General features: G+C 63.0%; 44 protein-coding genes (1 of these 44 running past the window's edge). 29 read left to right on the top strand and 15 right to left on the bottom strand.

What is annotated here, in order from left to right; genetic code table 11:
• From ABAC460_RS37990 to ABAC460_RS37975, 4 genes are all read right to left on the bottom strand, one after another.
• A protein-coding gene (locus ABAC460_RS37990) for a MarR family winged helix-turn-helix transcriptional regulator (protein ID WP_023453961.1) crosses the window boundary here: on the bottom strand, positions 1 to 365 show its 5' portion. Its footprint begins 115 nt before the window's first position; 365 of the gene's 480 nt are visible here — the first part of the coding sequence; it begins with the start codon at positions 363 to 365; its stop codon lies off the left edge, out of view.
• An 88-nt stretch (positions 366 to 453) separates the two neighbouring features.
• Complete coding sequence (locus tag ABAC460_RS37985; protein ID WP_023453960.1) at positions 454 to 909, bottom strand: nuclear transport factor 2 family protein; 456 nt, start codon at positions 907 to 909, stop codon at positions 454 to 456.
• Positions 906 to 2,159, bottom strand: coding sequence for a YceI family protein (locus ABAC460_RS37980; RefSeq protein WP_023453959.1), 1,254 nt, complete (start codon positions 2,157 to 2,159; stop codon positions 906 to 908). Before ABAC460_RS37980 ends, ABAC460_RS37985 begins: the two co-directional genes overlap by 4 nt.
• Before the next feature lie 10 nt (positions 2,160 to 2,169).
• Positions 2,170 to 2,784: a YceI family protein gene (locus ABAC460_RS37975; RefSeq protein WP_031236931.1), complete on the bottom strand. Its 615-nt coding sequence runs from the start codon at positions 2,782 to 2,784 to the stop codon at positions 2,170 to 2,172.
• Positions 2,785 to 2,971: 187 nt separating this feature from the next.
• Here ABAC460_RS37975 and ABAC460_RS37970 point away from each other — a divergent pair, with 187 nt between their 5' ends.
• Both ABAC460_RS37970 and ABAC460_RS37965 read left to right on the top strand, forming a co-directional pair.
• Entirely contained in the window at positions 2,972 to 4,702 is a 1,731-nt protein-coding gene (locus tag ABAC460_RS37970; RefSeq protein WP_031236929.1) for a tannase/feruloyl esterase family alpha/beta hydrolase, read from the top strand.
• A gap of 344 nt (positions 4,703 to 5,046) precedes the next feature.
• On the top strand, positions 5,047 to 6,090 hold the full coding sequence (locus ABAC460_RS37965; RefSeq protein WP_031236928.1) for a LacI family DNA-binding transcriptional regulator: 1,044 nt from the start codon (positions 5,047 to 5,049) through the stop codon (positions 6,088 to 6,090).
• Between the two features lie 197 nt (positions 6,091 to 6,287).
• Here ABAC460_RS37965 and ABAC460_RS37960 read toward each other — a convergent pair whose 3' ends face one another.
• Genes ABAC460_RS37960 through ABAC460_RS37945 form a run of 4 tightly spaced genes read right to left on the bottom strand, consistent with a single transcriptional unit; the run spans position 6,288 to position 9,332 of the window.
• On the bottom strand, positions 6,288 to 6,770 hold the full coding sequence (locus ABAC460_RS37960) for a GlcG/HbpS family heme-binding protein (protein WP_023453954.1): 483 nt from the start codon (positions 6,768 to 6,770) through the stop codon (positions 6,288 to 6,290).
• Positions 6,771 to 6,782: 12 nt separating this feature from the next.
• Positions 6,783 to 7,919, bottom strand: coding sequence for an aldo/keto reductase (locus ABAC460_RS37955; protein WP_023453953.1), 1,137 nt, complete (start codon positions 7,917 to 7,919; stop codon positions 6,783 to 6,785).
• A 43-nt stretch (positions 7,920 to 7,962) separates the two neighbouring features.
• Entirely contained in the window at positions 7,963 to 8,442 is a 480-nt protein-coding gene (locus ABAC460_RS37950) for a nuclear transport factor 2 family protein (RefSeq protein WP_023453952.1), read from the bottom strand.
• A 38-nt stretch (positions 8,443 to 8,480) separates the two neighbouring features.
• A complete protein-coding gene (locus ABAC460_RS37945) occupies positions 8,481 to 9,332 on the bottom strand; it encodes an aldo/keto reductase (RefSeq protein WP_023453951.1) in 852 nt (283 codons plus the stop codon).
• A gap of 115 nt (positions 9,333 to 9,447) precedes the next feature.
• Between ABAC460_RS37945 and ABAC460_RS37940 the strand changes: the two genes are divergently transcribed.
• The 6 genes from ABAC460_RS37940 to bla all read left to right on the top strand — a co-directional run bounded on the left by ABAC460_RS37940 (position 9,448) and on the right by bla (position 19,994).
• Positions 9,448 to 10,347: a LysR family transcriptional regulator gene (locus ABAC460_RS37940; RefSeq protein WP_023453950.1), complete on the top strand. Its 900-nt coding sequence runs from the start codon at positions 9,448 to 9,450 to the stop codon at positions 10,345 to 10,347.
• Positions 10,348 to 11,095: 748 nt separating this feature from the next.
• Positions 11,096 to 12,775 carry a carboxylesterase/lipase family protein gene (locus ABAC460_RS37935; protein ID WP_023453949.1) on the top strand — a complete coding sequence of 560 codons (1,680 nt, stop codon included), beginning with the start codon at positions 11,096 to 11,098 and terminating at the stop codon, positions 12,773 to 12,775.
• A 101-nt stretch (positions 12,776 to 12,876) separates the two neighbouring features.
• Positions 12,877 to 15,171 carry a TonB-dependent receptor gene (locus tag ABAC460_RS37930; protein WP_081716558.1) on the top strand — a complete coding sequence of 765 codons (2,295 nt, stop codon included), beginning with the start codon at positions 12,877 to 12,879 and terminating at the stop codon, positions 15,169 to 15,171.
• Between the two features lie 228 nt (positions 15,172 to 15,399).
• Entirely contained in the window at positions 15,400 to 17,763 is a 2,364-nt protein-coding gene (locus tag ABAC460_RS37925) for a family 78 glycoside hydrolase catalytic domain (protein ID WP_162150328.1), read from the top strand.
• Positions 17,764 to 18,114: 351 nt separating this feature from the next.
• Complete coding sequence (locus ABAC460_RS37920; RefSeq protein ID WP_023453946.1) at positions 18,115 to 19,044, top strand: alpha/beta hydrolase; 930 nt, start codon at positions 18,115 to 18,117, stop codon at positions 19,042 to 19,044.
• Positions 19,045 to 19,067: 23 nt separating this feature from the next.
• Positions 19,068 to 19,994: a subclass B3 metallo-beta-lactamase gene (gene bla, locus ABAC460_RS37915; RefSeq protein ID WP_031236924.1), complete on the top strand. Its 927-nt coding sequence runs from the start codon at positions 19,068 to 19,070 to the stop codon at positions 19,992 to 19,994.
• A 712-nt stretch (positions 19,995 to 20,706) separates the two neighbouring features.
• Here bla and ABAC460_RS37910 read toward each other — a convergent pair.
• Entirely contained in the window at positions 20,707 to 21,318 is a 612-nt protein-coding gene (locus ABAC460_RS37910; RefSeq protein ID WP_023453944.1) for a LysE/ArgO family amino acid transporter, read from the bottom strand.
• A 90-nt stretch (positions 21,319 to 21,408) separates the two neighbouring features.
• Here ABAC460_RS37910 and ABAC460_RS37905 point away from each other — a divergent pair, with 90 nt between their 5' ends.
• Positions 21,409 to 22,308, top strand: a complete 900-nt coding sequence (locus tag ABAC460_RS37905; RefSeq protein ID WP_023453943.1) for a LysR family transcriptional regulator ArgP — start codon at positions 21,409 to 21,411, stop codon at positions 22,306 to 22,308.
• Between the two features lie 255 nt (positions 22,309 to 22,563).
• Here ABAC460_RS37905 and ABAC460_RS37900 read toward each other — a convergent pair whose 3' ends face one another.
• The 3 genes from ABAC460_RS37900 to ABAC460_RS37890 form a co-directional block, all read right to left on the bottom strand.
• Positions 22,564 to 25,677, bottom strand: a complete 3,114-nt coding sequence (locus ABAC460_RS37900; protein WP_031236923.1) for a TonB-dependent receptor domain-containing protein — start codon at positions 25,675 to 25,677, stop codon at positions 22,564 to 22,566.
• Positions 25,678 to 26,311: 634 nt separating this feature from the next.
• Positions 26,312 to 28,363 (bottom strand): right-handed parallel beta-helix repeat-containing protein, encoded by a 2,052-nt coding sequence (locus ABAC460_RS37895; RefSeq protein ID WP_023453941.1) that lies wholly within the window; start codon positions 28,361 to 28,363, stop codon positions 26,312 to 26,314.
• A 13-nt stretch (positions 28,364 to 28,376) separates the two neighbouring features.
• Positions 28,377 to 29,378, bottom strand: a complete 1,002-nt coding sequence (locus tag ABAC460_RS37890) for an alpha/beta hydrolase (protein ID WP_023453940.1) — start codon at positions 29,376 to 29,378, stop codon at positions 28,377 to 28,379.
• Positions 29,379 to 29,632: 254 nt separating this feature from the next.
• On the opposite strand from ABAC460_RS37890, the gene ABAC460_RS37885 reads away from it, so the two are divergent.
• Positions 29,633 to 32,284, top strand: coding sequence for a TonB-dependent receptor plug domain-containing protein (locus tag ABAC460_RS37885; protein WP_081716556.1), 2,652 nt, complete (start codon positions 29,633 to 29,635; stop codon positions 32,282 to 32,284).
• A 29-nt stretch (positions 32,285 to 32,313) separates the two neighbouring features.
• On the opposite strand, the gene ABAC460_RS48360 is transcribed toward ABAC460_RS37885, so the two are convergent.
• Positions 32,314 to 32,976, bottom strand: coding sequence for a GntR family transcriptional regulator (locus tag ABAC460_RS48360; protein WP_081716567.1), 663 nt, complete (start codon positions 32,974 to 32,976; stop codon positions 32,314 to 32,316).
• A gap of 79 nt (positions 32,977 to 33,055) precedes the next feature.
• Between ABAC460_RS48360 and ABAC460_RS37880 the strand changes: the two genes are divergently transcribed.
• The 15 genes from ABAC460_RS37880 to ABAC460_RS37820 all read left to right on the top strand — a co-directional run bounded on the left by ABAC460_RS37880 (position 33,056) and on the right by ABAC460_RS37820 (position 50,355).
• Positions 33,056 to 34,132, top strand: a complete 1,077-nt coding sequence (locus tag ABAC460_RS37880; RefSeq protein ID WP_023453937.1) for a CapA family protein — start codon at positions 33,056 to 33,058, stop codon at positions 34,130 to 34,132.
• A complete protein-coding gene (locus ABAC460_RS37875) occupies positions 34,129 to 34,599 on the top strand; it encodes a TRAP transporter small permease (protein ID WP_023453936.1) in 471 nt (156 codons plus the stop codon). The genes ABAC460_RS37880 and ABAC460_RS37875 overlap by 4 nt, the downstream gene beginning before the upstream one ends.
• Positions 34,596 to 35,903 (top strand): TRAP transporter large permease, encoded by a 1,308-nt coding sequence (locus ABAC460_RS37870; protein ID WP_023453935.1) that lies wholly within the window; start codon positions 34,596 to 34,598, stop codon positions 35,901 to 35,903. Before ABAC460_RS37875 ends, ABAC460_RS37870 begins: the two co-directional genes overlap by 4 nt.
• Positions 35,900 to 36,871: a 2-hydroxyacyl-CoA dehydratase gene (locus ABAC460_RS37865; RefSeq protein ID WP_023453934.1), complete on the top strand. Its 972-nt coding sequence runs from the start codon at positions 35,900 to 35,902 to the stop codon at positions 36,869 to 36,871. Before ABAC460_RS37870 ends, ABAC460_RS37865 begins: the two co-directional genes overlap by 4 nt.
• On the top strand, positions 36,868 to 38,967 hold the full coding sequence (locus ABAC460_RS48355; protein WP_023453933.1) for a CaiB/BaiF CoA-transferase family protein: 2,100 nt from the start codon (positions 36,868 to 36,870) through the stop codon (positions 38,965 to 38,967). Before ABAC460_RS37865 ends, ABAC460_RS48355 begins: the two co-directional genes overlap by 4 nt.
• Complete coding sequence (locus ABAC460_RS37860) at positions 38,964 to 40,280, top strand: 2-hydroxyacyl-CoA dehydratase subunit D (RefSeq protein WP_023453932.1); 1,317 nt, start codon at positions 38,964 to 38,966, stop codon at positions 40,278 to 40,280. The genes ABAC460_RS48355 and ABAC460_RS37860 overlap by 4 nt, the downstream gene beginning before the upstream one ends.
• Positions 40,277 to 41,311, top strand: coding sequence for a TRAP transporter substrate-binding protein DctP (gene dctP, locus ABAC460_RS37855; RefSeq protein ID WP_023453931.1), 1,035 nt, complete (start codon positions 40,277 to 40,279; stop codon positions 41,309 to 41,311). The genes ABAC460_RS37860 and dctP overlap by 4 nt, the downstream gene beginning before the upstream one ends.
• Before the next feature lie 4 nt (positions 41,312 to 41,315).
• A complete protein-coding gene (locus ABAC460_RS37850) occupies positions 41,316 to 42,524 on the top strand; it encodes a CaiB/BaiF CoA transferase family protein (protein WP_023453930.1) in 1,209 nt (402 codons plus the stop codon).
• A 160-nt stretch (positions 42,525 to 42,684) separates the two neighbouring features.
• Positions 42,685 to 43,188, top strand: a complete 504-nt coding sequence (locus ABAC460_RS37845; RefSeq protein WP_023453929.1) for a YfbM family protein — start codon at positions 42,685 to 42,687, stop codon at positions 43,186 to 43,188.
• A gap of 590 nt (positions 43,189 to 43,778) precedes the next feature.
• Positions 43,779 to 45,083: a nucleotide-binding domain-containing protein gene (locus tag ABAC460_RS37840; protein ID WP_023453928.1), complete on the top strand. Its 1,305-nt coding sequence runs from the start codon at positions 43,779 to 43,781 to the stop codon at positions 45,081 to 45,083.
• A gap of 23 nt (positions 45,084 to 45,106) precedes the next feature.
• Complete coding sequence (locus tag ABAC460_RS48350) at positions 45,107 to 46,009, top strand: S-4TM family putative pore-forming effector (RefSeq protein ID WP_023453927.1); 903 nt, start codon at positions 45,107 to 45,109, stop codon at positions 46,007 to 46,009.
• A gap of 14 nt (positions 46,010 to 46,023) precedes the next feature.
• Positions 46,024 to 46,512, top strand: coding sequence for a dual specificity protein phosphatase family protein (locus ABAC460_RS37835; protein WP_023453926.1), 489 nt, complete (start codon positions 46,024 to 46,026; stop codon positions 46,510 to 46,512).
• Positions 46,513 to 46,874: 362 nt separating this feature from the next.
• Positions 46,875 to 48,152, top strand: a complete 1,278-nt coding sequence (locus ABAC460_RS37830; RefSeq protein WP_023453925.1) for an MFS transporter — start codon at positions 46,875 to 46,877, stop codon at positions 48,150 to 48,152.
• Positions 48,149 to 49,615, top strand: a complete 1,467-nt coding sequence (locus tag ABAC460_RS37825; RefSeq protein ID WP_023453924.1) for a hypothetical protein — start codon at positions 48,149 to 48,151, stop codon at positions 49,613 to 49,615. The genes ABAC460_RS37830 and ABAC460_RS37825 overlap by 4 nt, the downstream gene beginning before the upstream one ends.
• A complete protein-coding gene (locus ABAC460_RS37820; RefSeq protein WP_023453923.1) occupies positions 49,612 to 50,355 on the top strand; it encodes an OmpA family protein in 744 nt (247 codons plus the stop codon). The genes ABAC460_RS37825 and ABAC460_RS37820 overlap by 4 nt, the downstream gene beginning before the upstream one ends.
• Before the next feature lie 180 nt (positions 50,356 to 50,535).
• Here the strand turns inward: ABAC460_RS37820 and ABAC460_RS37815 are convergent, their stop codons facing one another.
• Both ABAC460_RS37815 and ABAC460_RS37810 read right to left on the bottom strand, forming a co-directional pair.
• Positions 50,536 to 51,534, bottom strand: coding sequence for a LacI family DNA-binding transcriptional regulator (locus ABAC460_RS37815; RefSeq protein ID WP_023453922.1), 999 nt, complete (start codon positions 51,532 to 51,534; stop codon positions 50,536 to 50,538).
• A gap of 44 nt (positions 51,535 to 51,578) precedes the next feature.
• Positions 51,579 to 52,784, bottom strand: a complete 1,206-nt coding sequence (locus ABAC460_RS37810; protein WP_023453921.1) for a multidrug effflux MFS transporter — start codon at positions 52,782 to 52,784, stop codon at positions 51,579 to 51,581.
• A gap of 195 nt (positions 52,785 to 52,979) precedes the next feature.
• Between ABAC460_RS37810 and ABAC460_RS37805 the strand changes: the two genes are divergently transcribed.
• The 4 genes from ABAC460_RS37805 to ABAC460_RS37790 are packed head-to-tail and all read left to right on the top strand — an operon-like array spanning position 52,980 to position 57,623.
• Positions 52,980 to 54,104, top strand: a complete 1,125-nt coding sequence (locus tag ABAC460_RS37805; protein WP_023453920.1) for a CapA family protein — start codon at positions 52,980 to 52,982, stop codon at positions 54,102 to 54,104.
• Entirely contained in the window at positions 54,101 to 55,105 is a 1,005-nt protein-coding gene (locus tag ABAC460_RS37800; RefSeq protein WP_023453919.1) for a hypothetical protein, read from the top strand. Before ABAC460_RS37805 ends, ABAC460_RS37800 begins: the two co-directional genes overlap by 4 nt.
• Positions 55,102 to 56,445, top strand: coding sequence for an MmgE/PrpD family protein (locus ABAC460_RS37795; protein WP_023453918.1), 1,344 nt, complete (start codon positions 55,102 to 55,104; stop codon positions 56,443 to 56,445). Before ABAC460_RS37800 ends, ABAC460_RS37795 begins: the two co-directional genes overlap by 4 nt.
• A 5-nt stretch (positions 56,446 to 56,450) precedes the next feature.
• The gene (locus ABAC460_RS37790; protein ID WP_023453917.1) at positions 56,451 to 57,623 is read left to right on the top strand and encodes a cytochrome P450; all 1,173 of its coding nucleotides are present in this window, start codon (positions 56,451 to 56,453) and stop codon (positions 57,621 to 57,623) included.
• The last annotated feature ends 48 nt before the right edge of the window (positions 57,624 to 57,671 follow it).

The following is a 57,671-nucleotide window of genomic DNA, read 5'->3' as shown; positions in this document are numbered from 1 at the left end:
GCCCGGCGCAGGACGCGCCTGCCGTCGTCGGTCAGATGGACCTGGTTGGCTCTGCGGTCATTGGCGTCGACCTGTCGGTCGACCAGTCCGCGGGCCTCCAGGCCATCCACCAGGGCGACGACGTTTGGCCGCAGCATCCTCAGCCGGTCACAGATGGCCTGCTGGCGCACACCCGGATCCGATTCGATCAGCATCAGGGCCGACAGGTCAACCGGCCGCAAGCCGGTTTCCTTGAGCGCTTCGATGATATCGCTGAACACGGCCAACTGCGCCATGCGCAACTGAAAGCCGACCTGGTCCTCGATGATGATGGTGAAGTCCGACTCATCGGCTTTGCGTTGTGAACGGGCAGGGGTCTTGGTCAAGGCTTGGCTCCATACGGCCAATCCTTCCTACAAAAAAATACCGCCCGTGCCAAATTGATATCCATCATACCAATTCGGCGCCGGAGTCCTATCCCGCCGGCGTGAACATCGGATTGCCGCTGGCTGTCTTGTCGGCCGGTACTTCCGGCTGCAGAACGTCCCAGTGCTCGACCAGCTTGCCGTCCTCGACGCGGAAGATGTCGACAGCGATCATCGGTGTCGGACCAAAGCCCGTATAACGGCCATGGATAGCGACAAAGTCGCCATCAGCGATCACCAGGCCGGGCTCATATTTGAAATTGGCCGGCAGATTGTTCAGCAGGCCGGGCAGCGCCTCGACGCCATTGGGAACCATGGGATTATGCTGGGTATAGGTCTTGCCCCAGTAGGTTTCGATCGCCTTCGGATCGCGGTCGATGAACAGGGCGGTCATCGCCGCCCGGACCAGGTCGGCATTGCCTTTTGGTTCCGCCTGCGCGGCGGGCGCGGCCAGTCCCAGCATGGCCACCGCGGTCAGAACCGCGTAAAACTTGTGTCCGGTCATTCCGGTTTTCCTTTCTGTGTTGAGGTGGCGGCGTTCAGGCGGACCACCACCTTGACCTTGGCCGGAACCATGTCCGTACCGGTAAATTCCCCGCTGCCGACGCCGAAGACGGTCCGGTCCACGACCGTCTCGCCGCTCACCGTCGCGCGGTCGCCCTTGATGCTGAGCGTAAACGGCAGGTCGACCGCCCGCGTCACGCCATGCAAGGTCAGCTTTCCATGAGCGATGTAGCGTCCATTGCCGATCGCCGTAAACCGTTTCGCGTCGAAGACCGCCTGTGGAAACTGTTCGGTCGCAAAAAACTGGCCGCCCTGTACCGTCGTGTCGCGATCGGCGTCACCGGACCGCGAGGACGCCAGATCGATGCGCACCGTTACCCGCGATGCTTCCAGCCGGTCGGGATCGAAGGCGATATCCGCGCTGAACCGGTCGAAAGCGCCGTCGATCGTCTCGCCCTGGAACGTCGTGGACCACCCCAGCGACGTGCCGGTCTTTTGCAATGTCCAGCGCGTCACCGGTTCCACCTCCGCCGAGGCCGAAGCAGACGGCTCGGTGGAGGCCTGTATCTCCGCCACCGCGGCGGCGGCGGCCGGTTCCATGGCCACCGCCTGGCCGGCCGGCTTTTTCCCGCCGGCGCCGATCACCTGGCTGGCAAGGATCGCTACGGCAACGACCGACACCGGCACCAGCCAGCGCCAGTTCAGCAACGGTTTCGGCCGCAATCCCGGCATCATGCGTTCCATCACCGTGTCGCGGTCGACCAGGTGATGCTTCAGCGCCGCAGCGACATGCAGCGGGATCATCAGCCAGGTCAGGACCTTGGCGCCCACATCATGCAGCGCCTCGAACAGCTCATGCGCCGCCTCAGTCGGCGGCACCGGCAGGTGAAACCAGTCGAAGACAAAGAACGGTATCTCCCGCGCCGAGGTCGACACCATGGCCCATCCCGTCAAAGGCATGCCGATCATCGCCACGTAGAACAGCCCATGCAGCACCCGCGCCGACAGCGCCTGCCAGGCTGGCATAGGCGGTTCCGGCGGCGCCCTGAAGCTGAACCTTAACCCGATCCGGACCAGACTCAGCAACAGGACCAGTATCCCCGACGACTTGTGCCAGAAGGCCACGGCCAGGACGTGCGGGTTACCCGGATTCAGGCCCCACCCCAGCGCGATCATGAACACGATCAGCCCCGCGATGAGCCAGTGCAGCCATCGGCTCAGGACATGATAGGACGGCACGGACTCGCTCATCGGACCAGGCCTATTTCTGCTTGATGAATTCGGCGTCGATCAGCAGGTCGACCTTGTCACCGATGGCGGGCAGATAGGTCTTCATGCCGAAATCGGACCGTTGGATCGCGGCGGTGGCAATAAAGCCTGCGCGCGTGTCGCCCATCATACCGGTGCCGAATCCGTTGAAGGTCACATCCAGCGTCACGGGTTTGGTGACGCCCAGCAGCGTCAGCTGCCCCTCGACCCTGGCATGGGTCGCATCGACCGGGACCAGGCGCGTCGAGCTGAAGGTAATGGTCGGAAACGCGGCGACATTGAAAAAGCCAGGCCCCTTCAGGTCGCCATCGCGCGCATCCATGCCTGAATCCAGCGCGCCGGCCTCGACCGTGACGTCCAGCTTCGCCAGCTCCGGTTTGGCCGGATCATAGTCGAAACCGCCCGTGATCTTGTCGAACGCCACCGTGGTCGTCGAAAAGCCGAGATGGTCGATGCGCGCCTGCACAGTCGTGTGGGCCGGATCGGCATTATACCGCCCGGCGGTGACCTGGGCCGGATCCTTCGACGTGATGGCGCAGAGGGCGGGCAGGGGGGCGAGCACGGCGAGCGCAACGGCCGCCGCAGCAGCGTGGAATATCCTTGTCATGATGAATCCTGGAAATTGGGGAGAGGACATTAATTGTTATTCAACATAACAAAAATGACAAGCCTTTTCTTTGTTGCAAATGAAAGGGTCGCAATTTGACCGGCAAAAATCGACCGGACGCCGGAAAGGTCGTGACAGCCTATAATAGTTATGCAACGTATCAAAAAAAAATGCGGAGGATATGACCATGAAAACCTGGCTTCTGAGCGCCCTGCCAATGAGCGTCTTGGCCGTGATAGGCCTGGCATCTGCGCCTGTGGCTTTTGCCCAGGATCACGGCTTTGCCACCCAATGCAGCGCCCTGGCCGGTCAGACCCTGAGTTTCAATGGCGACCAGGCGCGCATCGTGTCGGCCGATTTCAGGCCGGACAAGGCGCCCTTCACCTATGGCACCTTCGCCGGCCCGGCGACCCTGAACCTGCCGGCCCACTGCGACGTCTCCGGAATCATGCATGAGCGCAACGGCCGCTTCGGCCAGGCCTACGCCATCCGCTTTCATATGCGCCTGCCGGCCGACTGGAACCAGCGCATGGTCTTCCAGGGCGGCGGGGGCAGCAACGGCGTGGTCGGTGACGCCCTGGGCCCGCTGGCCACCTCCGGCCCCACGGCGATCGAGCTCGGCTACGCCGTCATCAGCCAGGATTCCGGCCACGACAACGCCACCAACTCCGACCCGGCGCGCAACGGCGAACTGGCCTTTGGCTTCGACCCCCAGGCCCGGAGCGACTACGGCCATACCTCGCTGAAAGCCTCCGCCGATGCGGCCAAGGCCCTGATCCGCAAGACCTATGGCAAGGCCCCGCGCTACAGCTATTTTGTCGGCTGCTCGAAAGGCGGGCAGGAGGGCATGACCTTCGCGCAATACTACCCTGACGTCTTCGACGGCATCGTCGCCTCGGCGCCGGGCTTCTCCTTGCCGCGCGCCGCCGTGGCCGAAGCCTGGGACGTCGACGCCTTCGCATCCCTGGCCGCGGACGCCAACGGCCACGTCAATCTCATGGACCTGCCCAGGACCTTCTCCAACGCCGACTTCGCGCTGGTCCATACCGCCATTCTCAAGGCCTGCGACGACCGCGACGGCATTGCCGACGGCATGGTGCTGAATTTTCTGGCCTGCCGCGACGACGACGTCGTAGCGCAACTGGGTGCTGTTCAGTGCCGCGATGCCAAGACCGCCGCCTGCCTGTCGGGCGCCCAGATCACCGGCCTGCGCCGCGTCATGGCGGGCCCGGTCAGCAGCTCCGGCCGTCCGCTCTATGCCGGCTGGTACTGGCCGTCGGGCATCGCCAACGACGCCTGGCGGATGTGGAAGATCGGCTCCGAAGACGGCCGTATCCCGGCGCTCAACGTCCTGTTGGGCGGCGCGTCCCTGGCCTCGGTCTTTACCACGCCGCCGACCACGCTCGGTGATCCGCAAAGCCGGCTGGACTATATGCTGGCCTTCGATTTCGACCGCGACGCCGGCCGGATCTACGCCGCGGCCGATCCGTTCACCCATTCGGCCTGGGCCAGCATCGCCTCGCGCTCGACCGACCTGTCGGCCTTCCGCGCTCGTGGCGGCCGGCTGATCGTGCCGCACGGCGATTCCGATCCCGTCTTTTCGCTGAAGGACACCGTCGACTGGTTCGACGAGGTCAATGACCGCAACAACGGCAAAGCCTCCGACTTCGTCCGCGTCTTCTCGGTCCCGGGCATGTGCCACTGTGGCGGCGGCCCCGCCACCGACCAGTACGACATGTTCACCGCCCTGGTGGCCTGGGTCGAAAAGGGCAGGGCGCCGGACTCCGTCGTCGCCACTGCCGGCGGCGGCACGCCGTGGCCGGGCCGCCAGCGCCCGCTGTGCGCCTACCCGCAAACCGCCCATTATCGCGGCGGCGACGTCGAAAAGGCCGACAGCTTCGCCTGCCAGGCGGGTTGACGGAACTAGAGCGCATCCCGAAAAGTGCGTCACACTTTTCGGGATGCGCTCTAATCGCCATCTGTTTCCAACCATGCCGCTTTTAGGCGTGTCGCATTGTCATGAAAGAGGGCGCCTTAAGGTCATGCGACTCTTAAGGCGCCAGTTGGCGCCGGTTGAAGGTCGCTCCACGGGATGGAGGGCAGCGCTGACGTAATTTGACTTACGTCAGCGCTGCCGTCAAGGTGGTTCGATGCAGATGAAAATCGGCGTCCGGGGCCGGGAAGGCGGGAAACCCGCCGCCGGGGACTGGACAAGCAGGCACGCAGCCGTGATACTTGCACGGTCATACAAGGTTGAAAATTTTGGCGAATCTGACCCTCGACGATCTGGCGAAGCGTGCGAATGTCTCGGCGAAGACCATTTCGCGCGTGGTCAACAAGCTTCCCGGTGTCGGCGCCAAGAAGCGCGCCGAGATCGAGAAACTGATCGCCGAAACGGGCTTCCGGCCGAACTTTGGCGCCCGGGTCCTGGCCAGTTCGCGCACCTACACCATCTGCATGGTGGTCGAGGACCAGACCTCCCACTATTACTTTTCGGAACTTCAGATCGGGATTTCGCGGGCCTGCATTTCGGCCGGCTATCACCTGATCGTCGAACCGGTCCGCGACGTCCTGGAAAAGGGCAAGGACGCCATTGCCCGCCACTTTGCCGCTTTTCGCCCCGACGGGCTGATCGTCGTGCCGCCGGTCTGCGAGGCCTCGGGCTTTACCGATGCCCTGACCGAGCTGAACCTGCCCTTTGTCTGCGTCGCGCCGGTCGAAGGCAAGAACGCGAAATCCTATGTCGAGATGGACGACGAACTGGCCACCTATGAGATCACCCGGCACCTGATCGATCTGGGGCATCGCGAACTGGCCTGGCTGTCGGTGAGCAAAAACCTGGCCTCCATGGGCCTGCGCGAATCCGGTTTCCTGCGGGCGCTGCGCGAAGCCGGCATCGACCAGCGGCCGGAGTTCCGCCTGCCGCCGCCGCCGGAGCCAGGCCATGGCCATGAGATGGCCTACCAACTCCTGACCTTGCCCGACCGTCCGACGGCCTTGGTGTGCGGCAACGATTCGGTGGCCATGGGCAGTATCGCCGCCGCCCAGCGCGCCGGCCTGGTCGTGCCCCGCGACGTCAGCGTCGTCGGCTTCGACGACAGCCCGGCTTCCGAAAGCTGCTGGCCGCCCCTGACGACGATTCATCAGCCGATCAGCGCCATGGGCCAGCGCGCGACGGAAATTTTGCTGCGTCATCTTGACCGCGACCAACCGGTCACCGGCCTGACCCAGGAGCGCGTGCAATACGCCCTGGTCCATCGCCACACCACCGCTCCGCCCGCTAGTATAGCTGAAAAAGATAAGTGATTTAAACAACTTATCCCTCCCCGTTATACGGCGTATCGTATGCACACATCTGCCCGAGATGCAGAGTTCCTTATACTCCCCCGTTATACGGGGGAGGTGGCTGCGAGCGACAGCGAGCAGTCGGAGGGGGGATTTGGCCCGCCGGTGTTTCCCCGGAATGAGCACGAAGTCTACAAGGCCTGGCGCCGGTAACTACCTTAGGGCCTAGACCCGACCACTGCCGCGACTTCGGCATCCTGAGCAGAGGTTCCGCCCGACACGCCCAAGGCGCCGACGACGCGCCCGTCGACGACGATCGGCACACCACCACCGACCGCCAACACCTCGTCGGACGAGAGAAGCACCAGACGGCCATTCTGAACCCGGGTTTCCAGTTCGGACGTCGGCAGCCGAAGCCGGGCGGACGACCGCGCCTTCTGTTGTGCCAGGGAACCCGAAGCGTAAGGCGCATCTTCCATGCGAACAAAGGCGACCAACTCACCGGTCGGTTCGACGACGGCAAAGGCCATGTTGAGGCCGCGCGCCACCGCGGCCTGCCGGGCCCGGTCAATCAGCGACAGCGCGTCGTCCGTCGCCATCGCCTGACCATAACGGCTGGGCGGTGCGGTCTGCGCCGCCGCAGCGACCGGGATCGCCATCGCAAGGAAGCAGGTCAAAATGACGCTATGAACATGACGCATGGAAGCCTCCTTTCATTGCGCCCGGAGCGGCGCTTCGACATCCGAGAAACGCTGCACGGCCTCCGGCAACCTGGCGCCCTGGACATCGATAGCGGCCACCGCCGCGTTCAATTCCGCCAACTCGGAGGACGTAAAATGAACCGCCGCCGCGCCGGCGTTTTCGCGCATATGCGCCATCTGGGTCGTGCCGGGAATGGGCACGATCCACGGCTTTTGCGCCATCAGCCAGGCCAGAGCGACCTGTGCCGGTGCCGCCTGCTTCCGCTCGGCCCACGCTTTCAGCAGATCGACCAGCCTGAGATTGTTCGGCAGGTTCTCCGGCGCGAACCGACCCTCGATCTTGCGGATGTCGCCGTCGGCGAAGCGCGTATTGGCGTCGATCGCGCCGGCGAGGAAGCCGACACCCAGCGGACTCCACGGCACAAACCCGATGCCCAGTGCCTCGCAGAGCGGCAGAACCGCCGCTTCCGGACCTCGCCATAACATCGAATATTCGCTCTGGACAGCGGTCACGGGCAGTTCGGCATGGGCCCGCTTCAAGGTGTTCAGTCCCATCTCGCACAGCCCCCAATGCAGAAGCTTGCCCTGGGCTTTAAGGTCCTTGACGGCCCCGGCGACATCCTCGATCGGCACGGCCGGATCGACGCGGTGCTGATAAAGCAGATCGATACGGTCGGTACGCAGCCGCTTCAGCATCGCTTCCACGGCCACCTTGATATGTTCCGGGCGGCTGTTCTGTCCGGGCAGGCGCTTTCCCGTCTCCAGGTCGATATTCCAGCCGAATTTGCTGGCGATCTGGACCTTGTCGCGGAAGGGCGCGACACCTTCACCCAGGATGCGCTCGACTTCGAGCGGGCCATAGGCTTCGGCGGCGTCGTACAGGGTGATCCCGCCATCGTAGGCGGCGCGGATGATATTGATCATCTCCGGCCGACTGGGGACGGTGGTATGATAGGTCCGGCTCATATTCTGGACGCCGATGCCGACCGCCGAAACCTCCAGAGTTCCCAGTTTGCGGCGGCCGACGCCTGGTGCGGCCTGGGCGGACGATGGGGAGGCCAGCGGCGCCACGCCGGTGGCGGCCGCGGCAAACAGCAGCCGGCGACGGTCAAGGCCGGCGTCCGTGGGATTGATACGCGCTTTGCTCATAATGTCCTCCTTTGGCTTCCGCTCATCCGGGCGCAGCCCCTGTTTAGTTTCCGAGCAGCCGGGTAAAGGAAAGCGAGCCCAGCTTCCATTGGCCCTGTTGCTTGATATAGACTTCGGTGACCATGAACGGGTTCGTCACCTCGTTTCCGCCGACAACGGCCAGCAACCGGATCTTGCTGAGTACGATCGCCGTATCGCCGATAAAGCGGGCCGACTCCTGTTCGATGTCGGCGCGCTTGTACTGGATCATTCCACCGGAAATGACGCCCAGCTCCTCCGTCTTCGACATCGTGCCGCCCATATGGACAAAGACGGCCTTATCGTCGAACAGCCTTTCCAGGGCGTCGGTATTACGCTCGGCCATCCACAGCCACTTCTGGCGCGACAGGGCAAGGATCTCCTGCGCCTGGGCCACTTCAGTCGGGCCCACCTGAGTCTGGGCGGGGTTCGTTTGCGCCAGGGCGCTTCCGCCGATCGCGGTTGTGGCGACCGCTATACCGAAAGCGAGTGATTTCCAGATCATGTGACTATGCCTTTCTGTTGTGAGGGCGCTCTAACGCCTCAGATGTCGAGCTGGCGCTCGCTCATCCATTTGACGATCTCAGGATCGCGGTGAGAGAAGAAGCTGCTGGTCTTCATATCCAAGGTGGCGATGCGGGCCATGTCGTCATCGCTGAGCCGGAAGTCGAAGACCGCCAGGTTTTCCGCCATGCGGTCCTTGCGGACCGATTTCGCCAGCGCCACGACGCCGCGTTGCACCAGCCAGCGCAATACGACCTGGCCGACGGACTTTCCGTACCGCTGGCCAATCGCGACCAGCGCCTCGTTTTCAAACAGGCCGTTCCGGCCTTCGGCGAACGGTGCCCAGGCTTCTGCCTGAACGCCGATCGACCGCATGAACGCCACGCTGTCAACCTGTTGCTGGAAAGGGTTGACCTCGACTTGATTGACGGCAGGTGTGATCTCATTGAAGGCCGCGATATCCATGAGGCGATCGGGCTCAAAATTGCTGACGCCGATGGCGCGCAGCATGCCGGCCCTGTACGCCTCTTCCATCGCCCGCCAGGCGCCATGCAGGTCAGCGAACGGCTGGTGAATCAGATAAAGGTCGAGATAGTCGAGTTGCAGGCGTTTCAGGGAGGCATCGATGGCGCGCCGGGTCTTGTCATAACCGGTGTCCTGAACCCAAAGCTTGCTGGTGACGAACAGGTCCTCGCGCCGGATGCCGCTGTTCCGAATGCCGGCACCGACCGCTGCCTCGTTCAGGTAGGAGGCCGCCGTATCGATCAGGCGATATCCGGTTTCGATCGCGTCGATGACGCAACGCTCGCAGTCCCCCGCATCCGCAATCTGGAACACCCCGAAACCCAGAACCGGCATCGCCAGTCCGTTGTTCAGCGTCACGTTTTCCATGGGCAATTCCCTTCCGAGGGCATGACCGGTGAAGTTGGCCGACATTGCGGAAGATAGTGCGTATCGGACACATCGATTAGCCGTTATAATCAGGATGCCATTATAAGGTCAGCTAATGAATAGTCCGCCCAGTTTCGATGACCTGTCGGCCTTTGCCCACGTCGCCCGCGAGCGGAGCTTCACCCGCGCGGCGGCCAAACTGGGTGTGTCGCAATCCGCCCTCAGCCAGACCGTCCGGACGCTTGAAGAACGGCTGGGATTGCGACTTCTGACCCGTACGACGCGCAGCGTTTCCCCCACGGAGGCGGGGGAGCGCCTGCTCCAGACGCTGGCGCCCCGGTTCGAGGAAATCGAAGCAGAACTTGCCGCCCTGACGGCGCTGCGCGAACGCCCGGCGGGACTTATCCGGATCACGGCCGGCGAACATGCCGCGGTCGCGGTTCTGGAGCCGGCGCTGAAAGCTTTCCTGGCGGCCCATCCCGACATCACCGTTGAAATTATCGTCGACTATGGCCTGACCGACATCGTGGCCGAGCGTTTCGATGCCGGCGTGCGCTTAGGCGAGCAGGTGGCGAAGGACATGGTTGCGGTCCGGATCGGTCCGGAGATGCGCATGGCGGTCGTCGGCTCGCCGGCCTATTTCGAAAGCCACCCGAAGCCGGTGACACCCCATGATCTCATGGCCCACAATTGCATCAACATGCGCCTGCCGACCTACGGCGGACTATTCCCGTGGGAGTTCGAAAAAGACGGCCGGGAGCTGAACGTCCGTGTCGGAGGCCAGTTGGTCTATAACAACCTGACCTTACGTGTGAATTCGGCGCTGGATGGCCTTGGACTGGCCTATGTCCCGGAAGATCAGGTGCTTGCTCATGTCTCGGCGGGCCGCCTGTGCCGCGTGCTTGAGGACTGGTGCGAACCCTTTTCGGGTTATCACCTGTATTACCCCAGCCGCCGGCAGCCTTCGCCGGCTTTCGCGGCGATCGTCAGCGCGCTGCGCTATCGCGGTATCTGAGGGTCAAGCGTGTCTTTCGCGCCAAACCGTCTTCGCGGGCGCGTTTTGGCAGCCACGACTATGTAACGGATACTACCTTGCCATGATCCTGAGAGCCTCAGGCTCATTAACTGGGCGGCCAGTAGAACCAAAACGACGGAAGGCAGAGAAAGAAGCGGAAAGAAACGGAACTCGGGTTAGCCGAACTCCCGCGCGAAGCGCTTTGATTCATGAACGGCTTGGGTTGCACACTACCGTGTCTTCACCCTGAATTCCGCGTTTTCAGTTTCGCCGCGGAGCGGCTTCCGTGTGGTCCGTGTTCCCACTTCTTTGTCTCAGAGAACTCCCAGCCAGCCGGCCTGCCGCCGGCATTTGAGAGGAACACGGAAAACACTGAAGCGCCGCCTGCGGCGACGTGCACGGAAGTCACGGAATTCCGGGTGATGAAAGGCTGGCGCACCACACTATGATTTTTAATGCGCTTCGCGCGGGAGGTGCCGTCCCTACCCAGGAGGACTAACATTCGGATAGCTGTTGTTGTAAATTTGCAACGAAGCTTGCAAAATGTTATGTTGCATACCTAATGTTGCGGCCTGATGACGCCGCACTTTCGTTCGATAAATCATGGACTTAGAAAAATTCAGAAAGTCCAATCCTTCCCGTTTACGTCAGCGCTGCCGTAAATTCGATTGACTTCCTTTCCGGCTTGAACGACCCTCACATCAACAGCACCGGCACAGGTGCAGACGAATGATATCAGGCAGGGCTTATGGAACGGACGCATCTCGATCGGCGGCACTTTTTGACGACGGCCATGGCCCTTGCGGCGGCCGGCGCAGCGCCACGGACGATGGCCCAAGCACCCGCCACGGCCACCGCCGTCACCGCACCGTTCGTGACCGTGAAACTTTCCCAAGGCAGCCTTCGCGGCGGCCACAGCCGGGGCGCCCTGGCCTTCAAAGGCATTCCCTACGCCGGTTCGGTCACCGGCAAGGGCCGGTTCCTCGAAGCCCCACCGGCTCCGGCCTGGTCCGGTGTGCGCGACGCCCTGACCCTGGGCCCGCCATCCCTGCAAAAGCCCGGCGGCGCCTTCGGTGAAAACGAACCCGCCGGCAGCGAAGACTGCCTGGTGCTGAACGTCTGGACCCCGGCAGTGAACGACGGCAAGGCCCGGCCGGTCATGTTCTACATCCACGGGGGCGGCTACCATTCCGGTTCGGCCGGCGCTCCATCCCAGGACGGCGCCCACCTGGCCGCCGCCTACGACGTCGTGGTCGTGGCCTGCAATCACCGCCTCGGCCTGCTGGGCTACCTGTACTTTGGCGACCTGGGCGGCGACGCCTTCGCCAGCTCGGGCAACCAGTCGATGCTGGATATCGTCGCCGCCCTGCGCTGGGTCCGCGACAACATCACCGTCTTCGGGGGCAACCCAGGCAATGTCATGATTTTCGGTGAGTCCGGCGGCGGCATGAAGACCGGAACCCTGCTGGCCATGCCATCGGCGCGTGGTTTGTTCCATAAGGCCAGCGTCGAAAGCGGCGCCGGCCTGACGCGCCTGACCCGCGAGCACGCCACCGACACGGCGATGCGGGTGCTGAAAGGCCTCGGCCTGTCGCCGAACGAACTGCACAAACTGGCCGACGTCCCGTCCCAGGCCTTTGTCGATATCCAGGTCCAGGCCGAACAGGGCAGGGGGGCGCTGATCGATCCCAATGATCCGCAAAGCGAGTTGCTGCATCGCGCCAACTTCAACCGGCCCGGCAACTGGGGACCCGTCGTCGACGGTATCGTCCTGCCGAGCCACCCGTTCGATCCCCTGGTATCGCCCCTGGTCGCCGATATCCCGCTGATGGTCGGACACAACCGCGACGAATCGACCTTCTTCAACATGGGGCGGCCCGACACCTTCACCATGGACGACGCGGCCCTGAAGGCGCGCCTCGCCCGCGAATTCGGTGTCTATGCCGACCGCATCGAAACCACCTACCGCCAACGCTACCCCGCCTATTCGCCCAGCCAGCTCTACATCGCCATCTCCAGCGACGTCTGGTTCGGCAACGACTCGGCCACCGTCGCGGAACGCAAGTCGCTCCAGCCGGCGCCCGTCTACCGCTACCGCCTCGACTATCAATCCGACTTCGTCATCCCCGGAACGGATTACCGGTTCGGCGCGGGCCATGCTTCGGACATCAACCTGAAATTCTACAATTACGACCTTCGCGGTCTTCAGGGCTCAGGCCCCGGCGCCGAAAAGGCCTCTCGCAACATGAGCGAGATGTGGGCGACCTTTGCCCGCACCTCGCACCCCGGCGCCAAGGGCCAGCCCGACTGGCCGCCATACGAGCGCAAAACGCGTCAAACCATGCTCATCGATGTCGAATGCCGGGTCGCAAGCGACCTGGATGGCGACGTAAGGCGGATGTGGGAAAGCATCGGTCCGGCCGTATAGGCCTGACCAGAACCATCTTCGGGAACAGTCGGGTTCCCGTTGGATCTAATCAACAAAACGGAAGCCTCGCCAAGAGGTCCCAGGTTACAGAGGAAAAACACATGCTCAGGAAATTTACGTCAGCGCTGCCCCAAAAGGCAATCGCCCTCATGATCGGCACCAGTCTGCTCGCCCTGGCCGGCGCGGCGGCGGCCCAGGATACGGCCCCCGCGGCCGATGCGCCCGCGGCCGAAGATCCCAATGTCATCATCGTCACGGCCAACAAGCGCCGCGAACCGGTGCAGAAGGTCGCCCAGACCGTCAACGTCGTCAGCGCCGCCCAGCTCCAGAACCTGCAGATCCGTTCGTTCCAGGAAGTCGCCACGGCCGTCGGCGGCGTGTCCCTGACCCGGACCAGCGGCGGCGAACAGTCCATCTCGATGCGCGGCATCAAGATGCCGAACAATGGCGGCACCGGTGGCGCCACCAACACCGTCGAAGTCTATCAGAACGAAGTGCCGATCAGCACGACCGACGCCTTCAACGCCCTGTTCGACATCGGCCAGATCGAAGTCCTGCGCGGCCCCCAGGGCACGCTGCGCGGCCGGCCGTCGCCGTCGGGCGCCATGACCATCGTCACCCAGCGCGGCAGCTTCTCCGGCTATAACGGCTTCATCCAGGGCTCGGTCACCGACCACAACGGCCAGAACCTGCAGGCGGCGTTCGGCGGTCCGATCAATGACAAGCTGGCCTTCCGCGTCGCCGGTCTCTACGACGCCAGTGACGACAACGAAGTCAAGAGCCTCGGCAACGGCAAGAAATCCCACCACGAAACCACCGGCCTGCGCGGCAGCCTGACCTGGAAGCCGCTCGACAATCTCGACATCAACCTGATGCACCAATACATCAGCGAAGACCGCGACTTCTACCGCTCCGTCCGCGGCACCGCTCCCTGCGCCGGCGGTCCGATCCCGGTCAGCTCGGCCGGCTGCGGCCACAGCTACACCCTGGCCGACCGCGTATCGCTGAACACCGGCCCCAGCCCCGTCACCTATGAAGGCCACCTGACGACCCTCAGCGTCCGCTACGACCTGGGTGACTATCAGATCAACTATGTCGGCGGCTATAACGACTCGACCTTCGCCAACGGCCTCGACTTCGACTTCGCCGGCATCGGCCAGGCCAATCAGATCCCGACCTGGCTGCTGGGCACCAACACCGCGAAAGTGACGACCAACGAAGTCCGCTTTGAATCGACGAACGGCGCCTTCTACAACTTCACCTACGGAGTCTTCGCCAGCTCGACCAAGAATACCGGCGACTTCGCCTTCTTCCCCTTCTTCACCAGCGCGCCCTCGGCCTCGAACGTCAACGACTATGGCGTCTTCACCAACCAGCGCTTCAACCTGAGCGAAAAGGACAAGCTGTCCTTAGGCATTCGCTACTCGCATTTCGAGGTCGACCGTCTGGGCGCCGGCCCGAACACGACCTACCAGGCCATCACCGGCAATGCCAGCTACCAGCATGAGTTCACCCGCGACATCATGGCCTATGTCTCCTATGGTACGTCTTTCCGTCCGGGCTCCGGCGGCGCCAACACCGTCCAGCAGCCGGTGCCGCGCAGCAACGGCAACTTCGACTCCGAACACTCGCAATCGACCGAAATCGGCTTCAAGTCGCAGTGGCTGGACCGCCGCCTGACCGCCAACCTGTCGCTGTTCGACCAGAAGTACGACGGCTATATCGCCTCGATGTTCAACGTCGCCTGCACCGGTGTCCCCAACCCGAACGGCATGTCCTACGCCACCAATGACGGCACGGCGGCGGGTCCGATCTGCTTCGGGACCATGTTCGCCAACGGCAATGCCGTGAGCAAGGGCGTCGAAGCCGAACTGCGCTACCTGATCACACCCAACTGGTCGGCGGGCCTTCTTTACACCAACACCGACGCCCACTTCGTCGACGCTCTGCTGCCGTGCAACGACTATGACGGCGACGGCGTCCCCAGCGTCACCGGCACCCCGATGGTCCAGCGCAACAGCTACATCAGCCACTGCGTCTCCAGCCAGGTCCTGGGCCAGCTTCCGGCCACCAGCATCAGCGCCAATACCAATGTCGACTTCAAGCTGTGGGGGCTGAACGCCTATGCCCGCGCCAACGCCATCTACCGCGACAAGGCCTACTTCCCGCAGACGGCCAACTACATGCCGGGCTACACCCAGGTGAACGCCTATGTCGGCATCAAGGGCGCCGACGACAACTGGGAACTGAGCTTCTGGGCCAAGAACCTGTTCGATGAGGTGGTCCAGGACACTGACGGCGGCCCCTGGTCGATCTACGGCGTCCAGTCGGGCCTCAGCATCGGCACGGTCACCAACCGCCGCGAACTGGGTGTCACCTTGCGTAAAGACTTCTGATCCCTCCCGGGGTACTTAGGGGCTGGGGCCGGACTTTGCCTTCTCCCAGGCATGGTCTGGTTTCCCGGCCCCGATTTTGTTTCCATACCGACGGTCGCCATGCTCGACCATACTTTGCCCACCCCGTTTACGGGGAGGGTGGCGCGAAGCGCCGGGCGGGGCTCTTTCTTAAGAGTCAAATCCACGGCTGTTGGTATAATATTGGCCAATCGGATAAGGGTGACAGTTATGAACAGGTTCGGAAGCTTGATAGTGGCGGCAGCCTGCTGGATGGGCGCGTCTTCGGCCCATGCCGAAGGCCGGTGGGTGACCCTGCCGGGTGTCGAAGCCAAAACCCAGGTGGTGGCGCATTTCCGCAAGGAGATCGACCTGGCCAGCACACCCGACGCCTACCGCATCAAGGTCAGCGCCGACAACCGCTTTATCCTGTACGTCAACGGCCAGAGGGTAGGGGCCGGACCGTCGCGCGGCGACCTGGCCCACTGGCGCTATGAAACCCTCGATCTCGCCCCTTATCTCAAGCCCGGCCGCAATGTCGTGGCCGCCGAGGTGTGGAACGCGGTCGAAGACACCACCAAAACCCGCTTCCAGACAGCGCCCCTGGCCCAGCTCAGCGCCGGCCTCGGCTTCTGGCTGGAAGGCGAGGGCGGCGCATCCGCCCTGGACACGGCCTCCGGCTGGCTGGCCGCCATCCAGCCCGGCCACGGCTTCCGCTCGCCCTTTCCGGTGATGATCGAAGCCTTCGGGCCGACCTTCTACGCCGCCGGCAGCTCCGAGGACATCGACGGCGCCCAGGCCGACTGGGACTGGAACGGTCCGCGACAGACCGCGGCGAAGTGGGCGCCGGTGGTTCCGGTCGCCGATCCTTCGGCCTGGACCCTGGTCCCGAGCCAACTCCCCCAGATGGCCTACCGACCGCTTCCCATCGGCAAGGTCGTTCGCACCACCCTCCCGGAAGCGACTCTGCAGACCACAATCCCGGCCCATACGAAGGCCTCGATCCTGATCGACCAGGGTCAGGTCATTTCCGCTTATCCGGAAGTTTCGATTGATGGAAGTGAGGGCGCCTCAGTCAAGCTGACCTACGCCGAAGCCCTGTACGATGCTACCGGCAAAAAGGGCGACCGCAGCGAGGTCGCCGACCGCCGGATCATCGGCCTCGACGACAGTTTCAAAATCTCCGGCGGCGAACACACCTACCGGTCCCTGTGGTGGCGAACCTTCCGCTATGTCCAGCTTGACATCACCACGGGCGATCGGCCCCTGACCGTGAAAAATCTGGCCCTCCACGAAACCGGGTATCCCTTTGAAGAAAAAGGTTATTTCCGCAGTAATGACCCTGAACTGAACCGCATCTGGCAGATCGGCTGGCAGACCGTCCGCATCGACGCCCATGAAACCTTCCAGGACAGTTCCTACTGGGAACAGCTGCAATATGTCGGCGATACCCGCCTCCAGAGCCTGATCGCCTATACCGTCTCCGGCGATCCCCGCCTTCCGGTACAAGCCATTGATGCTTTTGGCTTTTCCCAGAAGCCCGACGGCATGATCCAGTCTGCCTATCCCTCCAGCACGGACAATGTCATTCCGCCGTTCGGCCTGTTGTGGATCGGCATGATGCACGATTACCTCGACAACCAGCCCGATCCGGCGGTCCTGAAACGCAACCTGGCCGGCGGCCGCAGGGTCCTGGCCTGGTTCGAGCCCTATTTCGCCGACAACGGCCTGATCAAGATCACGCCGGGCTGGAACTTCGTCGACTGGGCGGGCGAAGCCCAGGCCCCGTTTGGCCCCAGCCAGTACGATCGCTTCCCTTCCTATGACCGGGCGACGGACACCTCGTGCCTGATCTCCCTGACCTATCTCGGCGCGCTCAAGGACATGGCGGCGGTCGAAACCGCCGTCGGAGACGCGCAAATTTCAGCGCAAAACCTTGAAAAAGCAAAGAAACTCTCGGCCGCTATCCAAAACCAATGCTGGGACGAAGGCCGTGGCCTCTATGCCGATTCCCCGACCCGGACGGTCTTCAGCCAGCACGCCAACGCCATGGCCGTGCTCTACGACGTCGCCCCACGCGCCCGGATGCAGGCCATCATGACAGCGGTGACGACACCCAGGGGCGTCGAGGCGCCTGACGGAATCATCCAGTCCAGCTATTACTTCTCCTGGTATCTCCTGCGCGCCTTTGACCATGCCGGCCTCAGCGACACCTACCTGGACCGTCTGCAAACCTGGCGCGACCTGACGAAGCTTAACTTCACCACCTGGCCGGAAAATCGCGGCGAAACCCGCTCCGACACGCACGCCTGGAGTTCCCATCCGACCGCCGACCTGATCGGTGTTGTTGCCGGCATTCGCTCGGCGGCACCTGGCTATACAAGAGTTTTGGTCGAACCCCACCTGGGTCACCTCACCGAACTGGATGCAGCGGCCGCGACGCCCGCCGGCCTCGTTTCGGTTAGCTACCGCCGTCTTGCCGATGGACGCCTGAGCGCCCGCATCACAAAACCGGCCGGGCTTCCTGGGAGTTTCATATGGCAGGGCAAAGCTTACCAGCTAAAGGATATCGAAACCAACTTGGTTTTGCCTTAACCCATGTCTGCAGCCTATGCCGGGTGTCAGGCACAAGCTGGGTCTCGAACGCTTCAGTATTGAGCAAAGTCGGAGCAGAAGTTTATAAAATTTGCGCTAAAGATCTGATATAAAAAAGATTCTTATCTTGAAAACAGCCTTCCAAGCTGAGGATGTCGGTTCGACCCCGTCTCCCCTCTCCAACTCACTTTGGCTGCCGCAAACCTTGGAACGTTAAGGCGTTGATGTGTTTTTTTTGGCCTCGTCATGTGGAGCGCTTGGCGCGATGAATTGTTGACAATTTGGTCTGCAAGGTCATAGGTTAGCGCTAACACGGGCCGGTCAGAGCCCCGAACAGATGAGGAAACCGTCATGAAATACGTCTCCGATTTCGGCCGCCGGTTGGCGAGCCTGGCCGGCGCTCTGGCGCTGATCTGCGCGGTCGCCTCGCCGGCGTCGGCGCAGGACAACAAGATGGTCGCCATAGAGATCCCGGCCCAACCAGGCGCCCTACCGCTCAACACCGGCGCCTTGCCGGGGGCGACGGCGCCGGAATCGTGGCACCGCCAGTATGGCAGCGTGTTTGCCCGTAACGTCACTGAAGCGACCCTGACGCCGTTCCTGCCCGATCCGGCGAAAGCCACGGGGGCGGCGGTGATCATCGCGCCGGGCGGCGGCTTCCGCACCCTGTCGATGGAAAACGAGGGCTGGGACATGGCCCGCCAAATGGCCGACCGGGGCGTGGCGGCCTTTGTGCTGAAATACCGGTTGAACCAGACGCCGGCCAGCCTGGAAGAGTTTTCGCGCCCGGCCGGGCCGCCGCCGTCGGCCGGCAGCCCCGGCCGGCCGTGGGTGGTTCCGGCGGATTCGCCCCAGATCGCCGACGTCAATGCCGCCTTCGCCCTGGTCCGCGCCAATGCCGCGAAGTGGGGCATCGACGCCGACCGGATCGGCATGGTGGGCTTTTCGGCGGGGGCGCGGCTGACGTTGTGGACGACCCTGCAGAGCGCGGAGGCCAAACCGGCCTTTATCGGTTACGTCTATGCGCCGCTGACCGCGGTCGAGGTGCCGGCGGACGCGCCGCCGATGTTTGTGGCCTTGGCGGCGGATGACCCGCTGATCGAGCCGGACTTCGGCCTGATCACTGCCTGGCGCGCGGCCAAACGGCCGGTGGAGCTGCATCTGTACGAGAAGGGCGGGCATGGCTTCGGCATGTACCAAAAGCCGACGACCAGCACGGGCTGGTTCGACGCCTTTGTCCGCTGGATCGATATGCGCGGCTATCTGAAACCCAAGGCGTAACGCCGAAAGCGGAGTTTACGTCAATGCCCAGATTACTTTCAGTAGCTACGGCTATCCTTCTGGTCGGGTGTGCGGCCTCCGGGCCTCACGGCCTTTCGCCCCTGGCGGACCAAGGGCAAATCTCAGCCGCCGAAGCGGCGCCGCTCGCCGAGATGGCGGCGGAGGCGCACTGGAATGATCCGTTTCCGCCCTTCAAGGTCATGGGTAACATCTATTATGTCGGTACGACCGGCGTAAGTTCATGGCTCATTACCACGCCGCAGGGACACATCCTCCTGGATGGCGCGTTGCCGCAAACGCCGCCGCAAATTATCGCCAATATTCAGGCGCTCGGCTTTGATATCCGTGACGTGAAATACCTTCTCAACAGCCACGCCCATTTCGACCACGCCGGCGGCCTGGCTGCCCTGAAACAGGCGACCGGAGCAACCCTGGTCGCAAGTGCTGCGGATCGCGCCGTCCTGGAAAGCGGCCGGGTCGGCTACGGGCCTACCGCCAACATTTCCGTGCCGGCGGTGCGGGTCGATCGTATTATTGGCAATGGCGACAAACTAAGCCTGGGTGGTGTCACCCTAACGGCGCACCTCACGCCCGGCCATACCCCAGGCTGCACCAGCTGGAGCATGGACGTCCGCGGCGATGACGGCAGGCTGCATCAGGCCTTTTTTCATTGCAGCACCACGACGGGCGGGCAGGCGCTTGCGCCGGAATCCTACCCCGGCATGATCGCGGACTATCGCGCCACCTTCGCCTATATGCGCAACGTGAAGGCCGATATCTTCCTGGCCAACCACGCCAACTTCTTCGGCCTTGCCGACAAGCGCGCCCGGCAGATCGCCGGTGATCCCGACGCGTTTGTGAATGCCGATGCGCTTGGCGATTTCAACGCGCAAAGCGAGCGCGACTTCAATGCCGAGCTGGCAAAGCAAACGGCGGCGGCCGGGCACTAGGTTTCCTCAACGCCTGTGAACGGGCAGGCGTTGCTTCACGGGCGGGGAGGGCAGGTGCCCTGCCCAGTCTCAAAAACGCTCGCCAGCGCGAACCTTGGGCAGGTCGAAGACGTAAATCGCCGGGTTTTTCGGAATGAAACCCCTGAGGTCGAGGCGCCAAACTTCTCACTGCGCCCTCCGGTTTCGTCGCGAGTCTAAACCATGTCCACGATACTGTGGTGTTTCCGCGTTTGGCCCAGACCGGCGCCAGGGCTGAATTCAGCCGGCGCGCGTCGGCGAAATCGCCTTTGTCAACGGACCGCGCCATTCGCACGCAGACCTTCGGCAAGATACCTGCGCGCGGATCCGCTCATCGCCGCTAAGGTACATGTAAGTCGAGGTGCTGCCCAAGATCCCGATAGGGTCCACTTCGGCAGCAGCAAAGCGCGATACAAGCCGGCGCATGGCGTCCGCATCAACGCGGCCGTTTTCATCTACGGGGTAATGGGAAAGGCGGACGGTCCAGTTATCAGCATATCGGTTTCCGAATGAAATTTGTTAAGAACGCCTCGGAGCTGGCACTTCCCACGGACGGGAATAGGCGTGGCGGACGTAAACAGCCGATGCTCCCAGCATGGCATCCCGGATGTAGCGCAGGGCGATAAAGAAGAGAAGTTCACGACGGGTATGGGCAAAAGTCAGCATGCATTTGAGCCTTTATGATTGAAGATTTTCAGAGGTTTAACAGCAGTTTCAGGGCGATCAGCCACATCACACCACCAATAATGGCCTCCAGTATTCGCCAGGCGCTCGGGCGGGCGAATACTGGCCTCAGCCAACCGGCGCAGAAGCCGAGGGCAAAGAAGAACAGGAAGGAACCGGTCATGGCGCCAGCGGCGAACGCGGTCCGGTGGGCGGCGAACTGCGTAGAAACCGACCCAAGCAGCACGACTGTGTCGAGATAGACGTGCGGATTGAGCCAGGTGATGGCCATGCAAGCCAGCAGCGTCTTGACCAGTCCTGTCTTCTGCGCCACTGGGTCCGTGGTCAGGCCGTTGGCCGACCGCATGGCAGACCACAGGCTGCGGGCACCGTAGCAGATAAGAAACGCTGCGCCCCCATAACGCATCAGGGGATCGAGCCAAGGCACTATGGCGATCAACTTACCAAAGCCTAGGACGCCGCATGCGATAAGAACAGCGTCCGATACAGCGCAGGCTAGGCACACGGCGAAGACATGTTCGCCGCGCAGGCCTTGCCGCAGAACAAAGGCGTTCTGCGCCCCTATGGCGACGATCAGGCTCAGACCGAGAGACAAGCCTGCAAAATATGCTGAAAAGTCCAAGTGACACTCCTCGATGACATGAAGGGTGTATCGCCCTGGACTAAATTAGTCTAATTAAGTCATCTTATTTCAATTTAGCCAAACTTAATCATGATCGACTATTCAGCTGCCCGCGCCGTGTCCATGGTTGTGCAAACCGGTAGCTTTGAAAAGGCCGCTGAAGCCTTATTCGTCACTCCATCTGCCGTATCCCAGCGCGTTAAAAACCTTGAGGAGCGCTTGGGCGTCGTGCTTATCGCACGAGGGAATCCGTGCATTGCGACTGAACAGGGGGAATGGTTGTGCCGGCACATGGAGCATGTAGGCATGCTGGAACATGAACTGATCCGGCAATTGCCAGGCCTGCGGACACCGGAAGAAACCACTCAACGCGTCACGCTGAGTATTGCCGTGAATGCCGATAGCCTGGCGACTTGGTTCGTGCCTGCACTCGCCGCCTTCGCAAACGCCTCACAGTATTTGTTGAAGGTTGCCATCGACGATGAGGACCATACTGCTGAATGGCTGGAAGGCGGGCGGGTAATAGCGGCCGTCACGTCACACGCAAAGCCCCTTCGGGGATGCCATGTCACGCCGCTGGGATCGTTGCGCTACGCCGCGACAGCCAGCCCGGAATATGTTGAGCGATATTTCCCCAACGGCGTCACTGCGAAAGCACTTGAAAGTGCGCCGGCCCTGACCTTCAATCAGAAGGACAGCATGCAGTTGAATTGGGTGCGCCAGGCTGTGGGCAAGCCGGTCCGTTTTCCGACCCATTGGCTGCCTTCGTCGCACAGCTTCGTTGATGCCAGTGTAGCCGGAATCGGATGGGGGCTTAATCCAATCACTTTGGCTCAGGATCATATGAAAGCAGGCCGGCTTGTGGAACTGGTGCCGGGTCAACTTCTCGCTGTCCCGCTATATTGGCAGATCAACCGGTTAGCCACCCAGCATTTGACAGACTTTACCCGCCAGGTTGCCTTAGCCGCGCGAGAGCGGCTTGCCAGTTAGCGAAAGATTTGAAGCATGTCCGCCATCCGGCCGGCGCTGTGAAATCTCTTCATTGTCTGCTGCGCTTCCGCTTCGGGCGCAAATCCGCCGATACCCGTCCAAAAAACCGCCCCGCACGAATGCGGGGCGCAAGAGGTGTCCGGGAAGCTAGGAGTTGCGGGCAAGGCCGGGAAGCCTTGCGACCTTGTACGTCGCGCTACCGCCCGCAAGGCAGTCTTCCGGTTGGCCGGGAAACCCCGGCCAGCCGGCCTTTTCTTAAAACTTACCTTTGACGCCGACGGTGAAGTAGCGGCCCATATCGTCATGGAAGCCGGCGGTCGGATAGGTGAGACCCGGGACACCAGCGCCTGGCATTAGGGGGGCGCGTGTATCGCCAAGATTGGTGATGTTGATAAAGGCTTCGCTCTTGCCTGACCGGAACTCGAATGACTTGCTGATCGTCAGATCGATGACATTCATCGAAGGCAGGACAGGGATGACATAGTTTTGGTTATTGCTGGCCACTGTGGGATCACTGGTCGCCTTTTTGGCCTTACCAATATACTGATCCTGAATGGCAACGGTCCAGTCACCGTTGACATAGCTCAGGAAGGTCGTCTGCCTGTACTCAGGTTGGAAGGCCCATTGCTCGGCGGTTCCGGGAATATTGATCGTCGTATTGGTGGGTTGCACGCTGATCAAGGTTCGCGCGGTAAAGCGACCCGGCAGCCAGGACACAAAATCTCCCATGCTCCAGACATAGTTTGCCTCGACATCATAACCACTGATCGTTGAACGCGCCGCATTCAGAGGAGAACTGAAGATTTTCGTCGGGAAGTTCGCCGCAGTCTTGTAATTCGGATCCGACGGGTTGGTGATGGGGCGCACGGCAAGCGAGCAGAAGTTGGAATCGTAGGCCGGCGCGCTGGCGAGACACAGGTTTTGGATCGCCGCATTATTGTAGCTGATATTCGTGATGGCGTCCTTCATATCCGTATTGTAGTAATCAACCGACAGGTTGAAGTTACGGATGAAGCTTGGCGTAAAGACGACACCAAGCGTTGTCGTGCGTGCAATTTCAGGCGTCAGGTTCGGATTACCGGAGACTTGAAACTGCGTATTTTGGTTTAGGCCCGTCAGGAAGTCCGAGAAGGTCGACGCCGAAATACCAGCCGGTTGGTAAAGATCGTTCAGGTTTGGCGCCCGAATGTCGACCGACTGCGTGCCCCGCACGTGGAACATCGAGTTCAGATGCCAATCGAGGCCCAGCTTCCAGGAATGAACGGCATCAAAGGTTGAGTACTTTGTGTAACGGCCTGCGGTTGCCAAGGTCAGGTCCTCAACAAGGGGCAGGTCCTTCAACAAAGGAATGGTGAATTCCAGAGCGGCTTCGTAAACGTTGTTTTTCGCATCAACCGGGTTGTTGACGTTTTGAATCCACAAGGCTGGCGCTGCACCCGCACCTGCAGAACTGCCGGTCGCCAGGCACAAACGAAGACCGGTACAATTGACGAAATCCGTCGCCAGCGCATTGGTGGTCATCTTATACGTCTGGTAGCGGATATCTGCCGAAGCCGCGCCTCTGATCTCACCCGCCGGAAGTCCGAAACCCAGCCCGCCACCGATGGAGGCGCCCCAGTTTTGCATGGTCTGTTTCAGGGTCCAGTGCGTTTCCTGAACAAGATAGTCATAGGACGCCGACGACGGGCCGTTCGGATCGACGATATTGGTCGGGACGCAGCCTTTATAGAGCGAGGCATACTGCGCCTGGGTCGACACCCAGCACACAATGGTGCCGCCAACATTGACACCGTTAACCAGGGTGCCCGGAGGCGCGATCACGGCATCAAGCGAAGCCAGATACCTGTCGTTGCGTTGGTTGTTTGGGTTCGAGACCGTCAGTTCGCTGGAGCTGTTGCTGTAGAAGATATCCCAGTCAAAATTACCCAGGGTTCCCCGCAGACCGGTTTCAAAGTTCAAACTTTTTTGATTCGACAGGGTCTTGTAGACGCGGCCTTGTGGACCGGCGTCCTGACCGTCGATCTTGTTCCAGATATAGGAAGGGACAGACAGAAAGGGTACGCCCGGCGATGCTGGCGTGGTCGCACCTGGCATGAGCGTGCCATCGTAGCTAAATCTGTCCTGGGCGGTCAGTGGGGTTGCCGGCAGGCAGCGATAGCCGGTTGCCGCAGGCGTGCCGCAGGTTATGCCGGCACCCAGAGCTGCTTGAGATGTGGGCGACAGATACGGGTTGTTGGCAAAGATCGTGCTGGGACGTCCCGAGCCGGACGAGCTCACAACCGTATTGACCCAATCCGAGGAGATGTCGGCTTCGGCCACGGCGATCTGAGCATAACCGTGGACGTTGTCAGAAAAATCATAATCAAACCGGCTGAACGAGTCCTTCATCTCAAGACCTGAGCGGAAGGTGCCGAATTTGACGTAGCCACCATTGCCGCCACTATCGATCGTGCCGCTTCCCGTGGGCGTACCGCGCGTCAGCGGGCCAAAATTGCCGGGCGAGGTGACCGTGTAACCATTGAGCGAGCAGGCTGAGCCACAGTTTACAACGCCGGTCATTGGCTGGTTGTTAACGCGGGCAAAGGGCGTATTGGTAAAGGGATTCGCGACCGATCCGTTACCGGTCAGAAACCAAACCTGTCCATCCTTGGCGTAAGGACGATCCGTATTGAGGATCTTGTCCTGGTGGCGGTAACGGAAGGAGGTTTCAAAATGTCCACGCCCGTCAAAAACGTCCGTGCCCCAAGCGACCGCGGCGGAATTTTCACGTCCGTCGCCATAACCTGAAATGCCGGTATCGAGCTTATATTTGAAGCCGTTGAAGTCTTCGTCGATGACAAAGTTGATCACACCCGAGACGGCGTCCGAACCATAGACGGCCGATGCACCGCCGGTGACGATGTCAACGCGCTTCATCAGGATTTGCGGCAGAACATCGACATTGACCGTGCCGTCCTGATTGTTGGGCGCGACGCGGTGACCGTTGAACAGCACCAGGGTGCGTGAGGGACCGAAATTGCGCAGGGCCAGGACGTTGCCGCCGTTATTGTTGGCGCCATTGCCTTGCGTGCGCGGCGTGCGGCCACCGATGATCTGCGGCAGCTTGTTCAGAGCATCAGGAATGTCGCTGGGCGTTGTCTGGCTTAATTGTTCCGTGGTGACGGCCGTGATCGGTGTCGGTGATTTTTCGTTTGTCTTGATAAGGCGCGACCCGGTCACCACGACAACGTCTGAATCACCCGCTTCCGTAGTGGCGCCGGCGGCGACCTCTTGCGCCGCAGCTGCCGAGGCCGCGACCAGTGGAAATCCAACGCCGCAGATGATGGCGGCGCCGGACGCGCCGTAAAGCATGGCCTTTAGAATTTTCACGATATTTCCCTGTATTATGCGTGATTTGTTTTGGAGACCTCGCATAGCTTCGCCATATACCTATTTCATCTCTCAGAAATAAGTATCTTGCCGAAAAATCAGCTAAATCTCATAGGTTTTTATTTACTTGGCACTGACAGACTCGTGGGCATTACTTCGGGCACGTGTCGGAATCGCAGTGGTGGAGCCCTGGAGCTCGTGCCGCGCCCGTCATCCTGCATGTGAGATCCTGCGAATAAGTCTGACTGTATATATGATGCATAACCGCGACACTCGTCAATCTGAAATCATTTTTCAGCGATGGAAGTGGCTATTTTGGCACTAGTCGAATGTCGCTGAAGTTTAAACTATTGAAAATAAATGGTAATTAATTTCAGGCGTGGGGGATTTGTTGACGTTTCTGTCAAAAAGCATGCATGGGCTTCCATCATACAGCCTGGTTGTGCGGCATAATTAGTCTGCTTTTTTGTGGTCGACGTGATGGAATCGGCGGCGAACGCATTCCGATCACGCTTTTGGGAAAAAGCGCGGTGTTATTTTGCATGATCTTTTCGAATACATGCTGCCCTGCGAAGGGCGGCGGATAAACTTCAATCCGGTGTAGCGCTGTCCCAGCCGCCCCGCTAACACCTTGCTAGATGCCGTTTTTCCGCCGCGGGTCGACGGACCACGATTCCCTTGCGGCCGGATTCGCCAGCGGTCCGGCGAAGCGCCTCTCCCCAGTCGGCTTACCCAGCAGGTCGCCTTGAATGCGGTTGATCGAGGTGACCTTGGGTAGCGCCCGGGCACCCGACAGGGTCAGGCGCAGCGTGGCGGGATCGAACGCGATCTGTATTCCGGATTCGACAGAGGTTGCGTCCCAGCCATAGGCCGCGCGCCAGGCCGCCAGATCGAGATAGGTTTTCGCGTCGCCTTCGTAGAAGCCCAGGAACCGCGTCGGCATGTCGACAAAGACATTGCCGTCCGCCGCATTCTTGCGGTCGAGAAAGACCATGGCCGAGGTGCCACATTTGGCGAAGATATTGTTGGCGATGGTGTTCTCGCGCGCCTGGCCGCTGCCGGCGCGGTCCGGGCGCAGAATGGCGAAGATCCCCGAATTGTCGCAGCGCCCGATCAGGTTCTGCGCCACCATCAACTGGTCGGTGGCGTTGATGAACAGGCCCGACCCGGCGCAGCCCCTCTGACCGGGCGTTCCCGGTTCGGCATTGCGCACGTCCCAGATGATATTGTTGTCGATCTGGTTCGGCTCGCGGTTCATCTCCATGTGCACGGCGGCGCTGACGGTCAGGACGTCGGCGAAGATATTGCCGGTGATGCGGCAATTGGCGTCTTCGCTGTCCCACCAGGCGGCATTGGCATGGCGCATATGACGCACGACATTGCGCCGGAACATCATGTTGCGGGCGCGGTGGAACTTGACGCCGGCCGCCTCCCAGCCGCGTTCGGCGTCAGCCCAGCCACACCATTCGATCAGATTGTCCTCGATCAGGACATCGCTCGTGCCCATGCCGCCTATGCCGCCGACACCACAAAAGCGGATGGTGTTGCCGCGGATGACATGCGCGACGCCAGGCTTGGGCGCGCCGGCGCTGTTGCCGTCGAAGCCGAGGTCGAGCCCCAGGCCATTGGCCCATTCCAGCGTGTTGTCTTCCAGGATCCAGTGATCGCCGCCGGCCGCCGAAACCATGCCGTACTGCGGAAAGGGATAGGCATTGCCGGCATGCTGAAAGGTCAGCCCCTTGACCCGGATATAGCCCAGCCCGCTGTGCATCGGCAGGAAGGCATGCTGACGGGTCGTCACCTCGATCTGATGGTCGGCGGGTGTGCCCGACGCCAGGCGGATCTGGATCGCCGTGCCGGACGGGTCCACCCAGAACCGCGCTTCAGGCACGCCGCCGATTTCCTGCATGATCGGGCCGCCGCGTCGCCGTGCGGGCAGTCCGTTCTGCGGCGTCGCCGGCTTGGTGAAATCGGGAAGCGGCGGCAAGGCCGGCGCCGCCAGTTCGCGCAGTTGCTCCACCGGCTCCAGCGGCTTGCCATCGGCAAACACCAGCCCACGCCTGCGCAGATAGGGGCCCATATCGACCGTGGCCGTGTTCAGCCACGCCCACGAGCCCATCAGGCTCGGCAAGGCAAACGGGTTATAGGCGTCGGGAAACAGCGCGCTGTCGAACTGATAGCGCCAGGTGGTCACGCCGCCTTCGGCCGGGGGAGGGCTGCCCCCCGGACGGAAGGCAGCATGGACGGTTTCCTGGCGCCAGCCATCGCGCAGGATTTCCGAACCTTTGATATAGACCTTCGCGCCGGGGGCCGCCTCATAGCTGATCATCCGCGACGGTCCGTCGCCGCCGCGCGCAGGCCGCACGCATTCGCGGTAGGTCCCGGCGGCGATAACGACGCGCTCGCCGGGCTGCAGGACCTGCGCCGCCTGGTTGATCGTGCGGAAGGGCCGCGCCTGGTTGCCCGGGCCACTGTCGTCGGCGGCCGCCGAGCCGTTGTCGACGTAATAGGTCTTCGAGAAGCTGAGCGGCTGTTCCCACAGCGCAAAGTCCGTGCCGTCCGGCAACCGCGCATCCGGCGCGGCCTTGGCCTTGGCCCAGGCGCCACCACTCAGTACCGCCATTCCGCCCGCAGCAGCATAGCCCATCAGGCGCCGGCGATTGAGCCGGCCGCTGTCCTGCATCATGTCATTGCACCCTTTACGGAGTTTCCGGGAAATTCTTGCGCTGGACCGTCCACTGCGGGTCCTTGCAGAGGCCGCAGTCTCCACCGACGAAATAGGCCCCTGCGGTCTTGTCGCCGCGAAGCTGCCATTCCAGCCATGCAACCGCGATCTTCGCCGACGGTCCACCATTGGGCCGCAGGAAGTCGCCGCCGTGGCCGGCATCGTTGGACGCCACCATCACCGGCACATGGTCGATGCGCTGGAAGTCGTCCATGCCGTTAGTATAGGCGATGTCCTTAGGCCCGCCCAGAATATACAGGACCGGCGTACGCAGGGTCTTCAGCGTCGCCTTGCTAACGTTCAGCGCGCTGAGGAAATTGGCGTCGTCGGGGAAGGTGCCGCTATTCTCGATGATCACCGCCTTGACGCGCGGATCATCGGCCAGGTCCAGGGCCTGGATGCCGCCGCAACTAAAGCCTGCCACGGCGATCTTGTCCGGATCGATCTTGCCGAAATAAGGGCTGCCCGGGCGGGTGTTTTCGGCCAGGGCCCAGTCCAGGCCTGCCTTGACGTCGGCCGCGGTCGTTTGCAACTGAAACCCCTGTGCGCCGGGCGCCTGTGGCGGCAGGGGCGTCGAGCCGGGGCCGGAGTGGATGCCGCCGGGAGCGACGACGACATAGCCGTGCGAAGCCATCTGCGCCAGGTGCAGGCGCGCGCCCGCGCCATCCGCTGCGCAGGCGCCATTGCCCCAGGCGACGATGCCAAGCTGTCCCGGCGCTACCTTCGACAGGTCTTTCGGCCGGTAAACCACGTGATTGGGCAGGCCCGGATCCTCTTCCTTCAGCGCCGGGAAGGCGCCCGTGCCCTCGGTGTCCGGCGCCTTGGCATAGGCCGCCTGGTCGGCGTCGGACTTGGCTTTTTCCTCGGGCGTCTGCTGCGGAAACGCCGGCAGAGGCGGCGCGTTTTGCGTGAGCGCCGTGCCAGCCGCGGCCAGCAGGAGGGAGGCGAGAACCGTCAGGCCCAGTGCACGTTTCATGGTTATCCCTATTTTCCAGGTCTTGCCGACCTTATAATTGTCTGACTTTCGCCTAGCCCATTTCGGTGGCAATGTCATGGGTATTTTACAGGTAAAAGCTTCTCTCACGAACTGGCCGTCGGCGCTTATCGGCTGTCACCCAAAAACCGCGCATTCCGGCTGTTTGCACATATTGTAGATTTTATTGTTGACAATCTGTCCGGTCAATCACATTTCTTTAGTTATAAAAACTAACTAATAGGGAGTGTAACCAAATGCCGAAGGTAATAGCGTACCGCCGTGCCTTGTTAACCGGAGCCGCCTTGCTGGCGTTCCCGGCTGCCGTCGTGGCTCAGGATGCCCCTGCTGCCGCCACGGACGATACCCCGGTCGTCATCACCGGATCGCGCCTGCGCGGCGCGGCGCCGGTGGGGTCGTCCATCATCGCGCTGGGGCGCGAGGACATCGCCAACTCACCCGCCGTCACTACCGACCGCATCATCAAGGAAATCCCTCAGGTCTTCGACCTGGGCGTCAGTGAAAACTCACGCGGGCAGTCCGGTGGCAACGGCAATATCGTCTTCGGCAACAGCGTCAATCTGCGCGGCATCGGGCCGTATTCGACCCTGATCCTGGTCGATGGCCACCGCGTGGTCAGCAATTCGCGCTCGATCGATCCGTCGGTCATGCCATCGCTGGGGCTGGAGCGCATCGAAGTCGTGGCCGACGGCGCCTCGGCCATCTACGGCTCCGACGCCGTGGCCGGGGTGGTCAACCTGATTCCGCGCCGCAGCCTGAATGGTGGCGAGGCGATTGCGCGCTACGGCTTTGCCGACGGCTTCGACGAGAAGCAGGTCGCCGTGGCCTTCGGCAAAAAATGGGACAGCGGCCAGTTCATGTTCGCCGCCGAAAAGGTCAACCGCTCGGCGTTGAAAGGCGAGGACCGGGACTTCTTCGTATCGGACCAGCGTAAGTTCGGCGGCAACAACTATTCCGTCACGCGCTGCGCGCCCGGAACCCTGAAGGCCGGCGGCGTGTCCTACGCCATGCCGGCGCAACTGACCCAGGCCAATGCCGCCAGTCTGGTGGCCGGATCATCCAACACCTGCGACGACCTGGTCGGCCAGGACCTGTTTCCCGAGCAGAACTATGTCTCGCTGAACTCGACCTTCACCCAGGAGGTGACACCGTGGATGACGGTGTTTGCCGACGCCTTCTACAGCCGGCGCGACTTCGTGCGCGAGCCCAACTATGCCAGCGCCACCTTGACCGTGCCGCAGACCAATGCGTGGTTCGTGCGGCCGACCGGCTTCACCGGCACCAGCACGACGATCGACTACAACTTCATGAACGACCTGCCGCGCGACCAGATCACCGGCCACGCCCAGAGCTGGCAGATCACGCCGGGCCTGCGGTTCAAGCTGCCGCACGACTGGAAACTGGAGGTCATCTACGGCGTCGGACGGACGCATGACAACTCGATTCAGACGCGCGGGCTGAACAATGCGGCCTTGACTACGGCGCTGGGCAGCAGCGATCCGACCAAGGCTTTCGATCCGTATGGACTGGGGCGGACCTCGGCCAGCGTTCTGGCGGGCCTGAGCGACCAGATCTTCATCAATCCGACCATCGGCCGCTTCGCCGGCGGTGAAATCCGGGTGACCGGCGCGCTGTTCACCCTGCCGGGCGGTGAGGTCAAGATCGCCGCCGGCCTGGAGCAGCAGAAGAACGAGGTCGACCTCGGCAGCGCCCGCGGCGGTCCGACGGCGCCGATGGTGTTCCGTTACTTCAAGCGCGACGTGACTTCGGCCTATGTCGAAACCCTGATCCCGATCTTCGGCTTCGAAAACGCCATACCGGGCTTCCAGAAGCTGGACCTGTCCCTGGCCGTGCGCAGCGACGACTATTCCGACGTCGGCAAGACGACCAACCCGAAGTACGGCGTCAACTGGACGCCGGTCGACGGGCTGACGTTCAAGGCATCGTACGGGACGTCGTTCCGGGCGCCGATCATTCCGCAGATCTACGGCAATTCGAACGGGCTGTTCGGCCAGAACTATCAAAATCCGGCGGGCGGGGCGCCGCTGACCGGGTTTGCCTATTCCGGCCCGAACCTGGACCTGAAGCCGGAAACGGCGGAGACCAAGTCCTTCACCGTCGATTGGCGGCCGACCAAGAGCTTCAATGCCAGCCTGACCTATTTCGATGTGCTGTATGAGAACCAGGTGACGACCTACCTGTCCGACCTGGCCATCCTGACACGGCAAAGCCAGTTCAACGGGACGGGGATCATCCTGACCGGGACGGCGGCGCGCGACCGGGTACTGGACCTGCTGAGTCAGGGGATCCCGCTGCTGCGCGGGTCGTTCCCGGGCGGCAACCCGAACAATGTCACCCTGTTCGTCGATGGGCGGAACAACAATCTGGGTGTGTCGCAGACGCAAGGCTTCGACTTTGCCGCGACCTACCGGCTGCCGACGGATAGCTATGGCGACTTCCGCTTCTATGCCGGCGGGACCTATCTGACGCACTATGAGGCGGCGATCACGCCGGCCGCGCCCCGGCTCGACGTTCTGAACACGATCTTCAATCCGTTGAAGCTGAAGATGCGGGCGTCGGTGTCGTGGGAAAAGGGACCGCTCAGCGCTCAGGTCCTCGTCCAGCATGTCGGGGCCTATGACGACACGGCCGTTACGCCGCTTCAGGAAGTCGAGGCCTATACGCCGGTCGACCTGTACCTGGCGTGGAATGTCGGGGAACGGTTGGGGACGGATCTGACCCTGGGCGTGGATGTGCAGGACCTGTTCGACCAGGGCCCGCCCTATGTCAACATCGCCCCCAGCGTCAACGGCAGTGGTGGCTACGACGCCACGGCGGCTTCGCCCTTGGGTCGCAAGATCGCCGTCAGCCTGAAGGCCAAGTGGTAAGGACAACAGGGCGGGGCGAAAGCTCCGCCCTAGTTCCCTGCAAAATGTGAGTGGATAGCGGACAACGAATGGAAACCCTGCTCGACATGGGCGCGCATAAAGCGTTCGGCGTCCTCGGCGCGGCCTTCGACGATCGCCGCGGTGATCAGGCGGTGGTCGGCATTGGCCGCGTCAATCCGTTGGGCGTTGTAAAACGTCGAGAACAACAGCCGGTAGATCGGCACCGTCAAGGTGGCCAGGAAGGCGCGGACATAGTCATTGCCCGCGCCTTCGATGATCAGCCGGTGCCAGGCCGTATTCAGCCGGCCGAACTGTTCGTGGTCCCCGCTCGATTCGCCCTGGTTCATCTCCTCCTGGATGGCGGCGAGGCGAGCTTTCAGGTCCGGCACGTCGGCGGCGGCGAAATCGGCGGCGGCAATGCCTTCCAGCGCCATACGGGCGCGGTAAATCTGACGGACCTCGTCCAGGGTCAGCTTCTTGACCGAGGCGCCGCGGAATTCCTCGATCGTCACCAGGCCTTCGGTGGCCAGGCGCTGCAGGGCTTCGCGAACGCGGGATCGGGTGGCGCCGGTGTCGGCGATGATGTCGGCCTCGACCAGCCTTTGTCCTGGGACAAAACGGCCCATGCGGATGCCGTCGCGCAGGCGGGCAGCGACGTCGAGCGCGGCGAGTGGTTTCGTTTTTGCGATCATGACTTGACCTTTCGACATCCGCAGGCGGATTGTCAACCATTTCGTCGCCATCTTTCCTGAGTAGCTTCAAGACCTTGTCATGACCATGCGTGATTTGACCCTGATGTTCACCGGCGATCTGGTGCTGGACGTGCCCGACGCCGATTACTGGCTGTCGGGGATTGCCTCCGCTTTGCGCACCGCCGACGTGGCGATCGGGCACCTGGAAGTGCCGCATACCCTGAGCGAGCACACCATGGCGGGCGATGTGCCGGCGCCGGGCGCGCCGCCGGAAAACCTGGACTCCCTGAATCGAGCGGGGTTTACGGCCGTGACCCTGGCCGGCAATCACATCGCCGACTGCGGTCCCGAAGGCATTGCCGATACGCGCGCCGGGCTGGACCGGGTAGGCGTGTTGCACACAGGTGCGGGCAAGGACCTGGACGAAGCGGCGCGGCCGGTGATCATCGAACGCGGCGGGCGCCGGATCGCGCTGCTCAGCTACAACCTGGTCGGGCCGGAGATGGCCTGGGCCGGGGAGGGCCGGGCGGGCAGCAACTACCTGCGCGTCGAGACGGCGGACGGATCACCGATTGCACCGTCGGCGGCGCTGGAACGCTTCAACGATCATCAGCGCCTGACCGACGATATCGCGGCCGTCGAAGCCGACCTGATTGTGGTCGCGCTGCACAAGGGGATCGTCCACACGCCGGCAAAGCTGGCGCCGTATGAGCGGCCGGCGGCCCAGGCGGCGATCGACGCCGGCGCCGATGTCGTCATCGGCCACCATCCGCACATTGCCCGCGGGATCGAGATCTACCGTGGCAAGCCGATCTTCCATGGCCTCGGCAATGGGTGCGTCGTGACGCACGCCTTAAGCCCGGGCCAGGACAATGCGGCGCGCGCCGCCTGGGTCGAGCGGCGCAAGGCGCTGTTCGGCTTCGAGCCCGACCCGACCTACACCCTGGCGCCGTTTCACCCGGAAGCGGTCAACGCTTTGATCGGCAAGGTGGTGTGGCGCGCCGACGGGACGCTCGACACCGATTTTCTACCCGTTTTCATCGAACCGCCGGGCCGCCCGGTCCTGGCCACAGGCGAGCGCGCGCAAAGCGTCCGCCGCTACATCGCCGATATTACTGTTCGCGCCGGCCTGCCGCCGCTCGGAGTTCTCGCATGATTGAACCGCAACACCATGCCTGGCCCTTGCGCTGGCTGACCCTGATCGGCGGCGGCGCGCTGCTGGCCGCCATGGCCGGCGACGCCCTGGGGGTCATCGGGCGCCAGACCGGTCACCCGCTTATCGGTTCGATCGAAATCGTCCAGGCGGCGATCCTGGTGTCCGGTTGCGCCGGACTACTGGTGGCCAGCCTGATGCGGATTCATGCCACGGTCCATCTGCTGGTCGAGCGCCTGCCCGAAGGTGCGCGCGACGGCGCCGAACGGATCACCCGCGCGGTTTCGTCGCTGTTCTACCTTGCCTTGCTCGCCGGGAGTGTCTGGCTGGCCGGTGAAGCCTGGCCGGGCCATGAGGCCAGCGAAGTCCTGGGCATTCCCTATGCGCCTCTGCGTATCATTGCCTGCGCCACGGTGGCCGCGGTCGCGGTGGTCTTCCTGTGGCAAGCCTTCTCGAGGAAGCCGTCATGATGGCGACACCTGAAACCGGCCTGATTGGCGTGGTGATCCTGCTGGTCCTGCTGATGACCGGCATGCCGATCGGCGCAGCCCTGGGCCTGGTCGGCATCGGCGGCCTGGTTCTGTGCCTGGGGCTGGAGCCCGCCGTGATCAAGTCCGGCGTGGTCCTGCTGGAGACCCTCATCCGCTATGAGCTCGGCACCATTCCGATGTTCCTGCTGGTGGCGCATCTGTGTTTCTCGGCCAATGCCAGCCGCGACATGTTCGACGCCGCGGCCAAGTTCTTGGGTCACAAGCGCGGCGGCCTGGCCTTTGCCTCGATTGCTGGCTGTGCCGGGTTCGGCTCGATCAACGGCTCGTCCCTGGCGACGGCAGCGACCATCGGCCTGGTGGCCCTGCCCGAGATGCGCAAGCGCGGCTATGACGACGGCCTGGCGACCGGCGCGGTCGCGGCCGGCGGCACCCTGGGCCAGATGATCCCACCCTCGGGCGCCCTGATCGTCTTCGGCATCATTGCCGAACAGTCGATCGGCAAGATGTTTACCGCCGCCTTGGTGCCCGGCATCACCCAGGCTTTGTTCTACCTGCTGGTCGTCTGGCTGGTCGTCAAGTGGAAGCCGGAACTGGCGCCGGCGACCGAGCGCGCGCCGTGGTCTGAACGCTGGAAAGCGCTGTTCAAAATCGCAGATATCGCACTGCTGGTGATCGTGATGCTCGGCGGCATTGCCTTCGGTGTCTTTACACCCACCGAAGCCGCCTCTATCGGCGGGATCGGCGCTCTGATGATCGCTGCCGTACGCAAACGTCTGACCTTCGGCACCCTGTACAACGCCCTGTTCGAGACCCTAAAGACCTCGGGCATGATCGTCACCATCGTCATTGGCGCGTTGCTGTTCTCGGTATTCGTGTCGGTGACCGGCCTGACCGACGCCATCGGCGGCTCTATCACCGGCCTGGGCGCAGGGCCTCTGGTCACCGTGCTGGTCATGGCCGTGCTGCTGCTGTTGCTGGGTTCGGTGCTGGACGGCCTGGCCCTGATGCTGCTGACCACGCCGATCCTGTTGCCGATTATCGACCAGATGGGACTGTCGCCGATCTGGTTCGGCATCTTCCTGGTCCGCGCCATGGAGATCGGCTTCGTCCATCCGCCCATCGGCATGAACCTCTATGTCATCCAGGGCATCGCCAAGGATGTGCCGCTGGGGCGGATCTTTGTCGGCGTCTTGCCGTTCCTGGCGTCGGACCTGGTCCATCTGCTGCTGCTGATCCTGTTCCCTGTCATCACCCTTGGCCTGCCGGAGTTGCTGGGACAATGATCACCCTTGATGCCGATATCGGATTTGTAGGCTTGGACATCCCGCTGGAGGTCCTGACCGCCAATGGCCGCAAGGCCTGCCACCTGCCGTGGGACCGTGAGCTGCCGACACCGCGTGCCGATACCTGGCTGGAAAGCGGCTTTGCGCCGTGGACGCGGCGGATGCTGGAAGACTGGGCGGAAGGCCGCTTCGACCGCTTCGAACAGGTCGTCTTCACCCGCGGCGACGACAATGCCCAGCGCCTCTACTATTACATCTGCGAACTGCAGAACCGCGGCGAGATCAAGGGCCCCCAGCCGGTCATCTTCGACGTCGCCTATATCCGCCGCGCCACCAGCACCGGCCGCACCCGCGACGCGCTGACGGGACTGTGCGCGCAACTCGGCGTCCGGATCGACGACCTGGCCATCGCCGCCGTCAATGCCCGCCGCGATACCATGACCGCCTGGCAAGCCCAACGCCAGGGCGACGGCCCCTTCTGGGAACGCCTGACCCGGGCGTCGCTGTTCGGTGAGGTCGACGCCACCCCACCGGCCGGCCAGGCCTCGCGCCGTATCCTGCTGGCCGGCACGCCGCCACCCGACGGCCGCTTGCATGAGGCGGTCGAGCGGGCAGGGGCCTCCATCATCGCCGAAGCCCACGACCGGTCGCTGACCTGGATGGGGCCGCGCGTAGCCGAAGACGGCGATCCCATCGCCGCCCTGGCCGCAGCCATCCTTCGCCGGACCACCGGCGCTCGCACCTTCGGAGACCGGGGCGAGCGTCTGGTGGCCGCCGCCCGTACCGCCCGCGCCGATGCCGTCCTCCTGTGGCTGATCGAGGAGGAAGAGTCCGAGGTCTGGCACGTCCCGGCCCAGCGCGCCGCTTTGGCCGCCGCCGGCATTCCCGCCCTGGTCCTGACCCGCCGGGCCTGGCTGGACGACATCACCGGCGAGATTTCAAACTTTCTGACGGAGCGTGCCGCGTGAGCCTGCTGAACGGACATCTTGTGCTCACGATGGGCAGCATGGCCTGGCGGCCGCTGGCGCGTTACCTGGCGTCTTTGGGCGCCGAGGTCGCGACCTACGATGCGGCGCGCCTTGCCGAAGCCTCGTTCCTGATCGACGACCTGGGGCTGGAAGCCTCGCGCCCCGACGGCGATCATCCCCGCCTGATCCACGTGTCGGTGACGCCCTATGGCAGTTTCGGCCCCTATGCCGGCTGGAAAGGCGGAGAGCTGCAGGCCTCGGCCATGGGCGGGAGCCTGCGCCTTACCGGCCAACCCGACCGCGCCCCGGTCAAGGAAGCCGGCAATGCCTGCACCTTCCACGCCGATATGGTGGCGGCCTCGGGCGCCCTGGCGGCGCACTATGCCCGCGCCGTCCATGGCCATGGCCAACATGTCGATGTCTCGGTCGCCGAGGTGGCTTTCAGCCGCAATATCAACGGCATCCTGGTCTGGCATTTCGACCGCCGCAAGCTGCACCGCGTCGGCGGAGCGCTGAACTATGGTCGCGCGACCGTGCGCTGCATCTGGCCGCTGGCCGACGGCTGGTGCTTCCATTCGCTGATGACCGGCCGCTTCGGCGCCCCGGCCAACCAGGCCCTGTCGGACTGGATCGACGAAGTAGGGCTGGACAATCCGCTGAAAGGCGTCGACTGGCTGAACTACAACCGCTCGACCCTTCCGGCCGAGACCCGCGCCGTGTGGGAAACGGCCATTGCCGCCTTCTTCGCCACGCGCACCAAGGCGGAAATGGCGGAGGAGGGACGCCGCCGCGGGATCAATGCCTGCGTCGTCAACGAGCCCGGCGACGTCCTGGCCGATCCGCACCTTCAGGCGCGCAGCTTCTGGACCGGCGCCGCCGTCCGCGAACCCTCACGCTTTGCCACGGTCACCGACGGACCCGAGACCCCGTCGGCCGGCACCCGCACGTCGCAGCGCCCTGGGCCCCTGGCCGGCGTGCGGGTCCTGGATTTCTCGTGGGCCCTGGTCGGCTCCCTGACCACCAAGACCCTGGGCGACCTCGGCGCCGAGGTCATCAAGGTCGAGTCGCGCACGCGGCCGTGCCTGACCCGGCTGGATGTCCAGGTCTCGGCCTCCCAGCCCGGCAATTTCGACGACAAGCCGTGGTTCGCCCACCTCAACACCTCGAAACACTCCCTGGCCCTGGACATGAAGAAACCGGAGTCGCGCGAAGTCCTCGATCCGCTGATCGACTGGGCCGATGTGGTGGTGGAAAACTTCTCGCCCGGCACCATGGCCAAGCTGGGGCTCGACTATGAAAAACTTGCAAAACGCAATCCAAATCTCATCATGGTGTCGGGCAGCGTCTTCGGCCAGACCGGACCCCTGGCGGCCGAATGGGGCGTCGACGGCACCGGCGCAGCTTTGTCCGGCCGGACCTTTCTGACCGGCTGGCCCGACCGCGATCCGGTCATTCCCGGCGCAGTGCCCTATGGCGACGTCATCGTGCCCTATGTCATGGCCGCCATGGCCTCGGCGGCCCTGGCCCGCCGCCATGAGACCGGCCGGGGCTGCCATATCGACGCCTCCATGTACGAAATCTGCGTCCAGCAGATGCGCGACGAGATCCTGGCCGCCCAGACCGGCGCGCCGCCGCAACGCCGGGGCAATGACGAAGCCGGCGTCTTCTGGCAAACCGTCCTGCCGGCGCGCGGCGACGATCGCTGGATCGCTATCTCCGCCGCAACCCAGGCCGAGCTTGACCGCCTGTTGGCCCTGGCCGGCGGCCCCCTGGAAGCCTGGACGGCGCAACACGACGCCCACGACCTGGCGCATCGCCTGCAGGCCGAAGGCTTTGCCGCAGCCCCCGTCCAGGACATCGAAGACCTGATGGAGCACGACCCTCAGGTGGCGGCACGGCAATCCCTGGTCGATATCGAACACGCCCATCTCGGCGTCTTCGGCCATGTCCGCACGCCTTTGATCCTGTCGCGCGACGCCTTTGCGCCGTTCCGTGCCCCCGACATCGGCGAACACAATCGCGATGTCGCCCTTCACCTGTCGGGCCTTAGCCCTGCGCGTTTCGCTGAGCTGGAAGCCCTGGGAGTGTTCCGATGAGTACCGAGACTGGACCCAAAGAGACTGGTCAAAGAAGCCGCAAGGACCTGGCCTGCACGGCCGTGGCCACCGCCTACCAGAAGGCCTTCGGCGCCGATCTGAAGCGCCGCGTCGTCGATGACGGCGAGCCCTTCGTGGTCGCCCAGGCCGACACGCCCCACGAAATCTTCCACGCCATGGATATCCCCCTGGTCACCAACCAGTGGTGGTCGGCCTATATCTCGGCCAAGCAGCTTTCGGCCCGCTATTTCGACGTGATGGCGCAACGCGGCTACCCGGCCAACAGCTGCAAATACTGCTCGCTGGGCCTCGCCTGCACTCTGGCCAACGACCCGAAGACCGCACCCTGGGGCGGCCTGCCCACGCCGGCCCTTCTGGTGGCGCGCCTGACCTGCGACTGCATCCAGCATGTCTTCGAACAGTGGGCCCAGGCCCTGGGCACCGAGTTCTTCCCGATCGAGGCGCCGGCCTGGGAGCATAAGGAAAGCGACTGGTTCCGTCACTCCCAAACCCAATGGGAGCGCGTCTATCAACCCGACCGCATCCAGCTTCTGGTCGACGAAATGGCCGACCTGATCGCCGTGCTCGAAAAGCGCACCGGCCGCCGTTTCGATGAAGCCAAGTTTCACCACCTGATGGAGCGCATCAACGAACAGGAAGGCTATATCGCCGAAGCGGCCGAGATGATCGGCACGGCGCGGCCCTGTCCGGTGTCGATCGCCGACCAGATGCCCAACACCATGATCCCGCAATGGCACCGTGGTTCGGACTGGGCGGTCGACCACGCCCGCCGCTTCCGCGATGAGGTCGCCGAACGCGTGCGCAACGGCATCGGCGCGGCCCAGAACGAACGTATCCGGCTGATGTGGATCGGCGCCGGCGTCTGGCACGATCCGGGCTTTTACCAGGCCCTGGAGGACCGGCTGGGCGCAGTCTTCGTCTGGTCGATGTACATGCCGTTTGCCGGGCCGCAATATATCCGCGCCCTGGACGGCCGCGACATGCACGCCCTGTCGTCGCGCATCTGCTCGATGAACGAAGTCCTGCATCTGCCGCCATGGATGAACGGCTGGATGACGGCCGAAGCCGACCGCTGCGGCATCGATGCCGCCATCGTCCTGGTGCCGCCCGACAACCGCCTGTCGCAGTCGGGCACGCGCCTGACCGCCCAGGCCCTGGAACAGGCCGGCGTCCCGGTCCTGGCCCTGGACGGCGACATGGTCGACGCCAAAAGCTGGAACCACGATCGAATGGTCGCCCAGGTGGCCGACTTCCTGGCGCAACGCGTCGGCGTGCAGGGAGACGCGGCATGAAGCGGCGCGCTTTCCTCTTGGGCGGCCTGGCCGTGGCGGGGTGCGCAAAGCCCGTGGCCGACGGCGTGACGCGGCTGACCTACGCCACGCCCTATTCGCCGTCGCACCCGTTCAGCCGGGCCGACCAGACATGGATGAAGTTCGTCACCGAAACATCGGGCGGGTCCTTGAGCATCCGGCCCCTATGGTCCGGATCGCTGCTGTCGTCGGATCAATCGATGGAGGAACTGCGCCACGGCGTCGCCGATATCGGGCTGATCACGCCCATCTACGTCAAGGGCGGTGCCCACCTGCTGCGCATCCAGGCCGGCTTCTACAGCGGCGTACGCACGGTCGAGGACCAGGTCTCGCTGTACCGCTGCATGGAACAGTCCAGCCCGCAGTTCGCCGTCGAGCTGAAAGGCCTGAAGGTCCTGGCCGTTCAGGGCGGCAACATGCCGTCCCTGATCACCCGCAACCATCCGGTCAAGTCCCTGGCCGACCTGAAGGGGCTGCGCCTGCGTATCCCGTCGGAGCTGTCGGAAGTGACCAAGGCGCTGGGCGCCGACCCGGTCAACATGCCGATGGGCGAAGTCTATTCCGCCCTGGCCAAGGGCATTATCGACGGCGTCGTGGCCCCGGCCGACACCTTCCGCGCCCTGCATTTCTCCGAAGTCGCCAAGTTCTATTGGCCGCTGGAAATCGCCCGCGGCGCCTATCCGGCCCGCGCCATGACCCTGGAGCGGTTCGAGCGCCTGGCGCCCGAACAACGCGCCATCCTGGACCAGGGCATCGCCGTCTGGGAGGCCGCCCTGGCCGAAGAGATCCGCAAGGCCCAGGCCGCCGGGCTGAAGGCCGCCGCCGCCGAGGGCGTGCAGACCTTCCCGGTCTCGCCCCAGGACCAGGCCACCTTCAATGCCCTGTATCTGAAGATCGCCGAACGCAATGCCGGCCACCTGTCGCGCTACGGCATCGACGGCACCGCTGTATTCAACGCCGGCCGGGCCAGTTTGCACCCCGACGGCAGCATTTCCTGCCCTGTAAGGACATAACCCTATGAGCCAGCCCCTTGCCGGAATCGTCGTCGCCGACTTCAGCCATGTCATGGCCGGGCCCTATGCCTCGTATCTGCTGCGCCTGCTGGGCGCCGAGGTCATCAAGATCGAGACGCCGGGGCGCGGCGACGCCATGCGCTATTACGGCGCCGACCGGCGCTATGACGGCATGGCGCCGGCCTTTATCGCGGTCAATGCCGGCAAGAAATCGATCACGCTGGACCTGAAGGACCCGGACCAGCTGGAGGCCGCGCGGCGCCTGATCAAACGCAGCCATGTCGTGCTGGAAAACTTCCGGCCCGGCGTGATGGAGCGGTTGGGCCTAGGTTATGCGGCGGTCAAGGCCTTCAATCCGGACATCGTCTATTGTTCGGTGTCGGGCTATGGCCAATCGGGGCCGTTGCGCGACTGGCCGGCGATCGACAACATCGTCCAGGCGACCAGCGGCATGATGAGCCTGGGCGGCGATCCCGGCGATCCCCCGATGCGGGTCGGCTTCCCGGCGGTCGATACCCTGACCGGCCAGACGGCGGCCTTCGCCATCATGGCGGCTTTGATGCGCCAGGCGCGCGGGGAGGGCGGCGACTTCATCGATGTCGCCATGTTCGATGCCTCCCTGGCCTTCATGACCTCGGCGGTGACGCCGTATCTGGTGACCGGGACCCCCTTGGTGCGTACCGGCAATACCGGCTATTCCGGCCAACCGACGGCGGCCCTGTTCGAAGCCGGCGACGGGCGGCAGATTTCGCTGGGCGTGGTTCAGGAGAACCAGTTCAAGGCTTTGGCGAAACATATCGGCCGTGAGGACTGGCTGAGCGATCCGCGCTACGCCACGCCGGACCTGCGCCGGGCTCATTCGGAGGTTTTGCAGGCCGACCTGGCCGAGGCCCTGCGGACCAAGCCGGCGGCGCAGTGGGAAGCCGAGATGAGCGCGGCTGGCATTCCGTGCGGCATGGTGCGTGGCGTAGACGAAGCCGCCGCCCTGCCTCACCTGGCGGAACGCGAGGCGCTTTTGCCGGTGACGGTGCCGGGCATTCCTGGCGGCGAGCAGGTTCATGTGGTCAATGCCGGTTTCCGCATGGCGGTGGACGGGCCGTTCGTGGCCTCCGCCCCACCGCGCCTGGGCGAGCATACCGAGGAAATCATGCGCTGGCTGGGCTATGGCGCGGACGAGATCGCCGCACTAACGGGAGCGGGCCGGGCGGCTTAGGTGGGCTGAGCTGCGGGGCGCTGCCTCAGCTTTCTATTCGGAAGGACGGGTAAATCACACTCGCCCTGGGCTTCACAACGCCCTTATGGCGGGCTACCGTCACGTCAACGGAGCGTCGATCGGACGTTCTGCGGCTAGCGCACCAACTTGGGGGATTGATATGAGTTGTCTGGGAGTCCACTTCGCTTTCTCGGCGGACGACGTAGCTGCATTGCAAGGCATAAGCGACGAGCAGGAGCGTCTGGCGTTCTTGCAGGAGGAACTGGAGGAGAGATATTTCGCAGGGGCAGCGGAATATATTGCCCAAAGCGACAAGTCCTGGGACGCGATGCATCGAACGCTCTCCAACGGACAGCTCACATGGGATGGAGGCACGTTTCCGCTGAACCACACCGTTTTAGCCGGTACGCCTTTGTATTCCGGGGACGACTACATCATGAGCCTGAAGACGCCGGAACAGGTTAAGGCGGTTGCCTCAGCGATTGAACATCTGACAATCTCGGATTTCCGCGAGGCATATGAGCGCATTGATGCTGCGAGTTATGATGGCGAAATCGGAGACGAGGATTTCACCTATACCTGGGAGTGGTTTCAGGACGTTCGGGCTTTATATCTGCGTGCTGCCGCGGAAGGGCGGTTTGTTCTTTTCGCGGTTGATTATTAGCCGGGACTAGCGCGAAAAGCCTGATTGCGACGAATGATACTTTTCCTTGCGGCGACGGAATTTATGCACCGATACTGATCAAAGCGAATGCCGATCCTGAAACGCCAACAGTTGGAGTGGACGCAGTAGGATTTCGACAGCTTTGTGAAGGGGCTGCGGCAGCTGGCTAACATATTGCCAAAACGCGGACGAGCGGTAGGGGCCAACTTTAACCACTCTGACCCCATTTGTTCCGTTGAAGCGAACTTCAAACCGCAGTCATAGAGGTGTCTGACTTCCCTCAACATCCGGGAGCTACTGCCCAAAGTGATAAAGGTCGCGCGAGTTATTCTCGGTGGCAAGGCCTAAAAATTGCGGCAAGGTGGTTAATTTCGCCAGCTCAACTCGGTGTAAGAAATATCAAAACAACGTTATAACCGGGTATTTTTGTCGTTATTGAGGAGATATTGCGAAAATATCTCGTAATAGGTCTGGACGAATCCGGAACGCTTTCCTATTTGGCTAATTGGGTCGGCGGTATGCGTCCTATTTTGCGGATTTTGACCTGAACAACGCAGATCGACCGCCCAATTTTTCAACAGGGCGTTTGAATGAGTACGGCAGATAACTTCAAGACGTTTCTTGATAATATTCGAATTGATAACAAAGAAATCATCAGCGGCAGGTATGGTGAAATCACATGCGCGCTAAACAGAACCTACCGAGACACGGAATCGAAAACAGCCAATAGTCTTCAGGTTGGATCATATGGCCGAAAAACGGCTATCAAGGGTGTGTCGGACTTAGACATGCTTTACATCCTGCCGGAGGCCGTTTGGGAAGACTATAACGTGCCCAAGGGACAGGCGAAGCTGCTCCGACACGTCAAAGAAGCAATTCTGTACCGGTATCCGACAACCAACGTGGTCGTGGACACGCCAGTTGTGCGAGTTCTGTACAAGGATTTTCACATCGAAGTATTGCCTGTCTTCAGACTAGAAGATGGATTTCTTTATCCCGATACACGAAGCGACGGAAGTTGGAAGACGACAAAACCCGAGGCCGAACTTCGAGCTATGCGTGAGTTTGACGCGGAGAAGAACAATAACTTACGACGTCTGTGTAAGATGGGGCGTGCATGGAAAAATAAGCACGGCCAGGCTATGGGGGGACTGTTGCTCGACACGCTCGCGCATAATTTTTTGAAATCAAATACAACGTACGACACCCGCAGCTATTCGTCTTACGACGAGATGTGTCGCGACTTCTTCAAGTATATGGCTGATCAGCCAAAGCAGGTGCGCTACGCCGCACTGGGCAGCAACCAGTGGGTTAAGGTCCGCAAATCCTTCCAGCGAAAAGCTAAGTTGGCCTACGACCTCAGCGTCGAGGCTATCGCGGCGGCCGGCCAAGCCAATGAAGGCGCTAAATGGCGTAAGATCTTCGGCACGCCATTCCCTCTAACTGCCAAGGTGCAGAAGTCAGCGCGTGCGGGCACATTTCGTGATACGGAGGAGTTCATCGAAGATCTATTTCCTGTAGATATCAAATATTCGATCTCTCTCGAATGCACCGTCAGTCAGGATGGTTTCCGGGAACATCTTCTGCGCTTTATGATCGGACAGGGCATGCTTCTGCGCCCCCGCAAGAGCCTGAATTTCTATATCGACAGTTGTGACGTGCCTGGCAATTATGAACTGTATTGGAAGGTTCTGAACCGGGGGGATGAAGCGGAGCGCCTTGACATTATCAGGGGGCAAATTGTCAAGGACACGGGCCATCGCGAAAAAAATGAGACCACCAATTTTAGGGGGGACCACGTCGTCGAAATCTTCGTCGTGCAGAACGGAGTTGTCGTCGCCAAAGACCGCATCCATGTGCCTATTACACCGGTTGCTACCGCGGCCGCAGCGTAGCGACCTCGGCAAAGTTTAACGACATGAACAATATTCTTGCTTTGCAAAACGACGAAGGAAACCTTCGGTATAGACGTGCGATACGAGCGACGTATGACACCGCACAAGATATTGTGCTGCTGCAAGTGATATGCGCAGTGGCCATTCCAGTTGTCGCTGCGCTTGTGACCTTTGTGTTGCCAGATGCCAAACCTTACACGGCAGCGCTTTCGATGCTCTTGGTGCTAGCAGACATATATTACTTGGACCGTCGTCAGAAGGCTCTACTGAAATTGGGCGCTAAGTTTGGTGAGGAATTTGATACTCGGGTGTTGAACCTGCCCTGGGATAACTTCACTGTCGGGGACAAGACTACGCCTGAGGAGTTGCACGCGGCCGAGATAAAGTTCAAAGCTCGAACGACAAAGGCTGAGTTTACCGATTGGTATCCGGTGGCTGTAGGTGCCGCGCCTTTGCATTTGGCCAGACTGTTGTGTCAACGTGCGAACCTTTCATACGACGAGGCTCTGCGTCGTGACTATTCAAGATTCGTTGTCAGGTTAGCGCTCGGAATTACCGCTGCCCTGTTCGTAGTTGCGCTTGCCCAAAACTTGCCTTTGAAAGAGTTTATATTGGTCGTCTCTCCAGCTATGCCGGCGCTTGCGTGGGCAGGTCGTGAGTTCTTGCGCCAACGGGATGCTGCCGATGCGCAGGACAGCCTCAGAAAGCAAGCGCGCAAAGTGTGGGACGATGCGCTTGCCGGACATTGCAGCGAAGACAGTTGTCTATTGAAGGCGCGTGAGTTTCAAAGCGCTGTTTATCTTCGGCGCTCGTCTGCGCCAATGATCCTGCCCGGTATGTACAAAAGCAAACGGGCTGTTCTGGAAGATCAGATGAATTCAACTGCGGCGGACTTTCTCGCTGAATATCAGCGGTCCATCGAATAACAGCGGCTAAATGCATGATCGAAATTTACGAGAACCTGTATATCGGGGGGGAGAAGGACGAGAGGGCATTGAGAGGTCAGCCCGACTGGTTTTTTGTACACGCGTGTAAGGAGCCTTATCACAGAGATGCTCTTGGATACACAGGTCGCGCTGCCCCCAACACCCATCCAGAATATCTGATTGCACATCGCCCGGGTCGGTTGATCCTGAACCTAGTGGATGTGGACAATGTGGCCTACATTTCGCCAATCATAATCGACACGGCGCTGGACGTCATGCAACAGCAGCTCTCACGGAACAAAGTCCTTCTACATTGCAATCAGGGAATGTCTCGTTCTCCAACGATCGGGCTCCTTTATCTCATAAAGCACACCGCTGCCTTCGATGGCCTTTCGATGGAGGCTGCAGTCACTGCATTTACGGTCACCTATCCGCCTTTCAGCCCTGCTAAGGGCATGGCAGATTATCTTATCGGCAATTGGTCGCGGTACAGTGATCGGTAGGAAGGTGGTGGCGACTTACCATTTGTGCAATTTGAACGTCGCCCCGCCATCGCGCTTTACTCACTCCGCCTTCGGCTAGGTTTCGCGCGACTTGTGCTTGACGAGATATATCTCGGCTGCGCTCACCCGACCTCCCCGCGCGAAGAGCGCGGGGAGGTATCAGAAAAGGTGGCTTGATCACTTCGCCGCAGCGGTGCGTTGCGCCTTTGGGCAAGCCTTTAGGGAGGCGGCGACTGCTGCCCCGGTGTCGAGAGTAACGTCAAAAATAGGTATACATCATAATCGTTCTTGACGGACGCTTGCATCATGCTACGCTGACCTCCGGAGCCGCATCAGAACGGCCGTGACAGGGAGTGCCCGGCATGCCGGAGGTCGGCGATCGCGTTTATCGCAAGGTGTGGCTGCGCCTGGTCCTGTTGCTGACCGTGCTGATCGTCCTGAGCTCGATCGACCGCGTCAATGTCAGTTTTGCCGCCCTGCATATGAACGGCGATCTCGGCATCGACAAGGTCGCCTACGGCCAGGGCGTCTCGCTGTTTTTCGCCGGCTACCTGCTGTTCCAGTTCCCCAGCATCTGGCTGTTCCGCAAGTTCGGCATGCGGCTGTGGGCCGGCGTCACCGTCATAGCCTGGGGCGCGGTCGCCGCCGCCATGGCCTTTATCCATACCAAGGAACAGTTCTTCGCCCTGCGCTTCCTGCTGGGGGTGGCCGAGTCCGGCTTTGCCCCCGGCGTCGTCGCCTTCCTTTCGCAATGGATGCCCCAGGCCTATCGCGGCCGCGCGCTGGGCTTTACACTGCTGGCCGTGCCGACCTCGGTCATCATCGGCGGGCCGGTGTCGGGGTTGCTGATGCAGCTCGACTGGCTGGACCTGCCCGGATGGCGGTGGATGTACTTCCTCGAAGGCCTGCCGACCATCCTGCTGGGCCTGTTCGCCCTGGTCTGGCTGACCGATCGCGCCGACAAGGCGCGCTGGCTCGACGCCGACGAAAAAGCCTGGATCGCCGCTGAGATCGGCCGCGAACGCGCCGAAGCTGGCCCCAAGGCCGACCTGCCGGTTGTGAAACTGATCCTGCAGCCGCGGCTGTGGGCGCTGGCTGCCCTGTGGTTTGCCCTGCTGACCGGATCGAACGCCCTGATCTTCTGGCTGCCCCAGACCCTGAAATCCCTGACCGGCTTCGATGCCGTCACCATCGGCTGGATCAGCGCCCTGCCGTGGCTGGGCCTGGGCCTGGGCATGTTCGTCAATGCCCGCCTGTCCGACCGCGCCCAGGAACGCATCTGGCACAGCGCCATACCTGCCGTTGCCGCCGCCGTCTTCCTGGCCATCGCCATCTCCACCGGCGCCGGCCCGCTGGCCTTGACCTGCCTGGTGCTGGGCGCCGTCGGCCTGGGCGCGGCGCAGTCGGTCTTCTGGACCCTGCCGGCGCGGCTGTTTGCCGGATCGCCCTTCGCCATCACCACCATCAATCTCTGCGGCAACCTGAGCGGCGTCCTGACGCCCCTGGCCATTGGCGCCATCCTGCAACAAAGCGGCTCGGTCCACCTGGTGGTGTTTGCCGTCGCCGCCATCCTGGTTGCCGGTGCCGGCCTCCTGGTCACCGTGGTAGCCAGCCAGATGCGCCACCCGGTCAAGACATGAAGCGCTGGGTCCTCATCACCCTCGGCCTGGCCGGCATAGCGCTGACAGCGGCCGGCCAGGAGGGCGGCTATGGCCCGTCCTGGTGGGCGCCGGGCGAGGGCGGGGTGTTCCCGGCCACGGCCGACTACGACAACAGCGAAGGCACATTGCGCGTCCTGCTGAGCGGCGGCGCCATGGCGACCAAGGACCACGCCTTTTTCACGCCCCAGGGGCCGGACGGCCGCGCCTGCGTCACCTGCCACCAGCCCGCCGACGGCATGGCCCTGTCGGCCCGGACGGCGCGCCAGCGCTGGGACGAAACCGGCGGCAAGGATCCCCTGTTCGCCGCCTATGACGGCATGAACTGCCCGACCCTGCCGGCCGGCGATCGGGCGTCGCATTCGCTGCTGCTGGACCACGGCCTGATCCGCATCCAGCGGCCGTGGCCGCCGAAAGACGGGAACGTCCAGCCGGTCAAACCGGACTTTACCCTCGACGTGGTGCGCGATCCGTGGGGCTGCGAAAGCGGCAAGCTCTATGGCCTGAAGGCCGGCAATATCTCGGTTTATCGCCGGCCGCGCCCGGTGGCCAATCTGAAATACGCCACCGCCGCCGGCTTTGCCTATGACCCTAAGGAAGGCATGGCGTTGCGCCGTGACGCCCACGGCGACTGGATGGCCGGCAACCTGATGGCCGACGGCCGCGCCGACACCCTCGACGCCCAGATGGCCGAGGCCGGCGCTAGCCATCTGCGCCTGACGGCCGCCATGACCGACGCCGAACGCGCCCAGGTCGCCGACTTCGAAAGCCGCGTCTTCACCGCCCAGCAGACCAGCCGGACCGGCGGCGCCTTGAACGACGGCGCGACCGGTGGGGCCGAAGCGCTGCGCGACGGCGATGCCGGACGGCTGGGCAGCATCGGCATCCCGGTCTGGAGCGAATTCGCCGGCTGGGAAACCGCGTCGGACGGCACACCGCAACAAAACGCCTGGCGCCAGTCGGTGGCGCGCGGGGCGAAGGTCTTCCGCGACCGCACCTTCCTGATCGACAACAGCGCCGGCATCAATTCGCCGATCGGCTTCGGCAATCCGGTGCGCAATTCCTGCGTCTTCTGCCACAATATGAGCCAGACCGGCATGGATGTCGCCCCCGGCCAGGTCGATATCGGCACGACGGTTGAGCCCTATGCCGACGCAGCACCCCATCTGCCGCTGTTCAAGGTGACCTGCCAGGTGCCGCACCGCCACTACGGCCGGGTGATCTACACGACCGATCCGGGCTTTGCCCTGACGACCGGGCGCTGCGCCGATGTCGGCCGGGTGACCATCCAGAACATGCGCGGCCTGGCCGGGCGGGCGCCCTATTTTGCCAACGGCTCAGCCAAAGATGCCGCCGGCATCGTCGACTATTACGACCGGCGCTATCGCATCGGCTATACACCCCAGGAGCGGCAGGACCTGATCAACCTGCTGAACGCCCTATGAAGTGGGCGGCTGTGGTTTTGGCTGTGTTGGCGACGGGCGCGACGGCCCAGGAGGTGCGCTTCGTCAGTTGCCCCATCTATCGCGATACCGACCAGGGGCGCAAATCCGGCTGCTGGCTGGTCCGCGATCCGGCGGCCGGCGTGACCTATGATGTGTCGGGCGCGCCGTCCCTGCCGGATTGGGAGCACGGCGTCCTGGTCGAAGGCCGGGTGTCCGGCGGCGCCGAGGCCTGCGGCGGCGTGGTCATGGATCCGGTCCGGGTCTCGATCATCGAGGACATGTCGTGCGTGCGGCGGGTTCTGCCGGCGGACGGCTACAAAGGCCGGAAATTTGCCCTGCCGAAAACCGTGTTGAAGCCGCTGTATTTGCCGGCCCAGCCGGTGGCCGGGCCGTTCGAACCACGCACCTTCCGGCTCTATTTCGAGCACGGCAGCGCCTTTATGACCTATCAGTCGACGGATTATTACATGGACGAGGCGGCGCGCTGGCTGGCGGCGGCCCGGCCGAAGCGGATCGTGGTGACGGGCTATGCGGCGACCCGGGACGCTTTGGTGCGCGAGGCGAGGGGCGTTGCGCAGGCGCGGGCCGAGCGGACGGTGGAATGGCTGACGCGGATGGGCGTCGATCCGAAGGTGATCGTGGTCAAAACCTCCGGCCGCCCTCAGCCTGTGGCCGATCCGATCGTCGGCAACCTGTCCGCGCCGTCCTTGCGCCGCGTCGAAATCCAGGCAGAGTTTTGAGAGGAAATACAGAAGCTTACTTCTCTTCTCCCGCCCCGTTTACGGGGAGGGGGGACCGCGAAGCGGTGGGAGGGGCTTTACTGTCAGTGGAAGAGCCCCTTCCGCCATCTCGCTTCGCTCGATGCCACCTCCCCCGTAAACAGGGGAGGCAAAGAAAGAAGCGTTGTGGCTTGCGCCTTCTTACGCGCTCTCTCTGGCTACCAGACTAAACCCGACATCGACCAGCGGCGACGCCAAAACCTCACCCTCAGCACGACGACGCAGCATGGCGATGGCCTCACGCGCGATACGCTTGCCGTCGATATCGACCGAAGTAATCGTCGGCCGCATCTCGCCCGCCACCGTGGCATTGCCAAACCCGACCACAGCCAGATCATCCGGCACCTTCAAACCCTGCGAAGCCGCCTCGATAATCATCCCCTGGGCCAGCAGGTCGGTCCCGCACACCACCACATCCGGCCGGTCCTCCAGCCGCTTCATCCGCGCAAACGCCCCGCGCGCCTGGCCGAACTTCACCGGTAACTCCACGACGTCTTCGGTCGGCGCCACCCCGCCCAACTCCGCCCAGGTCCGCACCAGCCCGTCGCGCCGCCGCCGTGCCCGACTGGCATTGCTGGTCACCAGGTGCGGCCGGCAATAGCCCCGCATATGCAGGAACCGCGCGATCTCTTCGCCGATGGCTTCATGCGAAAAACCGATGGCGATATCGATCGGCTCCTTCGGCAGGTCCCAGATCTCGATGACACTGGTCTTGGACTTCCGCAGCAGATCGCGCAGGTCCGGCGTGATCTCGCTGGTCAGGATGATGGCGGCGGCGCGGCGCGACAGGGCGGCCATGACCAGTTCCCGCGTCCGTTCCAGGTGCAGCCCGGTCACCCCCAAGGTGACGACATACTGCGCGGCCGACAGCTCGGTCACCATAGCCTCGATGGTGTCGCTGAACACCGTGCTCGTCAGGTGCGGGATCAGGACGGCAACCAGGTCGCTTTTCTGAGTGGCCAACCCGCCGGCGACCAGGTTGGGCACATAGCCGATGGCGTCGATGGCGCTCTGGATGCGCTGCGCCGTCTCTTCGGCGACGACGGACGGCTTGTTGATATAGCGCGACACAGTCGAGGCCGAGACCCCGGCCCGCGCCGCCACGTCATCCAGTTTGAGATTGCGCCGGTCGAGTTTCATAGTTCCTTGATAGCACTGCAAAAAATCTGTGCAAGCGGTTGCGATCAGCCAAACAGTCGCTTGCGCTCGCCCAGCACAATAAACACAAACGCCGCCGTGCCGCACAGGCAGGCGCCCAGCGGCAAAAGGGCGATATCACCCGTCCAGTGCTGGCCGACAAAACCGCCCAGACACGACCCCACCACGGCGGTAAAAACCCCTTGCAGCGACGCCGCGGTGCCGGCAACGGCGCCGGCGGATTCCATCGACAGGGCGTTGAAATTGGCCGTGCACAGCGTCATGGCGGTCATGGTCAAACCCTGCAGCACCACGAAGCTGGCCAGGGTTTCCTGGCCCGCCCAGGCCCACACCATATGGACGAAGGTCACCACGATAAACACGACCAGCGCCGTATGCGACATCCGCCGCACCCCAAGCTTTTCGACCAGCGTCGCGTTCAACACCGACCCGGCCGCCATCCCCAGCGCGCAGACGGCAAAAACCGGCGCCAACCACTGCGGCTTGGCGAAAACATCGTGGAAAATCTGTGGCATCAGCGAGACATAGGCCAGCATGGTCGACAGCATGCAGGCCACGGCCAGGGTATAGACCACGCTGACCGGCTGGGTCAGGATAAACAGGCTGACGCTGCTCAGGCGGCGCAGGTTGGGACGCTGGCGCCGCTCAGGCGGATGGGTTTCCGGCAAACGCACCCACATCCAGGCGCACACCACCGCGGCCAGGACCGCAATCGACAGGAATATCGCCGGCCACGGCAGGACCAGCAGCACCAGTTGCCCCAGGCTGGGCGCCAGCACCGGCACGGCCAGGAACATGACATAGCTGGTCGACATCACCCGCGCCATCTGGGCGCCGGAATAGAGGTCGCGGACCACGGCGCGGGTGACCACGCTGGCCGAGGCCGCGCACATGCCCTGCAACAGCCGCAACGCTAACAAAGCGGGCAGGGTGGTGACCAGCGCGGTCGCCGCCATCAGCAGCGCGAACAGACCGATCCCGATCAGCAGCATGCGCTTGCGCCCCAGCCAATCCGACAGGATTCCGAAAACAAGCTGACCCAATCCATGGCCGAAGAAGAAGATGGCCACCACCCATTGCAGGTGGTTGGCATTATCGACCCGCAAAGACCGGCCGATCTCCGGCAGGGCCGGCAACATGGCGTCAATCCCCAACGCCGTCATCGCCATGACGCACGACACCAGGGCGGCGAATTCGGGGAAGGACAAGACCTTGGCCGGGGTGTCGGGCATCAGAGCGCATCCCAAAAAGTGTGACGCACTTTTTGGATAAAGATGCGCGTCAAAAAATAAACTTGGAGCGCCGATCCGATTCTACCGGATCGAAACGCGCTCTAAGTATCCACTGCAAAAAATCTATGCAAGCCCTTGCATAAATCACCATGGCGTATATTGTTCTAAAGTATAACTAATTATCAAGGGTGGATTGTGGAAGCGTGCGTTATTTTGGCGGTCGGGGACATTGCGCCGGATCGTCCCGATCCCGACACCAGCTATGACGCCGTGCGGGTGCGCCTGACCGCCGCCGACCTGACCCTGGCCCAGCTTGAAACCACCTTTGCCGCCAAAGGCCTGCGCCTGCCCCAGGCGCGTCACGCCGTCCTGGCCCCGGTCGAAGGCGCCGGCGCCGTGGCCCGCGCCGGTATCGACGTCATCTCCATGGCCGGTAACCACTGCCTCGATTGGGGCAGCGAAGCCATGCTGGAATGTATCGGCCACCTGGAAGGCGAGGGCGTCGCCGTCGTCGGCGCCGGACCCGACATCGCCGCCGCCCGCAAGCCGGTGATCCGGATCCTGCCCGACGGCAGCCGGGTGGCGGTCCTGGCCTACAGCTCCATCCTCCCCCAGGCCTACTGGGCCGAAGACCGCCGCCCCGGCTGTGCCCCCATGCGCGCCCACACCCTGTATGAACAGGTCGAGCACGATCAACCCGGCACCCCGGCGCGCATCCACACCTTTGCCCATCGCGGCGACCTGGCCGCCCTGGAAGCCGATATCCGCGCCGCCAGGGCCGAAGCAGACCTCGTGGTGGTATCGCTGCACTGGGGCATCCACTTCGTCCGCGCCGTCATCGCCGACTATCAACGCGAGGTGGCGAAGGCCGCCATCGCCGCCGGTGCCGACGCCATCTTCGGTCACCACGCCCATATCCTGAAAGGGATCGAGGTCATCGACGGCCGGCCGGTCTTCCATTCGCTGTGCAACTTCGCCTGCGACCTGCGCATGGACGAAGCCCACGCCAATTCGAAAAGCTTCAAGGAAATCCAGACCCTGGCCGAGGACTGGGTGCCCGATTTCGACAGCCTGTACAACTTCCCCAAGGCCTCGGCCCTGTCGATGGTGGCGCGGCTGGATATCCGCCAGGGCAGGCTGGTCCGCGCCGGTTTCCATCCCGTCCATATCGGCCGCGATGCCGTGCCGCGTTTCACCACGCCGGACGATCCGAAATTTAGCGAAACCGTCGAGTATATGCGCGCCGTGACGGCCGAAGCCGGGCTAAACGGAGACTACACAATCGACGGCGACCTGGTCGTCGTGGGAGGCATCGGATGAAAACCCTGCGCTGGACCCTGCCGCTGGAAATGACGGTGGTCTTCTACCTGATCACCTACATCCCCAACATCATCCTGACCAAGCTGACCACGACCCAGGCCGTGGCGGCGTTCGGCCGGCCCCTGAGCGGGCTGGAAACCCTGCCGTCGACCCTGATCGTCAACATGGTCCTGACCCTGGCCTTCTTCTGGCTGTCGGGCTGGCACCGCGACGCCCACGGCATCCAGGCCGGCCCCATCCGCATTCCGGTCCCCAGCTTCTATACCTTCCTGTCCGGCATCGGGACCTCGCTGGTCCTGTTCACCGTGCCGCTGTCCTTTACCCTGGAAGGCGTCAGTATCCCCTTCATCCAACTCCTCATGCGTGGCGATATCCTCATCATCGCGCCCGTCGTCGATCTGATGTTTGGCCGAAAGGTCAAATGGTGGAGCTGGGTCGCCCTGGTCATGGTCTGCGTCGCCCTGCTGGTGGTCCTCAAGGCGCGGGGCAACCTGCATCTGCCGCCCCTGGCCATCGCCACGGTCGTGCTCTATACGCTGGGCTATTTCCTGCGCCTGGCGGTGATGACCAAGATCTCCAAGAGCGGCGACGAAGCCTCGGTGCGGCGCTATTTCGTCGAAGAAAAGATCGTCGCCCTGCCGCTGTCGATCCTGGCCCTGTATCTGCTGTCGGCCAGCGGCATCAGCAAACAGGCCGACCAACTGACCAACGGCTTCATCCACGTCTGGTCCGATCCGGTGATCTGGAAGCTGGCCGCCAACGGCTTTCTCCTGACCATCATCTCGGTGCTGGCGGCGGTCATCCTGCTGGATAAGCGCGAGAACAGCTACTGCGTCCCGCTGGAACGCTCGGCGTCGCTGCTGGCCGGCATCATCGCCGCCCTGGTCATGGCCTGGGTGTGGGGCCTGCCGCATCCGACCTCAGCCGAGTTGACCGGCGCTGGCATCCTCATCGGGGCCATCTTCCTGCTGGCCCTGGCGCCGCGGTTCGCCAAGCCGTGACCCTGTCCGACGAGATCTGCGCCCATATTGCCGGAACGACCGACATCCCCGGGCCGGCCCGCCACGCCACGCGCCGTTTCCTGCTGGACGGTGTCGGCGTCATGCTGGCGGCCAGCGGGTTGAGTGCAGAAGCCAGGGCTTTTGTGGCCGTGGGGCAAGGCGAAGGGCCTTGCTCGATCCTCGGCCACGGCACGGCAGCGGCCCCTTTTGCCGCCCTGGCCAATGGCGCCCTGGGGCATGCGCTCGATTTCGAAGACGCCTACGATGCCGTACCGCTGCATCCCAATGCCTCGGCCATCCCGGCCGCCCTGGCCATGGTCCAGGCCGGCCGACCGGTCGGCGGCCACGACCTTGTCACAGCCCTGACGATTGGCTGCGACCTGGTCTGCCGCCTGGGTCACAGCCTGACCCGGCCGCTGGAAGAGCGCGGCTGGTACCCGCCCATGTTGCTGGGGGCTATCGGCGCCGCGGCCGTGGCGGCGCGCCTGGCCGGCCTCGACGCTGCCCGCACCCGCGATGCCCTGTCGCTGATGCTGTGCCAACTGGGCGCGCCGGGCGAAATCCGCCATAGCCGCGGCACCGTCCTGCGCGCCGTCCGCGAAGCCTTCCCCGCCCAGGGCGCCGTGGTGTCCGCCCTGCTGGCCACCCAGGGCGTCACCGGCTTCGAACATCCGCTGGAAGGCGAGGGTGGTTTCTTCAGCCTCTATGCCGGCGGCCATTACGACACCGGCCCGTTGCTCGATGGCCTCGCGACGCGCTGGTACGGCGAAGACCTGAGCTTCAAACCCTGGCCGGCCTGCCGCGGCACCCATACCGCCATCGAACTGGCCCTTCGCCTCAACCTGAATCCCAACGATATTGCCGGGGTGCAGGTCATGTCCGGTGAGGTCCAGCGCATGCTGGTCGATCCCCTGCCGCGCAAACAGGCCCCAGTAACCGCCATCGACGCCAAGTTCAGCCTGCCCTTCACCTTGGCCGCCGCTTTTGTCCGCGGCCGCGTCACCCTGGCCGAGTTCGATGCCTTAAGCCTTTGCGATCCCGCTATCCTGGCCCTGGCGGCTAAGGTCACGCCGCTGGACCGGCCCGAGTGGGGGCGTGACCGCGCCACCTCCGGCGGCCTGGTCGTCACCCTGACCGACGGCCGGGTCGTGGCCGCCGAAGAGCACCAGGCCCTGGGTCATCCGTCGCGTCCGTTGAGCGACGACGACCTGGTCGCCAAATTCACTGCCTGCGCCGCCCTGTCCGCCCGGCCCATGGCGGCCGACGACGCCGACCGCCTGGCCTGGCAAATCCTGACGCTTGATGATTGCCGCGATGCCGGCGCCGTTTTCCGAGTTTAGAACCCATGGATGATTTCGATCCCCTCCGCCCCGAAACCCTCGAAAGCCCCTATGAGGACTACCGCCGCCTGCGCGCCGGCTGCCCGGTGGCGCACACCTCCGCCTGGGGCGGCTTCTGGGCCCTGACCCGCCATGCCGACGTCGCCCGGGCGGCCGCGGACTATGCCGCCTTCACCACCACGGTGCAGAATGTTGTGCCCAAGGTGGCCACGACCGGCCGCCGGCCGCCCCTGCATCTCGATCCGCCGGAACACTCGCCCTACCGCCGTGCCATCAACCGGGTGCTGGTCGAACGCCGGGTGGAATCCTTGCGGCCGTTTATCGCGCAGGTGTGCGACGACCTGATCGACGCCATGCTGGCCAAAGGCGGCGGTGAGATCTGCGCCGACTATGCCGCGGTGCTGCCGATCCGCGTCTTTGCCGAATGGATGAACCTGCCGCCCCAGGACCAGTTGTGGCTGGCCGATGTGGCGCGGGTCTACGGCGCCGCCGTGCAATCGGCCGACCAGACGACCACCCAGGCGACCAGTTTGCAACTCTACGACATGGCGCGCGGCCTGCTGGAAAGCCGAAAGGCCGCGCCCCTGCATCCGGACGAGGACGTGACCTCAGCGCTTCTGGCGGCGAGGGTCGACGGCCAGCCCTTGCCGGACGACCTGATCCTGGGGACCATCCGTCAGGTGCTGGTGGTCGGCATTATCGCCCCGCAGGTGGTGTTCGGCTCGACCGTGGCCCATCTCTGCCGGCATCCGGACCTGCAGGCTAAGTTGCGCGCAAACCCTGAGCTGATCCCGGCCGCCATGGAAGAGTTTCTGCGGCTCTATACGCCGTATCGCGGCTTTGCCCGGACGCCGACCCAGGATGTCACTCTTCATGGCGTGACCATCCCGAAGGATGACCCGGTGGCGCTGATCTACGCCTCGGCCAATCGCGACGAAGCGGTGTTCGAAGACGCTGAAACCTTCCGCCTCGACCGTCCGAACATGAAGGACTCTTTGGCCTTCGGTCGCGGCCCGCACACCTGCCCGGGCTCGGGCCTGGCGCGGCTGGAGCTAAGCATTGCTCTGGAACGGCTGCTGGCGAAGACCTCAGCCATCGAGATCGCCGGTGAGATCATCCCGACGCGCATGCCCGAAATCGGCACCCTGGCCGTCCCGGTCAAACTGCTGCCGCACTGAATCTTCAGGCCTATCATCCGTAGACGTCCCAAACGCCCTCCTCTCCAC

The sequence above is a fragment of the Asticcacaulis sp. AC460 genome, assembly GCF_000495795.1.
Classification (GTDB): domain Bacteria; phylum Pseudomonadota; class Alphaproteobacteria; order Caulobacterales; family Caulobacteraceae; genus Asticcacaulis.
Note: the sequence above shows the minus strand (reverse complement) of the source record. Positions and strands in the feature narration are given on the sequence as shown.

What these genes read in the sequence shown, in the direction of transcription:
- ABAC460_RS37985 (WP_023453960.1), bottom strand. Translation starts at nt 909, where the DNA reads ATGACCGGACACAAGTTTTACGCGGTTCTGACCGCGGTGGCCATGCTG.
- ABAC460_RS37980 (WP_023453959.1), bottom strand. Translation starts at nt 2,159, where the DNA reads ATGAGCGAGTCCGTGCCGTCCTATCATGTCCTGAGCCGATGGCTGCAC.
- ABAC460_RS37975 (WP_031236931.1), bottom strand. Translation starts at nt 2,784, where the DNA reads ATGACAAGGATATTCCACGCTGCTGCGGCGGCCGTTGCGCTCGCCGTG.
- ABAC460_RS37970 (WP_031236929.1), top strand. Translation starts at nt 2,972, where the DNA reads ATGAAAACCTGGCTTCTGAGCGCCCTGCCAATGAGCGTCTTGGCCGTG.
- ABAC460_RS37960 (WP_023453954.1), bottom strand. Translation starts at nt 6,770, where the DNA reads ATGCGTCATGTTCATAGCGTCATTTTGACCTGCTTCCTTGCGATGGCG.
- ABAC460_RS37955 (WP_023453953.1), bottom strand. Translation starts at nt 7,919, where the DNA reads ATGAGCAAAGCGCGTATCAATCCCACGGACGCCGGCCTTGACCGTCGC.
- ABAC460_RS37950 (WP_023453952.1), bottom strand. Translation starts at nt 8,442, where the DNA reads ATGATCTGGAAATCACTCGCTTTCGGTATAGCGGTCGCCACAACCGCG.
- ABAC460_RS37945 (WP_023453951.1), bottom strand. Translation starts at nt 9,332, where the DNA reads ATGGAAAACGTGACGCTGAACAACGGACTGGCGATGCCGGTTCTGGGT.
- ABAC460_RS37940 (WP_023453950.1), top strand. Translation starts at nt 9,448, where the DNA reads ATGAATAGTCCGCCCAGTTTCGATGACCTGTCGGCCTTTGCCCACGTC.
- ABAC460_RS37935 (WP_023453949.1), top strand. Translation starts at nt 11,096, where the DNA reads ATGGAACGGACGCATCTCGATCGGCGGCACTTTTTGACGACGGCCATG.
- ABAC460_RS37930 (WP_081716558.1), top strand. Translation starts at nt 12,877, where the DNA reads ATGCTCAGGAAATTTACGTCAGCGCTGCCCCAAAAGGCAATCGCCCTC.
- ABAC460_RS37925 (WP_162150328.1), top strand. Translation starts at nt 15,400, where the DNA reads ATGAACAGGTTCGGAAGCTTGATAGTGGCGGCAGCCTGCTGGATGGGC.
- ABAC460_RS37920 (WP_023453946.1), top strand. Translation starts at nt 18,115, where the DNA reads ATGAAATACGTCTCCGATTTCGGCCGCCGGTTGGCGAGCCTGGCCGGC.
- bla (WP_031236924.1), top strand. Translation starts at nt 19,068, where the DNA reads ATGCCCAGATTACTTTCAGTAGCTACGGCTATCCTTCTGGTCGGGTGT.
- ABAC460_RS37905 (WP_023453943.1), top strand. Translation starts at nt 21,409, where the DNA reads ATGATCGACTATTCAGCTGCCCGCGCCGTGTCCATGGTTGTGCAAACC.
- ABAC460_RS37895 (WP_023453941.1), bottom strand. Translation starts at nt 28,363, where the DNA reads ATGATGCAGGACAGCGGCCGGCTCAATCGCCGGCGCCTGATGGGCTAT.
- ABAC460_RS37890 (WP_023453940.1), bottom strand. Translation starts at nt 29,378, where the DNA reads ATGAAACGTGCACTGGGCCTGACGGTTCTCGCCTCCCTCCTGCTGGCC.
- ABAC460_RS37885 (WP_081716556.1), top strand. Translation starts at nt 29,633, where the DNA reads ATGCCGAAGGTAATAGCGTACCGCCGTGCCTTGTTAACCGGAGCCGCC.
- ABAC460_RS48360 (WP_081716567.1), bottom strand. Translation starts at nt 32,976, where the DNA reads ATGATCGCAAAAACGAAACCACTCGCCGCGCTCGACGTCGCTGCCCGC.
- ABAC460_RS37880 (WP_023453937.1), top strand. Translation starts at nt 33,056, where the DNA reads ATGACCATGCGTGATTTGACCCTGATGTTCACCGGCGATCTGGTGCTG.
- ABAC460_RS37875 (WP_023453936.1), top strand. Translation starts at nt 34,129, where the DNA reads ATGATTGAACCGCAACACCATGCCTGGCCCTTGCGCTGGCTGACCCTG.
- ABAC460_RS37870 (WP_023453935.1), top strand. Translation starts at nt 34,596, where the DNA reads ATGATGGCGACACCTGAAACCGGCCTGATTGGCGTGGTGATCCTGCTG.
- ABAC460_RS37865 (WP_023453934.1), top strand. Translation starts at nt 35,900, where the DNA reads ATGATCACCCTTGATGCCGATATCGGATTTGTAGGCTTGGACATCCCG.
- ABAC460_RS37860 (WP_023453932.1), top strand. Translation starts at nt 38,964, where the DNA reads ATGAGTACCGAGACTGGACCCAAAGAGACTGGTCAAAGAAGCCGCAAG.
- dctP (WP_023453931.1), top strand. Translation starts at nt 40,277, where the DNA reads ATGAAGCGGCGCGCTTTCCTCTTGGGCGGCCTGGCCGTGGCGGGGTGC.
- ABAC460_RS37850 (WP_023453930.1), top strand. Translation starts at nt 41,316, where the DNA reads ATGAGCCAGCCCCTTGCCGGAATCGTCGTCGCCGACTTCAGCCATGTC.
- ABAC460_RS37845 (WP_023453929.1), top strand. Translation starts at nt 42,685, where the DNA reads ATGAGTTGTCTGGGAGTCCACTTCGCTTTCTCGGCGGACGACGTAGCT.
- ABAC460_RS37840 (WP_023453928.1), top strand. Translation starts at nt 43,779, where the DNA reads ATGAGTACGGCAGATAACTTCAAGACGTTTCTTGATAATATTCGAATT.
- ABAC460_RS48350 (WP_023453927.1), top strand. Translation starts at nt 45,107, where the DNA reads ATGAACAATATTCTTGCTTTGCAAAACGACGAAGGAAACCTTCGGTAT.
- ABAC460_RS37835 (WP_023453926.1), top strand. Translation starts at nt 46,024, where the DNA reads ATGATCGAAATTTACGAGAACCTGTATATCGGGGGGGAGAAGGACGAG.
- ABAC460_RS37830 (WP_023453925.1), top strand. Translation starts at nt 46,875, where the DNA reads ATGCCGGAGGTCGGCGATCGCGTTTATCGCAAGGTGTGGCTGCGCCTG.
- ABAC460_RS37825 (WP_023453924.1), top strand. Translation starts at nt 48,149, where the DNA reads ATGAAGCGCTGGGTCCTCATCACCCTCGGCCTGGCCGGCATAGCGCTG.
- ABAC460_RS37820 (WP_023453923.1), top strand. Translation starts at nt 49,612, where the DNA reads ATGAAGTGGGCGGCTGTGGTTTTGGCTGTGTTGGCGACGGGCGCGACG.
- ABAC460_RS37815 (WP_023453922.1), bottom strand. Translation starts at nt 51,534, where the DNA reads ATGAAACTCGACCGGCGCAATCTCAAACTGGATGACGTGGCGGCGCGG.
- ABAC460_RS37810 (WP_023453921.1), bottom strand. Translation starts at nt 52,784, where the DNA reads ATGCCCGACACCCCGGCCAAGGTCTTGTCCTTCCCCGAATTCGCCGCC.
- ABAC460_RS37800 (WP_023453919.1), top strand. Translation starts at nt 54,101, where the DNA reads ATGAAAACCCTGCGCTGGACCCTGCCGCTGGAAATGACGGTGGTCTTC.
- ABAC460_RS37790 (WP_023453917.1), top strand. Translation starts at nt 56,451, where the DNA reads ATGGATGATTTCGATCCCCTCCGCCCCGAAACCCTCGAAAGCCCCTAT.